The 57671-nt window shown below is 44.4% G+C and carries 55 protein-coding genes (1 of these 55 only partly in view); 47 read left to right on the forward strand and 8 right to left on the reverse strand.

Annotation, left to right across the window (positions count from 1 at the left end):
* Window positions 1-71 precede the first annotated feature (71 nt).
* From tagD to tagH, 5 genes are all read left to right on the forward strand, one after another.
* The gene (tagD, locus tag NQS30_RS01205; protein ID WP_003151361.1) at window positions 72-461 is read left to right on the forward strand and encodes a glycerol-3-phosphate cytidylyltransferase; all 390 of its coding nucleotides are present in this window, start codon (window positions 72-74) and stop codon (window positions 459-461) included.
* 162 nt (window positions 462-623) lie between these two features.
* The gene (locus NQS30_RS01210) at window positions 624-2642 is read left to right on the forward strand and encodes an alpha-glucosyltransferase N-terminal domain-containing protein (protein WP_069006928.1); all 2019 of its coding nucleotides are present in this window, start codon (window positions 624-626) and stop codon (window positions 2640-2642) included.
* Between the two features lie 48 nt (window positions 2643-2690).
* A complete protein-coding gene (gene tagF / locus NQS30_RS01215; protein ID WP_015240702.1) occupies window positions 2691-4859 on the forward strand; it encodes a teichoic acid poly(glycerol phosphate) polymerase in 2169 nt (722 codons plus the stop codon).
* 154 nt (window positions 4860-5013) lie between these two features.
* On the forward strand, window positions 5014-5841 hold the full coding sequence (tagG, locus tag NQS30_RS01220) for a teichoic acids export ABC transporter permease subunit TagG (protein ID WP_015240701.1): 828 nt from the start codon (window positions 5014-5016) through the stop codon (window positions 5839-5841).
* Between the two features lie 19 nt (window positions 5842-5860).
* Window positions 5861-7414 carry a teichoic acids export ABC transporter ATP-binding subunit TagH gene (gene tagH, locus NQS30_RS01225; RefSeq protein WP_025285364.1) on the forward strand — a complete coding sequence of 518 codons (1554 nt, stop codon included), beginning with the start codon at window positions 5861-5863 and terminating at the stop codon, window positions 7412-7414.
* Window positions 7415-7448: 34 nt separating this feature from the next.
* Here tagH and galU read toward each other — a convergent pair whose 3' ends face one another.
* A complete protein-coding gene (gene galU / locus NQS30_RS01230) occupies window positions 7449-8327 on the reverse strand; it encodes a UTP--glucose-1-phosphate uridylyltransferase GalU (protein WP_015240700.1) in 879 nt (292 codons plus the stop codon).
* Between the two features lie 277 nt (window positions 8328-8604).
* Between galU and wecB the strand changes: the two genes are divergently transcribed.
* Complete coding sequence (wecB, locus tag NQS30_RS01235; protein ID WP_015240699.1) at window positions 8605-9744, forward strand: non-hydrolyzing UDP-N-acetylglucosamine 2-epimerase; 1140 nt, start codon at window positions 8605-8607, stop codon at window positions 9742-9744.
* Between the two features lie 51 nt (window positions 9745-9795).
* On the opposite strand, the gene tagU is transcribed toward wecB, so the two are convergent.
* Window positions 9796-10716, reverse strand: coding sequence for a polyisoprenyl-teichoic acid--peptidoglycan teichoic acid transferase TagU (gene tagU / locus NQS30_RS01240; RefSeq protein ID WP_015240698.1), 921 nt, complete (start codon window positions 10714-10716; stop codon window positions 9796-9798).
* Window positions 10717-10892: 176 nt separating this feature from the next.
* On the opposite strand from tagU, the gene NQS30_RS01245 reads away from it, so the two are divergent.
* From NQS30_RS01245 to NQS30_RS01300, 12 genes are all read left to right on the forward strand, one after another.
* Window positions 10893-11195, forward strand: coding sequence for a membrane protein (locus tag NQS30_RS01245; RefSeq protein ID WP_017418804.1), 303 nt, complete (start codon window positions 10893-10895; stop codon window positions 11193-11195).
* A 22-nt stretch (window positions 11196-11217) separates the two neighbouring features.
* Complete coding sequence (locus NQS30_RS01250; RefSeq protein WP_015240696.1) at window positions 11218-13335, forward strand: SpoIID/LytB domain-containing protein; 2118 nt, start codon at window positions 11218-11220, stop codon at window positions 13333-13335.
* 25 nt (window positions 13336-13360) lie between these two features.
* Window positions 13361-14851, forward strand: a complete 1491-nt coding sequence (locus tag NQS30_RS01255; protein ID WP_015240695.1) for an N-acetylmuramoyl-L-alanine amidase — start codon at window positions 13361-13363, stop codon at window positions 14849-14851.
* A 239-nt stretch (window positions 14852-15090) separates the two neighbouring features.
* The gene (locus NQS30_RS01260) at window positions 15091-15750 is read left to right on the forward strand and encodes an exopolysaccharide biosynthesis polyprenyl glycosylphosphotransferase (protein WP_003151373.1); all 660 of its coding nucleotides are present in this window, start codon (window positions 15091-15093) and stop codon (window positions 15748-15750) included.
* A gap of 36 nt (window positions 15751-15786) precedes the next feature.
* Window positions 15787-17235, forward strand: a complete 1449-nt coding sequence (gene tuaB, locus NQS30_RS01265; protein WP_015240694.1) for a teichuronic acid biosynthesis protein TuaB — start codon at window positions 15787-15789, stop codon at window positions 17233-17235.
* Window positions 17232-18428, forward strand: a complete 1197-nt coding sequence (gene tuaC / locus NQS30_RS01270; protein WP_015240693.1) for a teichuronic acid biosynthesis protein TuaC — start codon at window positions 17232-17234, stop codon at window positions 18426-18428. The genes tuaB and tuaC overlap by 4 nt, the downstream gene beginning before the upstream one ends.
* Before the next feature lie 4 nt (window positions 18429-18432).
* Window positions 18433-19773 (forward strand): UDP-glucose 6-dehydrogenase TuaD, encoded by a 1341-nt coding sequence (gene tuaD, locus NQS30_RS01275; protein WP_015240692.1) that lies wholly within the window; start codon window positions 18433-18435, stop codon window positions 19771-19773.
* 67 nt (window positions 19774-19840) lie between these two features.
* Window positions 19841-21328 (forward strand): teichuronic acid biosynthesis protein TuaE, encoded by a 1488-nt coding sequence (gene tuaE / locus NQS30_RS01280; RefSeq protein WP_069006926.1) that lies wholly within the window; start codon window positions 19841-19843, stop codon window positions 21326-21328.
* The gene (gene tuaF / locus NQS30_RS01285; protein ID WP_025285357.1) at window positions 21325-22005 is read left to right on the forward strand and encodes a teichuronic acid biosynthesis protein TuaF; all 681 of its coding nucleotides are present in this window, start codon (window positions 21325-21327) and stop codon (window positions 22003-22005) included. Before tuaE ends, tuaF begins: the two co-directional genes overlap by 4 nt.
* Window positions 22006-22028: 23 nt before the next feature.
* The gene (tuaG, locus tag NQS30_RS01290; RefSeq protein ID WP_003151380.1) at window positions 22029-22787 is read left to right on the forward strand and encodes a teichuronic acid biosynthesis protein TuaG; all 759 of its coding nucleotides are present in this window, start codon (window positions 22029-22031) and stop codon (window positions 22785-22787) included.
* Between the two features lie 19 nt (window positions 22788-22806).
* Window positions 22807-24003: a teichuronic acid biosynthesis protein TuaH gene (tuaH, locus tag NQS30_RS01295; protein ID WP_218791395.1), complete on the forward strand. Its 1197-nt coding sequence runs from the start codon at window positions 22807-22809 to the stop codon at window positions 24001-24003.
* A gap of 132 nt (window positions 24004-24135) precedes the next feature.
* The gene (locus NQS30_RS01300) at window positions 24136-25212 is read left to right on the forward strand and encodes a glycosyltransferase family 4 protein (RefSeq protein WP_003151382.1); all 1077 of its coding nucleotides are present in this window, start codon (window positions 24136-24138) and stop codon (window positions 25210-25212) included.
* A gap of 98 nt (window positions 25213-25310) precedes the next feature.
* Here NQS30_RS01300 and NQS30_RS01305 read toward each other — a convergent pair whose 3' ends face one another.
* Both NQS30_RS01305 and NQS30_RS01310 read right to left on the reverse strand, forming a co-directional pair.
* Window positions 25311-26531: an LCP family protein gene (locus tag NQS30_RS01305; protein WP_007407486.1), complete on the reverse strand. Its 1221-nt coding sequence runs from the start codon at window positions 26529-26531 to the stop codon at window positions 25311-25313.
* Between the two features lie 4 nt (window positions 26532-26535).
* Window positions 26536-27183: a YigZ family protein gene (locus tag NQS30_RS01310; protein WP_007614107.1), complete on the reverse strand. Its 648-nt coding sequence runs from the start codon at window positions 27181-27183 to the stop codon at window positions 26536-26538.
* A 222-nt stretch (window positions 27184-27405) separates the two neighbouring features.
* On the opposite strand from NQS30_RS01310, the gene degS reads away from it, so the two are divergent.
* From degS to ftsX, 26 genes are all read left to right on the forward strand, one after another.
* Complete coding sequence (degS, locus tag NQS30_RS01315) at window positions 27406-28569, forward strand: two-component sensor histidine kinase DegS (RefSeq protein WP_007407484.1); 1164 nt, start codon at window positions 27406-27408, stop codon at window positions 28567-28569.
* Window positions 28570-28645: 76 nt separating this feature from the next.
* Entirely contained in the window at window positions 28646-29335 is a 690-nt protein-coding gene (gene degU, locus NQS30_RS01320) for a two-component system response regulator DegU (RefSeq protein ID WP_003219701.1), read from the forward strand.
* A gap of 97 nt (window positions 29336-29432) precedes the next feature.
* Entirely contained in the window at window positions 29433-30281 is an 849-nt protein-coding gene (locus tag NQS30_RS01325; protein ID WP_003151387.1) for a DegV family protein, read from the forward strand.
* A gap of 108 nt (window positions 30282-30389) precedes the next feature.
* Window positions 30390-31775, forward strand: coding sequence for an ATP-dependent helicase ComFA (locus NQS30_RS01330; protein WP_124692700.1), 1386 nt, complete (start codon window positions 30390-30392; stop codon window positions 31773-31775).
* 57 nt (window positions 31776-31832) lie between these two features.
* On the forward strand, window positions 31833-32117 hold the full coding sequence (comFB, locus tag NQS30_RS01335; protein ID WP_007407481.1) for a late competence protein ComFB: 285 nt from the start codon (window positions 31833-31835) through the stop codon (window positions 32115-32117).
* 5 nt (window positions 32118-32122) lie between these two features.
* Window positions 32123-32812, forward strand: coding sequence for a phosphoribosyltransferase family protein (locus tag NQS30_RS01340; protein WP_199022660.1), 690 nt, complete (start codon window positions 32123-32125; stop codon window positions 32810-32812).
* Window positions 32813-32885: 73 nt separating this feature from the next.
* Window positions 32886-33305 (forward strand): TIGR03826 family flagellar region protein, encoded by a 420-nt coding sequence (locus NQS30_RS01345; protein WP_012118571.1) that lies wholly within the window; start codon window positions 32886-32888, stop codon window positions 33303-33305.
* Window positions 33306-33374: 69 nt separating this feature from the next.
* A complete protein-coding gene (gene flgM / locus NQS30_RS01350) occupies window positions 33375-33641 on the forward strand; it encodes a flagellar biosynthesis anti-sigma factor FlgM (RefSeq protein ID WP_003151393.1) in 267 nt (88 codons plus the stop codon).
* A gap of 14 nt (window positions 33642-33655) precedes the next feature.
* Entirely contained in the window at window positions 33656-34138 is a 483-nt protein-coding gene (locus NQS30_RS01355) for a flagellar protein FlgN (RefSeq protein ID WP_003151394.1), read from the forward strand.
* 15 nt (window positions 34139-34153) lie between these two features.
* Window positions 34154-35671: a flagellar hook-associated protein FlgK gene (flgK, locus tag NQS30_RS01360; protein WP_025285351.1), complete on the forward strand. Its 1518-nt coding sequence runs from the start codon at window positions 34154-34156 to the stop codon at window positions 35669-35671.
* Window positions 35672-35682: 11 nt separating this feature from the next.
* Window positions 35683-36600 (forward strand): flagellar hook-associated protein FlgL, encoded by a 918-nt coding sequence (gene flgL, locus NQS30_RS01365; protein ID WP_007407477.1) that lies wholly within the window; start codon window positions 35683-35685, stop codon window positions 36598-36600.
* A gap of 90 nt (window positions 36601-36690) precedes the next feature.
* Window positions 36691-37260 carry a DUF6470 family protein gene (locus NQS30_RS01370; protein ID WP_007407476.1) on the forward strand — a complete coding sequence of 190 codons (570 nt, stop codon included), beginning with the start codon at window positions 36691-36693 and terminating at the stop codon, window positions 37258-37260.
* 29 nt (window positions 37261-37289) lie between these two features.
* On the forward strand, window positions 37290-37721 hold the full coding sequence (gene fliW / locus NQS30_RS01375) for a flagellar assembly protein FliW (RefSeq protein WP_007407475.1): 432 nt from the start codon (window positions 37290-37292) through the stop codon (window positions 37719-37721).
* Window positions 37715-37939, forward strand: a complete 225-nt coding sequence (gene csrA, locus NQS30_RS01380; protein WP_003151402.1) for a carbon storage regulator CsrA — start codon at window positions 37715-37717, stop codon at window positions 37937-37939. Before fliW ends, csrA begins: the two co-directional genes overlap by 7 nt.
* 143 nt (window positions 37940-38082) lie before the next feature.
* Window positions 38083-38913 (forward strand): flagellin Hag, encoded by an 831-nt coding sequence (hag, locus tag NQS30_RS01385; protein ID WP_007614094.1) that lies wholly within the window; start codon window positions 38083-38085, stop codon window positions 38911-38913.
* A 251-nt stretch (window positions 38914-39164) separates the two neighbouring features.
* Entirely contained in the window at window positions 39165-40712 is a 1548-nt protein-coding gene (locus NQS30_RS01390) for a flagellar hook-associated protein 2 (RefSeq protein ID WP_015240683.1), read from the forward strand.
* A gap of 19 nt (window positions 40713-40731) precedes the next feature.
* Window positions 40732-41133, forward strand: a complete 402-nt coding sequence (gene fliS / locus NQS30_RS01395) for a flagellar export chaperone FliS (protein WP_003151407.1) — start codon at window positions 40732-40734, stop codon at window positions 41131-41133.
* Window positions 41133-41477, forward strand: a complete 345-nt coding sequence (fliT, locus tag NQS30_RS01400; RefSeq protein WP_007407472.1) for a flagella biosynthesis regulatory protein FliT — start codon at window positions 41133-41135, stop codon at window positions 41475-41477. The genes fliS and fliT overlap by 1 nt, the downstream gene beginning before the upstream one ends.
* Window positions 41478-41486: 9 nt before the next feature.
* The gene (locus NQS30_RS01405; protein ID WP_003151412.1) at window positions 41487-41864 is read left to right on the forward strand and encodes a DUF8042 domain-containing protein; all 378 of its coding nucleotides are present in this window, start codon (window positions 41487-41489) and stop codon (window positions 41862-41864) included.
* A gap of 194 nt (window positions 41865-42058) precedes the next feature.
* Window positions 42059-42625 carry a ribosome hibernation-promoting factor, HPF/YfiA family gene (hpf, locus tag NQS30_RS01410; protein WP_003151413.1) on the forward strand — a complete coding sequence of 189 codons (567 nt, stop codon included), beginning with the start codon at window positions 42059-42061 and terminating at the stop codon, window positions 42623-42625.
* Window positions 42626-42791: 166 nt separating this feature from the next.
* Window positions 42792-45317, forward strand: coding sequence for a preprotein translocase subunit SecA (secA, locus tag NQS30_RS01415; protein ID WP_218791394.1), 2526 nt, complete (start codon window positions 42792-42794; stop codon window positions 45315-45317).
* A gap of 74 nt (window positions 45318-45391) precedes the next feature.
* Window positions 45392-46493, forward strand: a protein-coding gene (prfB, locus tag NQS30_RS01420) for a peptide chain release factor 2 (protein WP_098081803.1) whose coding sequence is annotated in 2 segments (ribosomal slippage) — window positions 45392-45463 and window positions 45465-46493 — 1101 coding nt in all. Because the reading frame shifts where the segments join, the coding sequence is not laid out codon by codon here.
* Window positions 46494-46662: 169 nt separating this feature from the next.
* A complete protein-coding gene (locus tag NQS30_RS01425; RefSeq protein WP_012118565.1) occupies window positions 46663-47511 on the forward strand; it encodes a YitT family protein in 849 nt (282 codons plus the stop codon).
* Window positions 47512-47546: 35 nt separating this feature from the next.
* Complete coding sequence (cccB, locus tag NQS30_RS01430; RefSeq protein ID WP_003151417.1) at window positions 47547-47888, forward strand: cytochrome c551; 342 nt, start codon at window positions 47547-47549, stop codon at window positions 47886-47888.
* 218 nt (window positions 47889-48106) lie between these two features.
* Window positions 48107-48793, forward strand: a complete 687-nt coding sequence (ftsE, locus tag NQS30_RS01435; RefSeq protein WP_007407465.1) for a cell division ATP-binding protein FtsE — start codon at window positions 48107-48109, stop codon at window positions 48791-48793.
* Complete coding sequence (gene ftsX, locus NQS30_RS01440; protein ID WP_007407464.1) at window positions 48786-49676, forward strand: permease-like cell division protein FtsX; 891 nt, start codon at window positions 48786-48788, stop codon at window positions 49674-49676. The genes ftsE and ftsX overlap by 8 nt, the downstream gene beginning before the upstream one ends.
* Before the next feature lie 46 nt (window positions 49677-49722).
* Here ftsX and NQS30_RS01445 read toward each other — a convergent pair whose 3' ends face one another.
* Window positions 49723-51129, reverse strand: coding sequence for a right-handed parallel beta-helix repeat-containing protein (locus tag NQS30_RS01445; protein WP_043020600.1), 1407 nt, complete (start codon window positions 51127-51129; stop codon window positions 49723-49725).
* A 209-nt stretch (window positions 51130-51338) separates the two neighbouring features.
* Here NQS30_RS01445 and ctpB point away from each other — a divergent pair, with 209 nt between their 5' ends.
* The 3 genes from ctpB (at window position 51339) to minJ (ending at window position 54688) form a co-directional block, all read left to right on the forward strand.
* Window positions 51339-52697: a carboxy-terminal processing protease CtpB gene (gene ctpB, locus NQS30_RS01450; protein ID WP_371136944.1), complete on the forward strand. Its 1359-nt coding sequence runs from the start codon at window positions 51339-51341 to the stop codon at window positions 52695-52697.
* 372 nt (window positions 52698-53069) lie between these two features.
* Complete coding sequence (gene swrA, locus NQS30_RS01455; protein WP_012118562.1) at window positions 53070-53423, forward strand: swarming motility protein SwrAA; 354 nt, start codon at window positions 53070-53072, stop codon at window positions 53421-53423.
* A gap of 74 nt (window positions 53424-53497) precedes the next feature.
* A complete protein-coding gene (gene minJ, locus NQS30_RS01460) occupies window positions 53498-54688 on the forward strand; it encodes a cell division topological determinant MinJ (protein ID WP_007407459.1) in 1191 nt (396 codons plus the stop codon).
* Window positions 54689-54918: 230 nt separating this feature from the next.
* Here the strand turns inward: minJ and NQS30_RS01465 are convergent, their stop codons facing one another.
* The 3 genes from NQS30_RS01465 to NQS30_RS01475 all read right to left on the reverse strand — a co-directional run.
* The gene (locus tag NQS30_RS01465) at window positions 54919-56256 is read right to left on the reverse strand and encodes an MFS transporter (protein WP_007407455.1); all 1338 of its coding nucleotides are present in this window, start codon (window positions 56254-56256) and stop codon (window positions 54919-54921) included.
* Window positions 56229-56852: a TetR/AcrR family transcriptional regulator gene (locus tag NQS30_RS01470; RefSeq protein WP_015240677.1), complete on the reverse strand. Its 624-nt coding sequence runs from the start codon at window positions 56850-56852 to the stop codon at window positions 56229-56231. The genes NQS30_RS01465 and NQS30_RS01470 overlap by 28 nt, the downstream gene beginning before the upstream one ends.
* Before the next feature lie 71 nt (window positions 56853-56923).
* A protein-coding gene (locus tag NQS30_RS01475; protein ID WP_218791393.1) for a PEP/pyruvate-binding domain-containing protein crosses the window boundary here: on the reverse strand, window positions 56924-57671 show its 3' portion. 1757 nt of this gene lie beyond the right edge of the window; the window shows 748 of its 2505 coding nt (coding positions 1758-2505); the start codon falls outside the window, past its right edge — the gene reads right to left on this strand; its stop codon occupies window positions 56924-56926.

The following is a 57671-nucleotide window of genomic DNA, read 5'->3' on the forward strand; positions in this document are numbered from 1 at the left end:
GGATACAGCTGCGCAGCATTTCAGAGCAGTTGCTTGTTATACGTATGATGATAGAAAGGAGCTTTTGTTTCATGAAGAAGGTCATTACTTACGGTACGTTTGATTTACTGCATTGGGGTCATATTAAACTGCTTGAGCGCGCAAAGCAGCTTGGAGATTACCTTGTTGTTGCCATCTCAACAGACGAGTTCAACCTGCAAAAACAAAAAAAGGCCTACCACAGCTATGAACACAGAAAGCTGATTCTGGAAACGATCCGTTATGTCGACGAAGTCATTCCGGAAAACAGCTGGGATCAAAAAGTACGTGACGTAGCGGATCACAACATCGACGTGTTCGTAATGGGAGACGATTGGGAAGGCAAATTCGATTTCCTTAAAGATCAATGCGAAGTCATCTACCTCCCTAGAACCGAAGGCATTTCCACCACACAGATTAAAAAAGAAATTGCCGGGGTGTAATACGGAATTATAATAGATTGAGTGAAAAACCATCAAAGTACTTCTTATTTATTGATAAGAAGTACTTTTTGATGCTTAAATTGGTTTTGCTAATTTAATCTGCGGGAATAGTATTATTTTGCAGTGTTTTACTAAATTCATATGGTGAAAGGGAGAAAAAATTTGTCCAATCAGCCTATTAACTATAATAATGAGCTTCCCGATATGATGTATTATTTTATCTCAGGCGGACTGCCGGATAATTACGGCGGTCTGACCAAATCACTATTATTGCGTTCTAAACTATTCGGAGAAGAAAGCCAAAAGAAAACCGCCTTTCTTACTTTTAGATTTGATTTAGAGTTTGCTAGAAAAAAGAACGAGCTGTTTGAAAAGGGAAAAGCTGACTCTGAATACACTCAAGTTATAAACATGTATGATGACTTTTTAAGTAAAAAAACAAAAGGCAAGCGGATTTATTCGGAGAAAATTGAGCTGGATCAAATAAAAAGACATGTCAGCAAGGGGAAAGTAAGCAAGGCAATTTCAAAAATCTTCGGCAAATCATCAAATGATTATATTCTTTCCTATTATTCAGGCGGTGCGGCGGTGCGTTACGTAGACTATCTGAATGATGAGAAACAAGTAATCAAAAGAGAAGAATACAATAAAGAAGGAAAACCCGTCATTGTGTCTCATTTTGACACAAAGATTAATCAAATTTTCCTTCAGGAGTTTATCAACAGCGAAAGTGTCGTTTACCTGGAAAAACACTACATGTGGGACAGCCAAAGTGAAGAAGTGAAATTTACCCATTTTACGTGGTACACGGAGGAAGGTCCATTAACATTTAGAGATGAATCTGAGCTGCGCCGGTATTGGATAGACGTTCTTCAAAATGAAAACGATCAGCCTAAACTATTTCTGGTAGACAGCAGACCTCAGGACAAACATGTCTTCAGAGTGAAAAAAGCGCCGTCATCATATTATGCCGCGATTATTCACAATAAACATTATGGTGATAATAAATTCCAGATCAAAGGGCGTTATAAAGAAGTTTTTGGCCAGATGAATAATCTGGATGCTGTATTTTTTATTACTGAGGAGCAGATTGCAGATTTCACCTTGATTACAGGGGAAAAAGAGACTTTCTTTTTTACGCCGCATACCATTAATAAACCGCTTGATGAAGAGGTACTGAACGTTCCGAGTGAACGAAATAAAGCGGTTATTATCTCAAGGCTTGCCGCAATGAAAAACCTGACGCATGCCGTTAAAGCGTTCAAACTTGTCGTAAATGAAATCCCGGATGCAAAACTGGAAATATTCGGGTCCGGAGAAGATACAGAAAAAATCAAAAAGGAAATTGAAGCTCAAAACCTCCAGAAAAATGTATTGCTGAAAGGCTACACGAATAACCCTGATTACGAGTTTCAAAAAGCGTGGCTGACAATTTCAACTTCTCACTTTGAAGGCTTCGGTCTGTCCAACATGGAAGCATTGAGCAACGGATGCCCTGTGGTAACTTACGATTATGATTACGGTGCCAGAAGCTTGGTAGAAGACGGAGTAAACGGCTATGTAATCGAGCAATATAATATAGAAAAATTAGCCGAGGCCATTGTCTCTTTAATGAGAGATGACAGCACTCATCAACAATTTTCACGTCAGGCCTTTAAAATGGCTGAGAAATACTCAAAACCAAATTATATTAAAAATTGGTCATATGCTCTTTCCAAAATGATTGAAGTGAGAAAAGAAAAGGAACGGCTCGCTGAAAAAGCGGGTTCTAAAGAACAGCCGATTACATCCTTTGAAAATAACGGCACCGGATTGACGATCAGCGTTTCAGTGTGCGATCAGAATGATGGCTTTGAAAAAGTCAGACTGGTCGGGATTGATCGGAAAAACAAAGCTGAAATCATCTCCGTATCCGCTGATCAACCGGCTCAGCCGTTTACTATTGATTTTGAAAAGGATATCAAAAAAGAAAAAATCGATGCTAATCATACTTCGGTTCTTGACTTTTACATTCAGTTTGTAACAGCTGACCATATCAGTATTCTTAGAAGGGTATCCAGCCGTGAAGTTATTTTCGGCGAAAAGGAACGGTTTATGAATAACGGATATACTTTCGAACCTTATACGACTGTGAAAGGGAATTTCTCTATTAAGTTAAACAAAAAGGATCACATCGATTAAGTAAATCGGCAAAGTGAAGAGCTTTAATACAAGGAGCAGAAAATAAGTATGGATGAAAATACTGTGAGTAAATGTATTTTGAAAAGCTTAAAAAATAATGTGGGCGATCTGGCGCTCTCTATTTCACTTGAAAGCGAAGAACCGTTAGCTGAGGAAGTGAAATGTTATTTAAAATTAAAAGAACGGCGTTCCGGAGCCGAGGACTTTATTATTTTAGAGAAAGAGAGCCCGGCTCAATACAGCGCATCAATTAATATTCACTCGTTTCCTGAACCTTTAGAAATGGGACAGACTTATGATTTTTATGTGGTACTTGGTGAACCGGAAGCGGAAGAAGAAGAAGCACAGCCTCAGCAGGTGCGTTTATCTGTGGAAGCTGAAGCGATTGAGCGTGCCTACCACCTTGATCATACGACTGAGCTGTTAATTTTGCCTTATACAACCGATAAGGGGAATTTTTCCTTAAAGGTAAAAAGAGAAGCGAAGATTGTGAAGTTTGATGAGATTCAGCTGAAGGCAGAAGAGATTATGATTTCAGGGTATGCAGGATATCTAAGTTCGGAGAATCAGCTTTCAGTTAAAAACCTGCAATTTGTCATTAAAAAAGGGGGAGAAGACCCTGTAGAAAAACATTTCCCTATTGAAATGACGAAAAAAACGGAGAATATTGAACAGCTTCGGGAAGATGCATTCACCCCTGAAATTTTTGATTTCCAAATAAAAATTCCATTAAAAGATATTCCTTATTCTCTGGAAAAACGGTTTGTCTACCGTATGTTTATGGAGTTTCATTGTGAAAACGACGAAGCTGAACCTATTGTTCTCAGCAGCACTCCGCTTGTGCTCGGAGACAGAAAAAATAAACTGAAAGGCCTAATAAGCGTTGTGAATAAAGACAGCGGGCCGGTCAGATATGAAGTATATAAAAAGAAGAAAAAGCAGACTGTCTGTATCCGTGTGAACGACTACAGCCTGAAAACAAGGATGAGATACTTCATAAAAGGGAAGAAAAAACGTTTCATTTCCAAAATGAAAAAACTGAAAAAACGCAGAAATTCCCTTATTACGAAAGGTTATAAAGTTGTTTTCAGAATGGCGAGCAAAATGCCAGTTAAAAGCAAGACCATTATTTTTGAAAGCTTTAACGGCAAACAATACAGCTGTAATCCGAGAGCAATTTATGAATACATGCAAATCAATCACCCGGAATATAAAATGTATTGGAGCGTAAATAAACAGTATGCAGCGCCTTTTAAAGAGAAGGGCATTCAATACATTAACAGGCTTTCTATCAAGTGGCTGTTTGCTATGGCGCGGGCAGAATATTGGGTCGTCAACAGCCGTCTGCCTTTATGGATTCCAAAGCCGGAACATACAACCTATCTTCAAACATGGCACGGGACGCCTTTAAAAAGACTTGCAATGGATATGGAAGAAGTTCATATGCCGGGTACTAATACGAAAAAATATAAAAAGAATTTTATTAAAGAGGCATCCAATTGGGATTATTTAATTTCCCCTAATGCCTACTCGTCTGAGATATTTGCGCGCGCCTTCCAATTCGATAAAACTATGATCGAATCAGGTTATCCGAGAAATGATTTTCTTCATAATGACAATAATAATGAGACAATCACAGCGATAAAAAGAAGGTTAAACCTGCCTGAGGATAAGAAAATTATTCTTTATGCGCCGACATGGAGAGATGACCAGTTTTATGCTAAAGGGCGTTATAAATTTGACCTTGATTTAGACCTGCATAAATTAAGGGAAGAGCTCGGGGATGAATATCTCGTTATTCTGAGAATGCATTATCTTGTGGCCGAAAATTTTGACCTCGGTCCGTTTGAAGGGTTTGCTTACGACTTTTCTGCACACGAAGATATTAGGGAATTGTATATGATTTCAGATCTGTTAATCACCGATTACTCTTCTGTATTTTTCGATTTTGCAAATCTGAAACGCCCGATGCTGTTTTTTGTTCCCGATATTGAAACATACCGGGATAAACTCAGAGGGTTTTACTTCGATTTTGAGAAAGATGCCCCTGGTCCGTTAGTGAAAACGACAGAGGAAACGATCGAGGCAATTAAACATATTTCATCACCGGATTATCAGCACCCGGTTTCATTCAAACCTTTTTATGACAAATTCTGTTACCTTGAGTCAGGACATTCTTCTGAGAAAGTCGTAAAGATTGTGTTTGAATCTGAATAATAGAAAAACCCCTTTGTATCAAGGGGTTTTTCTATTATGCTTTACAAACCTTTTAGCAGCATTTGCATGCGGCTTGAAAGTGAAAAAAAATTTGATTTCTGGTACAATTATCAGCGATGCTTTATAAAATCAAATCAACCTAAGGAAGATTAAAATGAATGCTGTAGTGAAAATACTAAAAGAGCAAGTAACATCATTTCCTTTAATCATGCGATTAGCGGCCTACGAAACAAAGTCTAAATATCAAATGAATTATTTAGGCGTTTTATGGCAGTTTTTAAATCCTCTTATTCAAATGCTCGCCTATTGGTTTGTTTTTGGATTGGGGATCAGAAAAGGGGGGCCGATGGCTACAGGTGCCGGAGAAGTGCCTTTTATTCTGTGGATGCTTGCAGGTCTGATACCGTGGTTTTTTATAAGCCCGACAATACTGGACGGATCAAATAGTGTATTTAAAAGAATTAAAATGGTTGCTAAAATGAATTTCCCAATCAGTTCTTTGCCGTCTGTCGCCATCGCTTCTAATTTGTTCAGTTATGCAATTATGATGGTGATCTATATCATTGCATTGCTCGCCAGCGGAATCTATCCGAGCCTTCATTGGCTTCAATATATTTATTATTTTGTTTGTCTGATGGCTTTCTTATTTTCGTTCAGCTTGTTTAATTCGACAATCAGCGTGCTGATCCGAGACTATCAGTTTCTTCTGCAGGCAGTGACAAGACTTTTATTTTTCCTGCTGCCGATTTTTTGGGACATTCACTCGAAACTGGGGGCAGATCACCCGGAATTGGTGCCGGTCCTGAAGCTGAATCCGCTGTTCTATATTATTGACGGATTCAGGAACAGTTTCTTAGATGGCCAGTGGTTCTTTCAAGATGTGAAGTATACACTGTATTTCTGGCTGTTTACCTTATTTTTATTAACAGTCGGTTCTGTTTTACACATGAAATTCAGAGATAAGTTTATTGACTTTCTTTAATACGTAAGGAGATTGTACAATGAAACTAAAGGTTTCGTTTCGAAATGTTTCAAAGCAGTATCATCTTTATGAAAAACAGTCGGACAAAATAAAAGGTTTGTTTTTCCCTGCTAAAGATAACGGTTTTTTCGCTGTGCGAAATGTCTCCTTTGATGTATATGAAGGGGAGACAATCGGCTTTGTAGGAATTAACGGATCGGGTAAATCGACGATGTCCAATCTGCTTGCAAAAGTAATACCGCCGACAAGCGGTGAAATTGAAATGAACGGCCAGCCGTCGCTGATCGCGATTGCAGCCGGTTTAAATAATGCTTTGACGGGCCGGGATAACATTAGACTCAAATGTTTAATGATGGGGCTGACCAATAAAGAAATCGATGAGATGTATGAAAGCATAGTTGAGTTTGCTGAGATTGGTGATTTTATTAATCAGCCGGTGAAAAACTATTCTAGCGGTATGAAGTCCCGCCTCGGCTTTGCGATATCCGTGCATATAGATCCGGATATTTTAATCATTGATGAAGCCCTCTCTGTCGGGGATCAGACATTTTATCAGAAATGTGTCGACCGAATCCAGGAATTTAAAGAACGAGGAAAAACCATTTTCTTTGTGAGTCATTCCATCGGTCAGATTGAAAAAATGTGTGACCGTGTGGCTTGGATGCACTATGGTGAATTAAGAATGTTCGACGATACTAAAACCGTAGTCAAAGAGTACAAAGCATTTATCGATTGGTTTAATAAGCTCTCCAAAAAAGACAAAGAGAAATATAAGAAAGATCAGGTTGCTGAACGTAAAAAAGAATCGCCTGAGCAGCAGGCAATTGTGAAGGAACAAAAGAAAAAAAATAAATCCGGATCAGCAGTCAATGCTGTTCAAATTGCTATTTTATCAATACTGCTTGTGTTTATGGCCGGAACCATGTTTTTCAGCGCCCCGCTTCGTACGATCGCTTCGTTCGGTAAGATCGGATATCAAGATGATGTTAACAAGGGGAAAGACCAGATATTGGTGAACAAAAAAGGTTTCGTATTAAAAGACCAGACGCAGGCCTATAAAGATACAGAGCTGAAAAAAAAGGCGGACTTCCTTATTCCGTTCGGTGCTCAGGTAAAAGTGGTATCTGAAGACAGGCAATCAGCAAAGATCGAGGTCAACAATAAAACGTACTATATCCCGGAAAACGCAGCGGTCTATAACGAAAAAATTTCAAATGTGAAAGCATCCGCTTTTTCTCCGTATGTAAAGCAGGGTGATGCTGATCAACTTGTGTCGCATCTTGGTGAGCGCGTTAATGATATCCAGCAAGAAATGAAAGAGCTGCAGAAAGAAGTGGTGAACGGCCGGGAGACGCTATATCTTAAAAATGGCGAGGTCAGTTATGCAGTGAATAATGGCAAGGCCGAGCAGCTTGTTTTCAGAGGAATATCAGCTATTACTCCGGCAGATCTATCCCTGAATAATAAAGGTGTTATAAAGGGCAGCAGTGATCGGCAATTTATTGCGGCAAATGATAAATACGCTTTTATTATCAATAACGATAATCAAACTTTAACCTGCATTTTAAAATAAAAAGCTGTTGGAATAAATCCAACAGCTTTTTTTCTTATAATTCATCTTTTCTTAACAGGTCTTCCATGAAAGGGATAAGGTGATCACGCAGTTCACGATCCTGCATCGCAAATTCTAATGTAGTGGTAATAAAACCTAGTTTTTCACCAACATCATATCTTTTGCCCTCAAAATCGTAAGCAAAAACCCGCTGGATTTCATTCAGCTTTTGAATAGCGTCTGTAAGCTGAATTTCTCCTCCGGCACCAATTTGCTGTTCTTCAAGATACATGAAGATTTCAGGAGTGAAGACATAACGTCCCAGTATTGCCAGATTGGACGGAGCAGTCCCTTGAGCCGGCTTCTCAACAAAGTTCTTCACCTGATATCTGCGGCCTTCACTTGTCAGCGGATCAATAATTCCGTAACGATGGGTTTCTTCTTCAGGCACTTGCTGAACCCCTATAATGGAAGAAAGTGTTTTTTCATATTCATCCATCAGCTGGCGAAGCCCTGGTTTTTCAGCTTGAACGATATCATCTCCGAGAAGGACGGCAAATGGCTCGTCACCGATAAAATTACGTGCGCACCAAACGGCATGTCCAAGACCTTTTGGCTCCTTTTGCCGGATATAATGAATGTCAGCAAGATTAGAGGCTTTTCGGACTTTTTCTAAGAGTTCGACCTTCCCTTTTTCTTCTAGGTTTCTTTCCAGCTCTGGTGAGTAATCAAAATGGTCTTCAATGGCTCTCTTGCTTTTTCCCGTAACAATAATAATGTCTTCAATACCCGCTTCAACCGCTTCTTCAATTATGTATTGAATCGTTGGTTTGTCTACAATCGGAAGCATCTCTTTCGGCATGGCTTTTGTTGCCGGCAGAAAGCGTGTCCCTAAACCTGCAGCGGGAATTATGGCTTTGCGTACTTTTTTCACTTTAAAGCACCTTCCTTAGCATCACTTAAATATAAGTTATGATATCTATACAGACTCAGGCTTGCTGATATTTTCTGTATACCCGATATTTCATTTTTAACACTTTTAATGATATAAGATAAACCATTATTAAACAAGTTTTATCCGTAAAGCCTTAATGATATATCCTTTTTCATTTAGGGGAAAAATAATACAAGATATTTAACCGGCGGATCATATCGTGTAAAATGGGTTGATAATGAAAAATGATCACAAACTTGATACAGGAGAAAGAGATATGAAAAAACTTAAAGTCATGACGGTATTCGGTACAAGGCCTGAAGCGATAAAAATGGCGCCCCTTGTGCTCGAATTAAAAAAACGCCCTGAAATAGAATCATATGTCACTGTGACTGCACAGCATAGACAAATGCTGGATCAAGTTCTTCACGCATTTCAAATTAAGCCTGACTTTGATTTGAATATTATGAAAGAACGGCAGACGCTGGCTGAAATTACTTCAAACGCCCTGGTAAAACTGGACGGCCTGTTTAAGGAAATCAAACCTGATATTGTTCTTGTTCATGGTGACACGACAACAACCTTTGCCGGAAGCCTTGCAGCTTTCTATCACCAGATTGCAGTCGGACACGTGGAGGCCGGATTGCGGACGGGCAACAAATACTCACCTTTTCCGGAAGAATTGAACCGCCAAATGACCGGAGCGCTTGCTGATATCCACTTTGCTCCGACTCAGCAAGCGAAGCAAAATTTATTGAATGAGAATAAAAAAGAAAGCTCCATTTTTGTTACTGGAAATACAGCGATTGATGCTTTGCATACAACGGTTCACTCTGAATATTCCCATAACATTATTGAGAAAATCGGCAATGACAGAATGATTTTACTGACGGCGCATCGCCGGGAAAATTTAGGTCAGCCGATGGAACATATGTTTAAAGCCATCCGCCGGATCGCAGATGAATTCAGCGATGTGCAAGTCGTTTATCCGGTACACCTGAATCCTGCTGTACGTGAAGCTGCTGATAAGCACTTTGGTGATTCGGAGCGCGTCCATTTAATTGAACCTCTTGAAGTGATTGATTTCCACAATTTTGCGTCAAGGTCGTATTTTATTTTAACTGATTCAGGAGGCGTTCAGGAGGAAGCTCCTTCCTTAGGAAAGCCGGTTCTCGTATTGCGCGATACTACTGAACGGCCCGAAGGAGTGGAGGCGGGCACTCTGAAATTAGCCGGTACTGATGAAGAAACGATTTATCAGATGGCAAAACAGCTGCTGACAGACAAGCAGGAATATGAAAAAATGTCGCGGGCATCTAATCCCTATGGAGATGGCATGGCGTCAAGAAGGATTGCTGAGGGACTGCTCTATCAATTCGGACTGCGTTCAGAGCATCCTGATTCTTTTGAAGTGTAACAAAAAAGCAGCTCCGCATAAAGTATGCGAAGCTGCTTTTTCTGCATTAGTTTAAAGGTTGAGGTTGCTTCTCAATTCTTTAGTAATGGAGGCAAGTCCATTTTCATCTGCTTTATAATAGTAAATTCCGTCAATTTTGGTGCCGTCACCCTTCAGCTCATGCTGAATCACTTTCTTGCGGGCATCTTTATAACCGGATTGAATATCCCACATATCATCAAAGGTTAAATTCGTTTTTACATTGTTCTCTACTACTTTAAACATATCTCCGAATTTCGTGACAGAAGAGATACTTGCCCCTTTATTGATAATACCCTCTATAATCTGCCGCTGTCTGTCTTGGCGGCCGAAATCCCCTTTAGGATCTTCTTTTCTCATTCGTGAGTAAGCGAGGGCTTCATCACCGTTTAATGAAATATTGCCTTTGCTGAAGGAATAACCGTCATAGTTGAAAGCGAATGTACTGTTGACAGTGATGCCTCCTAAAGTGTCAACGACATCTTTAAAGCTTTCCATGTTTACTTTAATGAAATAATCTACAGGCAGGTTCAAGAAATTCTCCACAGTATCTACTGCCATTTGCGTACCGCCAAATGCATATGAATGATTGATTTTATCCATCGTGCCCTTGCCGATAATTTTTGTATAAGTGTCACGCGGAATACTGACCATTTCCGTTGTTTTTGTCTTTGGATTGACTGTAAGGTAAATGAGCGAGTCTGCCCTTCCTTTATCATTTTTACGTTCGTCTACTCCCATGATCAAGACAGAGAACGGTTCGTGTTTATTTATTTTCACCTCAGTCCTGCGTTTATTCGATTTGTTAATGTCTTCGTGAATGCTTGCGACGGTTGATGCCGCTTTATGCCATAGGTAGTATGTAAAGCCGCCGGAAACTAAAATAAAAATACCGATGATTGTCAGAAAGACCAGTAACAAAGTCTTTTTCTTTTTTCTTCGTTTACTTCTCATCTCAATACACCTCATCTGTTTTAATTGGAAATCGGACTCCCAGCAAATGCATTTTTTTATAATAGAATACAATAAATCCTAATATAGTCGAATGTTATCGAAAAAAGTTTCAATGTTTCTTAATTTTTCTTTAAAATAATAATATAATGTCGATAATCCATATTGAGGTGAAAAAAATGAAAAAAATTTTCGGATGTTTGTTCTTTATACTGCTTCTCGCCGGGTGCGGAGTTAACAATGAAAAATCTCAGGGCGAGGATGCGGGTGAAAAGCTGGTCACGAAAGAGGGCACTTATGTAGGACTGGCGGATACTCATACAATAGAAGTCACTGTGGATCATGAACCAGTAAGTTTTGATATCACTGAAGAATCAGCCGACGATGTTAAGAATTTGGATAATGGCGACAAAGTGACAGTAAAATATCAAAAAAATAGCAAGGGACAGCTTATGCTGAAGGATATCGAACCGGCAAATTAATGAACAGGGGGACGCTGTAATCTTGAAAACTTGCAAACATTTAATAGGACTGACTCTAGCTGCTGTTATATTGCTTATACCGGCGGTTTCCTTTGCGGCAGATTCAAATATATCTGTTAAGCTGACAAATTACATAGGAAATCAATCAAGCATTTCTTTATCTCCAACCGGTTTTTATCAGGTTACCGGTGATCATGTGTCTGTAACCAACCGCTTTTCGGGGGCATCCCGATATGAGACGGCGGCTCTTGCATCTGACTCCCAATGGACGAATCCTAAAACCGTTATTCTCGTCAATCGTGATGTTTTTATCGACGCATTACCAGTAATTCCTCTGGCGAAAAAATTGGATGCGCCGGTGTTATTTACACAGCCGGACACTTTGACAAAAACAACAGAAAAACAGATTGCCAAGTTCAATCCCGATAATATTCTGGTCATCGGCGGGGCTAAAAGCATTTCAAAGGACGTTGAAAATAAGCTTAAGTCTTATGGAGCTGTGAAAAGAATCAGCGGGAAAAACCGTTATGTTCTGTCTGAAAACATTGCAAAACAAATGGGGAATTACGATAAAGCAATTGTTGTAACAGGGAATGTTTTTCAAGACGCTTTAGCCATTGCTCCGTATGCTGCTGCAAACGGCTATCCCATTTTACTGACTGAAAAGGATAAATTGCCGGATTATGATCTTCCGAAGCAAGTCATAATTATCGGGAGTTCGTTCAGCGTGAGTGATGCTGTAGAAAATCAAATTAAAAAAACTTCAACTGTGCAGCGAATACCCGGATCAACACGGTATGAATTGACTGCTAATATTATTAATCAGCTAAAGTTGAAGGCTGATAAAGTCGTCATGACTAATGGAACGAAATATGCTGATGTCCTGGTTGGCGCTTCTTTAGCCGCCAAAAAAAACAGCCAAATATTATATATCAAACAAGATGATGTTCCTTCAGCAGCTAAATCAGTGACAAAAGAGAAGGCGTCGTATGCATACGACTTTATCGGAAGTACAAGCTCCATTTCCGCCGCGGTTGAAAATGAGCTTTCAAACCATTTTTACTTAGCCGGCGGAAGCACATACAACTTACAAATCAATAATGGAAAGTTAAATCTTAATCATATTAAAACATATGGGAATTCATTGAGAATAAAACCGGAAACGTACAATGAATCCAACCGGATCAGTTTGAATGGAAAAGAATACTTGGGGACGGTTAATTTTTCAATAGAGTCAGGCAAATATATCAGACCTGTAAATGAAAACATTCCTTTTGAAGATTATTTAAAAGGTGTCGTACCGAATGAAATGCCTGCAAGCTGGTCTCTTGAAGCGCTGAAGGCGCAAACGGTTGCGGCAAGAACATACTCAATTACGAAGACCGGGAGCACTGTTGCTGATACTACTGCTTTTCAAGTATATGGCGGGTACAGCTGGAATGCCAATACAACGAAAGCGGTGCAGCAGACAAAAAATAAGGTGCTGACTTACAAAGGGAATTTAATTACGGCGGCTTATTCATCAAGTAATGGCGGTTATACAGAATCAAGCGGCGAAGTATGGGGTTCAAGCGTTCCTTATTTAACTGCGAAAAAAGACACAAAAGATCCTCAAACTGCCTGGAGTCTGACGCTTTCTAAGCAGCAAATCAATCCGGATTCAATTGATGTAAATAAGCCGGCCTCTTGGTTTGCTTCAAAGAATGAGACAAATGCATCTCAACTGAGCGGTATTAAAAATTGGATTTTGAAAAATAAGGAAACAGGCGCTTCCGCCATTAAAATTTTAAAAATAGAAGATTTTACATTCAGCGGAACAACTAAAGGACAGCGGGCTAAAACAGCAACTTTGAAAGTGAATTACGCTGTCAAACAAAACAACGGAAATTACGAGGCAAATAAAACATCTGCAATGACTGTGCCGGTGACTGAACTGAGAACGATGATCGGAGCCTCCGTGTTTAAAAGCACTTATGTGACCGTCAGTCAAAACAGTTCTGCTTTTACAATCAGCGGAAAGGGATATGGACACGGCATCGGTATGAGCCAATACGGCGCTAAGGCAAGAGCGGATTCAGGAGATTCATATAGTTCAATTTTAAAATTTTATTATCCGGGCACCACATTGACTGACTATTAAATAAACGAGAGCAGGAGGAAGGCAATTGCGTTCTTATCTTAAAGTCCTGATCATTTCTATGCTTGGACTCATCTTATTTATCCCGTCAGCCTTAGCTGACAACGCGGTTAAAAGAGTAGGGGGAAGCAACAGGTACGGTACGGCTGCTGCGCTTTCCAAGCAGGTGTATTCAACAGCGAGTACAGCTGTTGTCGTCGGCGGAGGTTCGTATGCAGATGCTATATCTGCTGCCCCGATGGCATATCAGAAAAATGCGCCGCTGCTTTACACAAACAAAGATAATTTGTCATCAGAGACGAAAACCCGTCTGAAAGAATTAAAAACAAAAACGGTCATTATTGTCGGCGGAACGCCTGCTGTGTCAGCAAATACAGCAAATCAAATCAAAGCGCTCGGCATCAGTGTTAAGAGAATTTCAGGAAGCAACCGATATGATACGGCAGCTAAAGTAGCAAAGGAAATGCCTGCCGCTTCAAAAGCCGTTATTGCAAACGGATTTTTATATGCTGACGCAATAGCTGCAATTCCATATGCCGCAATGAACGGATATCCAATTTTGTTTACGAATCAAACAGATATCAACAGTGCGACAGCAGGAGCTATAAAAAGCAAGGGGATCAAAAGCTCTATTGTAGCAGGGGGAACCGGGAGCATAAATGCCTCTGTCTTTAATAAACTTCCTTCTCCAAAAAGAATCAGCGGAAGCAATCGATACGAACTTGCGGCCAATCTAGTTCAGCAATTAAATCTTCCGACAGGCAATGTATTCGTCAGCAATGGTTTCGGGTATGCAGACTCCATAGCGGGTGCTGCTCTTGCTGCAAAGAAAAAACAATCTATCATTCTGACAAACGGCAGCAATCTTTCAAAAGAAACAAGAGTCATCATCGGGAGAAAAAAATTAAGCAGCTTTACCATTATCGGGAATACCCCGGCTGTCAGCTCAAATGTTGCAAACCAGCTGAAAAATCCGGCAGCAGGAAAAACAATTTTAATTGATCCGGGTCATGGAGGAAAAGATTCCGGTTCTATAGGTAACGGCATTTTAGAAAAAGACGTCAATCTTGATATCGCTAAAAGGCTGAATACAAAATTAAATGCTTCAGGTGCTCTGCCGGTCATGACGAGGTCTAATGATACATTTTATTCCTTGCAGGAAAGGGTAAATAAAGGTGCAACCGCAGGAGCGGATTTATTCATCAGCGTTCACGGCAATGCAAATGATGCAACTTCTGCAAACGGAACTGAGACCTACTATGATGAGACATATCAAGCCGCTGCAAGCAAACGCCTGGCAGGACAAATTCAGCCTAGGGTTGTTAATGCATTAAAAACAAGAGACAGAGAGGTTAAAACAGCTCCGTTCTATGTCATTAAGTATTCCAAAATGCCTAGTGTATTAGTAGAGACGGCTTTTATTACGAATCCGTCTGATGCAAGTAAATTAAAGCAAGCATCCTATAAGGAAAAGGCAGCTGCAGCCATCAATGATGGAATCGTGTCTTATTATAAGTAAAACTTTTATATATTTGTGTACGAGCCTGCTGGTCAAAATTGACCGGCAGGCTTTTTCATTGTGATCCTTTTCAATTATAGTAACCGCCGTTTATGGATATGAATAGATTTACAATAAAAAAACAATAATCGAAACATTCTAATAAACATTAACGCTTCCTTTACTTCCAATTAACATCCATCTGCTAAACTCACGGCATAGGTCATCAAACATCCCAACAAATCGTGAGGTGTGTGTCAGTGGGAGCAGAGAAAAGCATGAATGTAAATAATAACTATGCAGTGCGGCAGGGGACTTCCGCTGCCGTTACGGAAAGAACGGCCCGTTATTTGGCTTTTAAGCGATTCATGGACATTGTGTTTGCGCTTGCGGGGCTTTTGGCGGCGCTCCCGGTGATGGGCCTGTTCTCCATACTGATTCGTTTGGAGTCGCCCGGCCCGGCTTTTTATAAGCAGGAGCGGGTAGGCAAAGACGGGAAGCCGTTTTATTTGTATAAGCTCCGCTCTATGAAAATAGATGCTGAAAAATCGGGGGCGGTCTGGGCGCTGAAAAAGGATCCCCGCGTGACAAAGGTCGGCGCTTTTATCAGAAGGACCCGTATTGATGAGCTGCCGCAACTGGTAAATGTGCTTCGGGGAGAAATGAGCCTGATCGGCCCGCGTCCCGAGCGTCCCGTGTTTACGGAACAGTTTCAGGCTGAGATTCCGGGGTTTACGGAGCGGCTGGCCGTTAAGCCGGGATTAAGCGGCTGGGCGCAGGTCAACGGGGGATATGACATGACACCGAGGGAAAAACTGATGTTTGACTTATATTATATCCGCAACCTGACCTTTTCATTGGAACTGAAGATTATGCTCAAAACGTGCAAAGTGATCTGGACCGGTGACGGGGCGCGATAAAAATTCTGGTCAGCAGACAAAAAAGTAGGGAAAACGATGCCTAGTATTACAAATCAAATCTTGAGCGGCGCCAAATGGACAAGTATTTCGACAGCGTGTATTACGGTCATTCAAATCGTCCAATTCGCCCTGCTCGGGCGGGTCATGTCACTGGCTGAATTCGGCCTTGTCGGCATGATCACAACGGTAGTGGTGTTTGCCCAAATTGCGCTGGATATGGGTTTTGGCGCCGCGCTCATTCAAAAAGATCATGTGACTGATAAACAGATGTCTTCCTTGTACTGGCTGAATATCATAACGGGGCTTGCGCTGTTTGCGCTGCTGTTTTTCAGCAGTCCGCTCATCGCCGATTTTTATCGGCGGGAGGAGCTTGTCTATTTAATCCGCGTGCTGGCCGTCATGTTTTTAATCGCGCCGATCGGTCAGCAATACCAGTATATGCTGCAAAAAGCGCTGGCATTTAACACGTTAAGCAAGATTGAAATCTTTTCAAATGTGCTGTCCTTCGTGTATTTGGCGGCCGCGGTTTTTTATACGGACCCGATTCTCGCCTATGTGATTTCCCAGGTGCTCCTGCAATCGTCAAAAGGTATTCTGTACTGGATGGCCTGCAGAAAAACATGGAGACCGGCGTTGGTTTTTGATCTGAAAGGAATGAAAGGCTTCTTTTCTTTCGGGGCCTTTCAGCTGTCTTCCCGGCTTGTGAACCGGCTCGGAGCGAATATTGATATGATTCTGATCGGCAGTTTTATCGGCGCTGAGGCGCTCGGCATTTACAATCTGGCCTACCAGATTGTCACGCTTCCGGTATTAAAAATTAATCCGATCATTACGAGAGTCGCGTTTCCCGTCTTTGCGAAAAACAAGCATGAAAACAGCGTTATCAGAGAAGGATTTCTCAATATGACCAAAATACTCGCGCTGATATCCTTTCCGCTTTTGCTCGGTTTGGTTTCAGTGTCGGATGCATTCGTGGCTTCGGTATTCGGAGAAAAATGGCTGTCGGCTGTCCCGGTTTTAAATGTTCTCGCCATCGTCGGGATATTAAGGGTTCTGATGAATCCGAACGGATCTGTGCTGCTCGCAAAAGGGCGGGCCGATCTGGCGTTTTATTGGGACGCCGGGGTGATGCTGCTGTATGGTGCATCTTTGTACGCCGCCGTGCTGTCCGGAAATCTCTTGACGGTAGCCTGGACGTACGCTTTCATCAGCATCCTGAATTTCCTGATCGGGCGCTGGCTGTTGGCATATGTCATTAAGCTGCGGCTGTCGGCTTACTTCAAAGCCGTGGCCAAACCGTTTCTGCTTACGGCGGCAATGGGTGTCATCGCTTTTACAGCCAGCTTCGGCACGGAGCGGATCAGCCTTGATGTCAAGCTGCGGCTGGCGATCTCCGTAGCCTGCGGCGCGTTGTGTTATTTATTCCTGTTAGGAAAAGCTTATCCGCATATGAAAAGTAAATTAAGAAAAGGACGTTTGCTATGAAGGTATTGTGGATGACAAGTGTCTATCCGAGCAGTGAGAAGCCGGGAGAAGGCGTTTTTCATGAGACGCAGGCCCAAGAACTGAGAAAGCTTGGCGCGGAGATGACCGTCATTTGTCCGCGGCCGAAACTCCCCGCGCCATTCCGGGTGCTGAAAAAGACGTATCGGCAAAAGGATATCAGGCCGGCGCATGAATGGCGGAAAGGCGTGTCCGTCCACCGGCCGTTTTATCAGGCGGTTCCCGGGCAGCTGAAATGGGCGCAGCCGCATAAAAGAATGGCGTCATCGGTTCTTTCCGCGATTAAAAATCATGGCCTGAAGCCCGATCTGATTCACGCGCATTTCGCCATGCCGTCAGGCGGAGCGGCCGCCATTGTGTCAAAGGCTTTAGGCATTCCGTATGTGCTGACCTTGCATGGCAGTGATGTCAATGTCTATCCGCATTACAGCAAAAGCGCTCATCGCGCATTTACATTTGCGGTGCGGGAAGCAGCCGATATTTACGCTGTGAGCGGCAGTCTGCGGGAACAAATGAAAAAGCTTATCGAAGCGGAGTGCACCGTGCTTCCGATCGGCATCACGCTTGACGCCTTCCGAAAAAGGAACGAGACGAAAGAAGCCGTCAGAAAACGGCTCGGCCTTCCTCCGGATAAAAAACTGATCGTGTTCATCGGCAGGCTTGTCAAAGAGAAAGGCGTTTTCGACTTATCAAAAGCCGTTCAATCATTGGATGAAAGTTATGAAGCCGTCTTTGTCGGTGACGGTCCCGCCGCATCTTCATTGCGTGAAGCCGCTCATATCGTCACGGGGCAATTGCCGAACGACAAGGTACAGGACTATCTGCTGGCTTCGGATGTAATGGCGCTGCCGTCCTACAGCGAAGGCATGCCGACTGTGGTCATTGAGGCGCTCGCTCTGAAGGTGCCGGTGATCTGCACCGATGTCGGAGGATTGGCTTCTTTATTCGGGAAACACCGGGGGTTGCTGATCAAGCCGGGTTCACCTGAGACGCTGGCAGAATCGATTCTGCAATATGACGAAGGAGAGGCTTGGACGCCGCAAACAGCCGAGGAACTTTATCAAACCGTCCGCATGTATTTTGACGCAAGCCAAAACGCGAAAACGCTGAAAGAGAAATACCGATCCGTAATGAACCGGGCCGGGCAAGAGGAGAACCTTTCGAAAGAGGGATGAAGCTGTGAAAAAAATCGCTGTATTAGGAACAGGGTATGTAGGTCTTGTATCTGGAACTTGTTTTGCGGAAATCGGCCATCATGTGACTTGCTGTGACATCAATGAAGCGAAAATCAGAAGCTTGCAAAACGGAGTCATCCCGATATATGAACCGGGGCTTGAGGAATTAGCCGAAAAAAATGTCAGTGCCGGGCGCTTATCCTTTACGGCCGGCATTGAGCCGGCTGTGAAAGCCGCTGATATCATCTATATCGCCGTCGGTACGCCGATGTCAAAGACGGGTGAAGCCGATCTGACCTACATTAAGGCAGCGGCGCAAACAATCGGAGAACAGCTGAACGGATACAAAATCATTGTCACCAAAAGCACTGTTCCGGTCGGGACAGGAAAGCTCGTTTACCAAATCGTCAGCGAAGCGTCAAAGGGAAAATATCCGTTTGATGTCGCGTCAAATCCTGAATTCCTCCGCGAAGGTTCGGCGGTGCGGGATACGATGCAGATGGAGCGGGCGGTCATCGGCGCCACAAGCGAACATGCCGCTTCGGTCATTGAAGAGCTTCATAAGCCGTTCCGTACGAAGATCGTAAAGACCAATCTTGAAAGCGCGGAAATGATTAAGTATGCCGCAAATGCTTTTTTAGCCGCCAAAATATCTTTTATTAACGATATCGCCAATATTTGCGAACGTGTCGGGGCGGACATTTCCCACGTGTCAGAAGGCGTCGGTCTTGACAGCCGGATCGGGAATAAATTTCTCCAGGCGGGCATCGGATTCGGCGGATCCTGCTTTCCGAAGGATACAACGGCTTTATTGCATATCGCAAACGCCGCCGGCTATCCGTTTCAAATGATGGAAGCCGTCATTGAAACCAATCAGAAGCAGCGGGTCCGTATTACGGAAAAATTGAACCGCACAATCGGTCCCTTAAAAGGGAAAACCGTGGCCGTACTGGGGCTGGCCTTTAAACCGCACACAAATGACGTCCGCTCCGCCCCGGCTCTTGATATCATCACAAGTCTTAAAGAGCAGGGCGCTCACGTGAAAGCGTATGATCCGATCGCGATTCCCGAAGCGTCAGCGATATTAGGAGACGGCGGCATTGAATATCACACAGAGCTGTACAGTGCCATCAAAAACGCGGACGCATGCCTGATTACAACAGATTGGCCGGAAGTCAAGGAGATGGATCTTCAGAGAGTGAAGCAGCTGCTCAAACAGCCGGTCATCATTGACGGCAGAAATATGTTTCCGCTGGAATATATGAGGGTTTCAGGATTCACTTATCATTCCGTCGGACGTCCGGCGGTTCATGCCGATCGGCAAATAAAAGAACTGGCAAGATAGAAAAAGATTTGTCTTCAGGCTCTCGGCAGCCCGGCTCGGCTGCCGGTTTTGGAAAGGGGTTTGCCATGTGAGTATCAAACGTTCAGCGGCACATGTTCTTGTGCTGCTTGCCGCTCTCATTACAGGAGGATTCATCATGCTGGAGGCGGTCAGGGCGGATGCCGGCTTCGGAAAAATCACCGTGCTGCTGCTTACCGCCACGATCGGTATTGCCGGACTTGCTTTGCTATCCGCCTTTACAACAAACGGTCAGATGTTTATGGGGCTCATTTATATACTGATCGCGTGTACATTTTTAAACCAGGCCTTCTTTGCGGTCCATCTCGGATTTTTCAGCTTATTTATATACCGGCTGTTATTAATCGGAGCGGGCGCCCTTCACGTCGCCGGCATCCTGACAAACCGCCATCATATTGACAGATGGAATCGGGTGAATGTAAAAGGGGTTCTGATGTTTTTCGCCTTATGGTTTACATACGGCCTCCTATCGTTATTGTGGGCAAAATCCGTGACGTACGGGATTAAATATTTAGCTTTAATGGGAATGGGCATGTTTTTGATTTATCTTATTGTCATGTTCATTCAGCGCTTTGATCAGCTGATGGTTTTTTACGGCATATGGCTTGTGATGACCATTTTTGTGATGGCGATCGGCTTTTACAATCATTTTACACACCACCATCTGCCGAGCTCCACGCTTTATAACGGCCCGCAGTACAAACAGCATTATCCGACGTCCGTTTTCTTTAATCAAAATGATTTCGCAACGTTTTTGTGCATCAGTTTCTTTCTGTATGCGGCGGCGGTGAAAAATATGAAAAACGGCTATGTGAAGGCCGTCAGCCTGCTCTTTGCGATCTGCGCTTTGTATTTAATCATTTTGACCGGTTCGCGCGCGAGTCTGCTGGGCATATGCGCGGGGGCGGCTGTATACGTCTTCATTCTGCTGCCTTCCCTGTTGAAAAAACTCGCGCTGTACGCAGCGGGAGCGGGTGCGGCGCTGTTTGCGGTTTTATTTGCGGGCCGTATCACCAATGCCGTCTTGAATCTGTTTTCAGCTCCGCAGGCGGTGCCGGGACAGCATCCGCTTCCTTCCAACCTCGCGAGGGCGAATCTTTTAAAAAACGCCTTTCACTATGTGATTGATTCCTGGGGGTTCGGAGTGGGTGCCGGAAACGTCTCTTACTATTTAAAAGCAGAGCCCGTTTATGATACGGGCGGCGTAGTTGAGGTGCACAACTGGCTCGTCGAGATTATGGCGAACTTCGGCGTTCTTACGATGCTCGGTTACCTGACAGTCTATTTGTTCCTTTTTTGGACACTTTATAAATGTCATGAAAGAAAATCGGAAAATCAGTCAAGACTGATCACAGAAGGACTTATCACGGCGATGGCCGGTTTTTTGGTAAGCAGCATCAGCCCAAGCTCCGTATCAAATTTATTTTTCCATTGGGTATTTCTCTCGCTCGTGATCGCGGCGGTCAATATATTGAGGCGTTTACAAAAGGAGCCTGCCGTCACGGCGTACTATGAAAAACAGGGAGATGCGAGATGAAGGATATGTTGACAAGAATAACCCGGCGTATCAAAAAGAATATCATTTGGATCATTGCGCTGCCCGTTGTGTTAGGGGCAGCGGGATATGTATTGCCGTCAAAAATCAGCGGGGGCAGCAGTTTTACATCAGAAGCCGCGATCGCCGCGGGAAATTATGATCATCCGCTTTATAACAATACAAAAGAAATCCCGCTCCTTTTGACGAGCGATGCCTTTTTAAAGCAGGCTTTACCTGATAAAACAGACGAAGAAAGAGCGGCCGTGAAAAGTAAACTGACTGTCGAAACACAATCAGATTCATTGATCACGGTCAGCTACAGCGGCCAAAACAAACAGGAGACCGAATCGGTGTTTCAAGCCGTCATAAAAACTTTTCTGAGGAATGATCAGGACCTGTTTGAAAAACGGGCAAAAGTAGTGCGGCAGAGTATTGCTGCGCTTGAAGGAGAAACCGTCAGCGCGGACGCCAAAGTGGATAAGGAACGATTTTTATACGAATTGAAAAATACGCAGCTGAACCTGAAAGCGGCCGGCATCATCAATTCAGAGCCGATGAATGAAACGGCGGGACAAGGCATGCCGCCGAAAAAGAAAGCGGTTCTGGGCGTTTTAATCGGCATTGCAGTTGCATTTATGTTCATTGTCATTCCTGAGTTTTTTAGAGAGTCCTTGTAAAAATCTGCGATGGAGATGTGACCATGACAAACTGGAAACCTTTCGTATCTGTCATTACACCGTCTTATAATGCAAGTGAATATATCGAAGACACGATTCAGTCTGTTTTACATCAAAGCCACCCGCATTGGGAAATGATTATCGCGGATGATTGTTCAACGGACGGAACGAGAGATATTTTACGGCAATATGAACAAAAGGATGAGCGGATCCGCGTCGTTTATTTAGATAAAAACGGGGGAGCCGCGGCTGCCAGAAATACAGCCCTTAAACATGCCAAGGGCCGTTATGTCGCATTTCTGGACAGCGATGACAGATGGAAAAAGGAAAAGCTTCAAAAACAGCTTGCGTTTATGGCAGAGCGGTCCTGCGCTTTTTCATTTACGGGCTACAGCGTCATGGAGCAGGACGGAACGCCGACGGACAAAACGATTCAAGCCCCTGAAAGCCTGTCATATGATGAAGCTTTAAAAAACACGATTATCGGATGTTTAACGGTCATGATTGACAGAGAGCAGACGGGGCAGATTCAAATGCCTGATATCAGAACGCGGCAGGATTTAGCGACATGGCTTTCCCTGCTGAAAAGGGGATTTACGGCTTACGGCCTGAATGAGTGCCTTTCAGAATACAGGCTTGTGCAGAATTCGATTTCAAGCAACAAGTGGAAAGCCGCAAAAAAAACGTGGTTTGTTTATAGAGAAATTGAGCGCCTGCATTTTATCAAGGCTTCGTGGTGTTTTATGCAATATGCAAAAAACGCGGTCTTGAAAAGACTGTAGGCGTCAGAGGAGCTGGGTGATGAAGGTGGAACCGATTATTCACGTAATCGTCGGAGCGGCGGAATGGGGGCATGACCGGCTGAGATACAGACGGCACCGGCTGGCTGAATTTCTCGCCCGGCAAAAAGAAACGAAAAGCGTCATTTGGGTATGCCCGTCTCCGCGAGCCAATGATGGTCAGATGGCCGGGATCGCCGAGGGAATCCGGCAGTTCACTGTAAAGGATCTCATGCGGCAAAAAGCTTTCCGCTTCGGCAGGTATACAGACATGTGCTACAGGCATAAGCTTTCACCATTGTTGAACATGCTGAAGGAAGAAGGAGAAGGGGCCCGCTGCTGCTTATGGTACACCTTCCCCGGTTTTCCGCTTCTGGCAGATATGTTTCCTTGGGATGAAGTGATTTACGATTGCAGTGATCTGTGGGCCGCTCCGATCAGCGGCCGGTCCGGGGTGCTGTCAAATGTTAGAAGAAACATCATTAAACAGGCGGAAATGAGAATCATTCAGCGTGCCGATTCCATTACGTGTACATCTGACTGTCTGCACCAGGAGGTCGGAAAAAAGCTGGAGAACCCGCACCAGAAAGTGTTCACCATTGAAAACGGAGTGGAATATGACCTGTTTTCACGGGAAAATAAACAGCCGGATGAAGACATTTTACGGGGACGGAACGGAACGGTTCTCGGTTTTATCGGCGGAATCAAACCGAAGCTCGATTTTGCGCTTATGGCGGAAACGGCAGATGTGAGGCCTGACTGGACGATTTTATTGGTAGGCCCGAACACGGCTCAGGACGATCCGGATTTCAAGTCGCTTCTAGAGCGTCCGAATGTCATCTGGACGGGACCTGCCGCGCCGAATGAAGTGCCGTCCTATATGCAGCTTGTCGACATCGGCATCATGCCTTATAAAAATTCACCTTATAATGACGCGGTATTTCCGCTTAAGCTTTTTGAATTTTTAGCCGCCGGGAAACCGGTTGTCGGCTGCAACCTTTCTTCTACGTCAAAAATCAAAAGGCCTTTCGTCTATGAATACGTTGAAGGCAGTGACCCCGCAGATTTCATCGCGGCCTGCGACGCGCTTCTGGCAGCGGACCGCAGCGGATCATATGAGGCTTTGCGCCGTGAATTGGCCCGGAGACGGGATTGGAATGTTTTATTCGGCCGAATGCTCGAATGCACGGGTATATTGAAAAATGCGCAATCCCATTAAAAGGGAAAGCGCATTTTTTGATTTGCGTGTTTCTTTTTGATGATGCTTGTTATAATAACTAGTAAGAATTATAATGGAAGGAACGGTTCAATATCAGAAAAGACTTCATATAATTCCAAAGGAGACTTCTTTATGCTTGACGAACGCATGTTTCGCATAGTTGTTGCGTTTTTTGTCTCTCTGCTAACGGTTTTAATCCTAACTCCTATCGTAAAAAAAATTGCGATCAAAATAGGTGCAGTTGACCAGCCCAGCAACCGAAAAGTACATGATAAAATAATGCCCCGTATGGGCGGCCTGGCCATCTTTATCGGCGTAGCGGCGGGTGTGCTCGCGGCCGGCATATATAATGAAACAAAAATGACCGCCATTACAGTGGGTGCGTTTATTATTGTTATTTTAGGAATCCTCGATGATAAATACCAATTAAGCGCAAAGGTAAAGTTTTTCGTCCAGCTGGCCGTGGCCATTATGATTGTGAGCACGGGACTGAAAATGGACTTTTTCTCCGTACCGTTTTTAACGGAACGTTTAGAATTGGGATGGGTCGCTTACCCGCTGACTGTGTTATGGATCGTCGGTATTACGAACGCGATGAACCTGATTGACGGTTTGGACGGACTCGCTGCCGGCCTGTCGGTCATCGGACTCTCCACTATCGCCGTTATGGCGTTGTCCGGAGGGAAAATCCTTATTCTGTCACTTTCACTTGTCGTGATAGGAAGCACACTCGGATTTTTATTTTATAATTTTCACCCGGCAAAGATATTTATGGGAGATACCGGATCGCTATTTCTCGGATACGTCATCTCAGTACTCTCATTATTAGGTCTTTATAAAAGTGTTACTTTATTCAGTATCATCATTCCGATCATCATTTTGGGCGTGCCGATTTTTGATACGACATTCGCCGTCATCAGGCGGATTTTAAACAAACAGCCGATTTCGGCGCCTGATAAGTCACATATACACCACCGGCTGATGGCCTTCGGGCTGTCACACCGCACGGCTGTCATTATCATTTATTTAATCGGCTTTATTTTCAGCGTCAGTGCCATCCTGCTGAAAAGCGCGACCATATGGCTTTCGCTGTTTATTATTTTTGTATTGATTGTATTTATGCAAATCATAGCAGAGGTCACAGGGTTAGTAAATGAACAATTTAAACCATTTACCAAGTTTTACAAGAGATTGGTGAAGAAAAATTAAAAAGAGCAGATCATGCGAATGGTCTGCTTTTTTGTGGATTCTGCTATTCTCTTATTATATAAAAAAACCCGATCCTTCTCAAAGGATCGGGTTTACTCTTAATAGCCTGTTGTGCCGCCGGACTGTGTGCTGTCCGTACCGTTTGCACCAGCAGTACCGTTGGTTGAATCGGTTGTGCCGCTTGTTCCTGTGCTGCCGGAAGTTGAATCAGCCGTACCGCCTGTTCCTGTGCTGTCGGAAGTCGAATCAGTCGTACTGTCCGTTCCGGTGCTGTCAGAAGCAGGATCGGACGCCGTGCTGCTTCCGGACGGGTAATCCAGGTGTTTCTGCAATTCCTGCCGTACTTTTTCGAGATTGGTCGGATCGGGCTGGAAATAATACGTTCCGCCCGTAGACGCAGTTCCGCCGCCGCCTAAATATAAATCTGATCCTGTTATGGTCAGTGTATCAATCTTTTTGCTGGTAAAGCCGTTGTAAATCTGCTGAAGGGCGAGTCCTTCAGTGATTCGAATATTCGTTTGGACATTATTGCTTGCTGTTTCAGCGATTTTATCGATTTTAGCAATATTTCCAGCCTTAGACATTTGATCGATCAGTGCATTTAGGATTTGCTTTTGGCGGTCATTACGGCCGAAGTCTCCGCGTTTATCCTGCTTTCTCATGCGTGCGTAAGCCAGAGCCTGCTCACCGTTCAAATGCATGTTTCCTTTCTTGAAGTAGATCCGTTTCTTTTTACTGACGTCACTCATCTCGTCGAAGTCAAAAGGCACTTTTACATTGACTCCGCCGACTTCATCAATAACATCCTTAAAGCCGTTAAAATCGACAGTGACATACTTATCAATCGGTATGCCTAATAAGTCTTCGACGGTTGAGACGGTTTCATCCGCCCCGCCTTTAGCAAAAGCCGCATTGATTTTTGATTTTTTACCGGTTGTATCGCCGGCAAGCGTCACCCGCGTATCACGCGGAATACTCAGCATTTTCATTGTTTTATTTCTCGGATCAAGGGTAACGACAATAAGAGAGTCTGATCGTCCGCCTTTTCCGCTTGTGGCATAATTTTCGATCCCCATAAACAAAATGGAGAACGGTTTTTTCTTCATATCGATGACTTTATCCCGAAGTTTTGATTTGTCTCCGCGGGAAAGGGCATCATATGCATTATCTGCCGCATTGATCGTTTTGTATACTTTGTATCCGCCAAACCCGGCAGCGACTAACAAAACGAGGGTAAGCAGCAGCAAAATCCGTTTGAATATGATCTTTCGTTTGCTTTTCTTTTTCTTTCGAACACGCACTCTTACACGTTCAGCCATTACATTAGTCTCCTTTAGGGCTGACGTCTGTTTCTAAATACGTCAGTTCTCCCTCTGTATTCTTACTCTTGCCGTTCGTCAGTTCTGTCATCCATTTTATAAACTCGTCTTTGTCTTTTTCTTCAACGTACGTTTCAAATTCGACATGATCCGCATAATGGATATCTTTCAGTAAAAAAACTGATTCTCTCAGTTCGTTCTCTATCTTGCCGAGCCACGTATAATCCGCTGATGTATGCATAATCCGCATCAGCTTCCGCTCCGTAACTCCTATATGATTTAAGCCTTCAGACACTGACTTCCCATATGCACGAATCAATCCGCCTGCACCGAGCTTTATTCCGCCGAAATACCGGGTAACCACCGCGCAGGTATCTTTCAGACCGCGTTTTTTCAGCACTTCCAGCATGGGGACGCCGGCTGTGCCGCTTGGTTCTCCGTCATCATTCGCCTTTTGTATATGGTCGGTTTCGCCGATCAGATAAGCTGAGCAGTTATGAGTCGCATTCCAGTGCTGTTTTTTTATCTTTTGTATAAATTCCTGCGCTTCCTCTTCAGAAGCAGCACGGCTCAGGTGACAGATAAAACGCGATTTTTCAATCACAATCTCATGTTCACCCGTTTCTTTAACTGTTAAATAGCTGTGCAGCATGATTGCTGGACCCTCCTGACAAGCATTAAAAGACTTGTTTCTACAAATTCGAACAGACTTTAGAATTTTTGCGCATATTTTGGTATCATGAAAGAGTAAGATACTATATAAAAATGTTTTTTTCTAGAATATACGCATTCTTTCATTATAATTCGACATAAATTGCAGTTCAATTACATTTATAATAAAAATACATAACAACACCGTTACGGAGGGAGACAGATGAATAAATCGAAGATGGACTCCAAAGTTTTGGATTCTATACTTATGAAAATGCTGAAAACCGTGGACGGGAGCAAGGACGAGGTTTTTCAAATCGGAGAGCAGTCGCGCCAGCAATATGAGCAGCTGGTTGAAGAACTCAAACAGATCAAACAGCAGGTCTACGAAGTCATTGAGCTGGGCGACAAACTTGAAGTTCATACGCGGCACGCACGAAACCGCTTGTCTGAAGTAAGCAGAAATTTCCATAAGTTCAGCGAAGAAGAAATTCGCAACGCCTATGAAAAGGCGCACAAACTTCAAGTGGAACTGACGATGATCCAACAGCGTGAAAAGCAGCTGCGGGAGCGCAGAGATGATTTAGAACGCCGGCTTTTGGGGCTTCAGGAAATCATTGAACGGTCAGAATCATTGGTCAGCCAAATAACCGTCGTTCTGAATTACCTGAATCAAGACCTTCGCCAAGTAGGGCTTCTTCTTGCCGATGCGCAGGCTAAACAAGATTTCGGTTTAAGAATCATTGAAGCCCAAGAGGAAGAAAGAAAAAGAGTTTCCAGAGAAATTCATGACGGTCCCGCGCAAATGCTGGCAAATGTCATGATGAGATCGGAATTAATTGAACGGATCTTCCGCGACCGCGGCACGGAGGACGGATTTCAGGAAATCAGAAATCTGCGGCAGAATGTGCGGAATGCCCTTTACGAAGTCAGAAGGATTATATATGATTTAAGACCGATGGCATTGGACGATCTCGGGCTGATTCCGACACTGAGAAAATATCTTTATACAACTGAAGAATACAACGGAAAGGTGAAAATACATTTTCAGTGTATCGGAGACACGGAGAACCAAAGGCTTGCCCCGCAATTTGAAGTGGCGCTTTTCCGTCTCGCTCAGGAAGCCGTCACAAATGCACTCAAGCATTCAGAATCAGAGGAAATTACAGTAAAAGTGGAAGTAACCGCTGATTTTGTCGTTCTCATCATTAAGGACAACGGAAAAGGCTTTGATATTAAGGATGCTAAACAAAAGAAAAACAAGTCATTCGGCTTGCTGGGAATGAAAGAAAGAGTAGATCTGCTTGAAGGAACGATAACGATAGACTCTAAAATAGGTCTTGGGACATTTATCATGATTAAGGTTCCGTTATCTCTCGGCCTATAATTTGTTAAATAGAGCCAAAAGACATATTGACCGAACAGCGGCGTATATAGAACAATAGGATAAGGAGGCGTAGCGTGTGACTAAAGTAAATATTGTTATTATCGACGACCATCAACTATTCCGTGAGGGTGTAAAAAGAATATTGGATTTTGAACCTACCTTTGAAGTGGTAGCAGAAGGTGACGATGGAGATGAGGCGGCTCGAATCGTCGAGCATTATCATCCCGATGTTGTCATAATGGACATCAATATGCCGAATGTAAATGGAGTAGAGGCTACTAAACAGCTTGTTGAGCTGTACCCTGAATCTAAGGTGATTATCCTCTCCATCCATGATGATGAAAACTATGTGACTCATGCTTTAAAAACAGGTGCAAGAGGCTATCTCCTGAAAGAGATGGACGCAGATACTTTAATCGAAGCAGTGAAAGTGGTAGCCGAGGGCGGTTCTTACCTTCACCCGAAAGTAACCCACAATCTTGTCAACGAATTCCGCCGTCTTGCGACAAGCGGAGTTTCTGCTCATCCTCAGCATGAGGTTTACCCGGAAATCCGGAGACCATTACATATATTAACGAGACGGGAATGTGAAGTGCTGCAAATGCTTGCAGACGGAAAAAGCAACCGCGGAATCGGTGAATCATTGTTTATCAGTGAGAAAACAGTGAAAAACCACGTGAGTAATATTTTGCAGAAAATGAACGTTAATGACCGGACACAAGCCGTTGTCGTGGCCATTAAAAACGGCTGGGTAGAGATGCGTTAGTCATGTGTGAGAAGACTTGCCTGTTATGGCAAGTCTTTTTTTACAGCTGCATATCTATTAAAATACTTATTAAGTACTTAATAAGGCAGGTAAAGTGATGAAGATTGCAGTTGTAACAGACAGTACAGCATATATTCCGAAAGAGATGAGAGAAGAACATCATATTCATATGATCCCTCTCCAAGTGGTTTTCGGTGAAAAAACATTCCGCGAAGAAACAGAACTCGACTGGAGAAGTTTTTATAAAGAAGTAAAAAATCATGATGAGCTGCCGACTACGTCTCAGCCTTCTTTCGGTGAATTAATCGCATTGTACGAAGAACTGGGCAAAACATATGATGCAGTCATAAGCATACATTTGTCCAGCGGAATCAGCGGAACATACAACAGCGCCGCCTCGGCAAACACTATGGTTGATCATATTAAAGTTTATCCCTTTGATTCAGAGATCAGCTGTTTAGCACAAGGGTTTTATGCGTTAAAGGCAGCACAGCTCATTAAAGACGGTGTTGACTCACCGGAAGAGATTATAAAAGAGCTGGAAGAAATGAAAAAAACAGTCCGTGCGTATTTTATGGTGGACGATTTATCACACCTCCAGCGGGGCGGGCGTCTAAGCAGTGCTCAGGCTTTTATCGGCGGTCTGTTAAAGGTAAAGCCTATTCTTCATTTTGACAATAAGGTAATTGTTCCTTTTGAGAAGATTCGGACACGCAAAAAAGCGATTTCGAGAATTTTTGAGCTGTTTGGGGAGGATGCAAGTAAAGGAATCCCGATGCGGGCAGCTGTCATCCATGCAAACAGGGAAGAAGAAGCGGCGGATATTATACAGGAGTTAAGCGGTAAATATCCTCATGTCGAATTCTATAACAGCTATTTCGGTGCCGTGATCGGAACCCATTTGGGCGAAGGCGCCATCGGAATCGGCTGGTGCTTTAAAAACTAAGTGAAAATCTCCGTTTTCAAGGGCGGAGATTTTTTTATTTTTTAATTTTCGCAATTCGACAAGTGGGTTCCCGACAAGGCATACTTTGAGCAGAAAGGAGGCAGGGAGATGTCCGAAGGTGCTTCAGAATTTTCAGAGGTGCGGGATTTCTTTTACGGCCGGCATTTATTGAGATCTGAGATACCGTTTTCAGACCAGCGCATCAAGCGTTTTATAGAAAAAGAATATATAACGGCCGAGCCGTCAATCATCCGCCGGAAAAACCGTTACGTCTGCCAACGATGCGGTCAGTCTGATCAAGCCTGCTTTGCGGCATTTTGGGCGCCCTCTGCCAAAAGGCAGATTACCTATTGCCGTGCCTGTGTCATGATGGGAAGGGCTGATGAACTGACATCATTATATTATTGGAATCAGGCCTATGAAAACAGCTGGGAACCTGTAAAGCTTTCTTGGGAAGGAACACTGACAGACGGACAGAAGCGGGCGGCCGCCGCGCTTACAGATGCGATAAAAGAGAGACAAGAGCTGTTAGTATGGGCGGTTTGCGGATCGGGGAAAACAGAGATGCTGTTTCCGGGTATCGAGTTTGCGCTGAATCACGGTTTGCGCGTCTGTGTCGCGACTCCGCGTACAGATGTCGTACTTGAACTGCTGCCGAGACTGAAAAAAGCATTTGAGAAAGTCGAAGTTTCTGCTTTGTACGGCGGCAGCGAGGACAAAGGCCGTCTGACTCCGTTAATGATTTCAACCGCTCACCAGCTGATGCGCTACCGAGACATTTTTGATGTCATGATAATAGATGAAGTAGATGCGTTTCCTTTTTCAGCCGATGAGACATTAAGATTCGCTGTTGATAAAGCGAGGAAGAAAAACAGCGCCCTTGTTTATGTAACGGCAACTCCTTCAGACACATTAAAAAAGAAGGCTGAAGCCGGTTTGCTGAAAAGCGTCCGCATACCGGCCAGATATCATCGGAAACCCCTCCCGGAGCCGCGTTTTTTGTGGTGCGGCAATTGGAAGAAGAAGCTTCAGAAAGGAAAACTGCCGCGCTCTGTAACCGATTGGGTCCGCCAAAAACTTCAATCACAGCTGCCGGTTTTCTTATTCGTTCCGTCTGTACATGTATTGAAAAAGACAACGGATTATTTTCAGAAATTAAATGTAAGGGCAGAAGGCGTTCATGCGGAAGACACATTCAGAAAGGATAAAGTGAAACGGTTCAGAGACGGCCGGCTTGACCTGCTGGTAACGACTACGATTTTAGAAAGAGGGGTTACCGTGCCCAAAGTTCAGACATGTGTCCTCGGCGCAGAAGCACCTATCTTTACTGAGAGCGCGCTCGTACAGATCGCGGGCAGAACAGGAAGGCATTATAAACATTTCAGCGGTGATGTCGTCATGTTTCATTTCGGAATCACAAGCGGAATGAAAAAAGCAAAAAAACATATAGAACATATGAACAAATTGGCACAAAAAAGTAAATTGTTGGACTAGTTAATTTCAGAAAACGTGATACAGTATACTCATACTTTCCTATGAGGAGCTGTCAGCATGCTTGTCAATTCAAAAGAAATCGTATTAAAGGAACTTCTCGACCGCCATATGTCTCAGCTTCATATGAAATGCACATGCCGGGTATGCAAAAATGATGTACTGGCACTTTCATTAAACCGGGCTGAGCCGGCATATGTTACAGATAAAAAGAAAGTTGCTTATGCAAAAGCAGAGATAGTTGATAAACAGAAAAATACGGCGCTGCTTGTCATTCTGGCTGAATCAGCGGCGATTGTTTCGGTTAATCCAAGCGAGTTCTGTGAAACTCGGGAAGGAGCGTAATATCTCTGAATTGTTTATTGTGTGACTCACCAATTTCAAGTTCATTGACTTGGAGATCTCTGTTTTCTCTGGCGCCCGAGCAAGAGGTATGCAGCATATGCAGCAGCCAATTCGAAAAAATTGAAGGCCCCGTATGCAGTATATGCGGGAGGCCTCAGGAGTCAAATGAAAAATGCGCTGATTGTGCGGCCCGGGAATCAAAAACGGAAAAGCGCTTTTTGCTGCGGCGAAACCGTTCGGTATATTTGTATAATGATGCGATGAAGGACTCATTGGCCCGTTTTAAATTCAGGGGTGATGCGAAAATCATTCAAGCATTTGAACGTGACTTTGCTGCCGGCTTTAAAGCGGCATATCCATCAAATACACATACTCTCATCCCTATTCCGCTGAGCGGCGAACGGCTGGCGGAACGCGGATTCAATCAATCCGAGCTGCTGGCCTCTCTGCTCGGAATGCCCGTCATTTCCCCCCTCATCCGACTGAACAACGAAAAACAATCCAAAAAGAGCAAAACAGACAGGCTGTCTGCAGAAAAAAAGTTTTCAGCAGCCGAAAACTCCGCCGAAGGTATGAACGTCATTTTAATAGATGATATTTATACGACGGGCGCCACACTTCACCAAGCCGCCGAAGTCCTGCTGACAGCGGGCAAAGCGTCATCGGTCTCCTCTTTTACTTTAATCAGGAGCTAAATCATTCTTTTTTTCTGCCGATATAATTGATAGAAATATAAGGCAGATTAAAGAAGGAATAGGAGTTAATACGATGGGTGAATTGGCGAATTGTCCAAAATGCAATGCTTTATTTTTTAAAACGAACCTGCAGACCGTGTGCCAGGCATGTATTAAAGAAGAAGAAAAAGCATTTGAAACCGTCTATAAATTTTTGAGAAAGCAGATCAACAGACAGTCGACGATGCAGCAGATCACTGAGGAAACAGGTGTGGATGAAGAGCTGATCCTCAAGTTTATCAAACAAAAAAGGATTCAGATCAGCCAGCTTCCGAATTTGGCATATCCTTGCGAAAGGTGCGGAAATCCAATCAGGACGGGGAAATTTTGCAAGTCCTGTCAGACAGATATTGAGTCGCAATTAGACCATATGAACCAAAAAACAGCCGCTGAATTCGAAGAGAAAAACAGTACAAAAGACACATACTATGCCTATAATACCAAAAACACCTGATTCCCTAAACTAACTGATAACGCAGTCGATAAAAGAATTAGACTGCGAACAGAAAGCGAGAGGAATCCTATGAAAATCAATCAGTACGGAACACAATCCGTTAATCCATACCAAAAAAATTACGAAAAGCAAGCCGTACAAAAAGAGGCTGCAAAGCCGAAGGACAAAGTGGAAATTTCTTCTCATGCAAAAGAGCTTCAAAATGCGTCAGATGCGGTCACTAAAACACGTCAGGAAAAAATCGCTCAGCTTAAAGCGGATATAGAGAGCGGAACATATAAAATAGATTCAAACAGCATCGCTGAAAACATAGTAAATTTCTATAAAAAGCAATAAAAAGGAGAAAGCCAATGTCAGCAAAGCCAATTATTGATCAACTGAAGCGACTTTGCGCACTGCATGAACATCTGCTCACGCTGTCTGAGGAGAAAACGGAAGCGCTGAAAGCAGGTAAAACAAAAGAGCTCTCCAACATATTGACCAAAGAGCAAAAGTATATTCAGGCAATCGGGCAGACTGAGGAAGAACGAATCAGGTTAACTTCTCAGTTTCTCAGCCGCGGTGAGGACAATACAATTGCTGCATGCATCTCCAGAACTTCGGGCAGTGAAAAACAGGAGCTTGAAGGGTTATTTCACTCTTTGTCTGCGCTTCTTGACCGTCTGAAAGAAGTGAATGAGATGAACAAACAGCTCACGATTCAGGCTTTACAATTCATCTCCGGGGCATTCGATATGATCATGCCGGGTGAAAAAGAGAATATGAATTATAAAGAGCCGCAAGCGGCGCGCAAGCCTGTCAGCCGTTTGACACTATTCGATTCAAAAGCTTAGAACGGAGGATTTTCAATGCCATCGACTTTTATGGGGCTGGAAACAGCAAGGCGTGCATTGAGTGCGCAGCAGACTGCATTGAGCACAGTTTCAAATAACGTTGCAAATGCAAATACAGAAGGATATACGAGGCAGCGCGTCACATTACAATCGACAAGCCCTTATCCCGCAGTATCAAAAAACAGTGATCTGACGGCCGGCCAAATCGGAACAGGAGTAAAAGCCGGTTCAGTTGAGCGCGTCAGAGACAGTTTTTTAGACTATCAGTACAGAACTGAAAATACAAAATTAGGGTACTATACAGCCCGTTCCAATTCCTTGTCGCAAATGGAAGGCGTCATGAAAGAGCTTGACGATAACGGATTAAACGGATCGCTCAGTTCGTTTTGGAATGCCCTTCAGGATCTGGCGACGAATCCGGAAAATACGGGAGCGCGCTCAGTTTTGCAGGAGCAGGGGAAATCTCTTGCCGAAAGTTTTAACTATATATCTACCTCTTTGACTAACATTCAGGGTGATATTAAAAAGAATCTGGATAACACAGCGGATCAGGTCAATTCCATTCTCAATCAGCTGAATGACCTTAACAATCAAATAGCGGCAGTTGAGCCGAGCGGTATGCTCCCTAATGATTTGTATGACCAAAGAGACAGATTGATTGATCAATTATCTTCTATGGCAAATATAAAAGTTTCATATAATAAGTCGGGCGGACATGCCTTGGCGACTGCTGAGGGCACGGTTAACGTCGAATTGCTGAACGGGAACAACAATTCTCTCGGTACGCTGCTCGACGGTAAAACAAAAACAGTTTCAGAAATGAAAATCAACTACGACAAGGACAGCGGCCTCGTGTCGAGTGTGTCAGTCGGCAGCAGTACGGTGAATGCGGATGCATTTACCGGAAAAGGCTCACTTTTAGGTCTTATTGAATCATACGGCTATATGTCAAACGGAGAAGAAAAAGGTCTTTATCCTGAAATGCTGACGGCTCTTGACAATATGGCGCTGTCCTTTGCTGACGCGTTTAATGCAGTTCATGAAAAAGGGAAGACCTATACAGGCGAACAGGGTGCAGCATTTTTTGATTTCAGCGGTGGTGAAGCGGTGCCGGCAAAAGGTGCGGCAGCGAAAATAAAAGTCAGTGACAAAATCCTTGCGTCTACTGATAATATCGCAGCGTCGTTAAACGGAGAAAAAAGTGACGGCACAAACGCGACAAATCTTGCAGCCGTACAGAACAGCAAGCTGACTATTAACGGTGAAACCACTACAATTAATGACTTTTATGAATCCCTTATCGGAAAGCTGGGCGTTAATTCACAAAAAGCGGCCAATCTTATGAACAACTCTGAAAGCAACACTCTTTCAGCCGATGAACGGAGACAATCAGTCAGTGCAGTGTCTTTAGATGAAGAAATGACAAATATGATTCAGTTTCAGCACGCTTATAATGCGGCTGCGCGGATTATAACGATGCAGGATGAAATATTCGATAAAATTATTAACGGTATGGGCACCGGAGGAAGATAGGAGATAAGTAAATGAGAGTAACTCAAGGGATGATCGCAAAAAATTCTCTTCGATTTATCGGCTCAAGTTATGACAAGCTCGATCGGCTTCAGCAGCAAGTGTCTACGGGGAAAAAAATCACGAAAGCTTCTGATGATCCGGTCGTTGCAATGAAGGGAATGCAGTACCGTACTCAGCTTGCGCAGGTAAACCAGTATCAGCGGAATGTTTCGCAAGGCTTTACATGGCTGGAAAACTCGGAATCAAGCGTAAACTCGGAAACGGATATTATGGGGAAAATCCGGGACTTGATGGTTCAGGCGAAAAGTGATTCGAACGGTGAAACAGAATTGAAAGCAATCGGTACAGAAATCGGCCAGCTGAAAAAGCAGCTCGTTTCTGTCGCGAATACTCAGGTAAACGGACGTTATCTGTTTAACGGAACAAATTCAGACGTCCCGCCGATCACTGAAAATGCCGACGGCACATATACGTACAACTATGAGAATTATACAGGTGCTTCGGATGTTAACATCAACATCTCGAACGGAGCAGTGCTGAAAGTGAATTCTGATCCAAACTCAGCTTTCGGAGGCGTCGCACAAAATGGAGATAATGTTTTTGAATTTCTTAACTCCTTAGAAGCTTCTTTAAGCAAAGGCACGCTGTCCGAAGCAGATTCAGATCAAATTCTGTCAGATATTGACGGTTTTACTGATAAAATGAATGCTGAAAAATCCAATATCGGCGCACGCACAAACCGGTTGGAACTCATTCAGACAAGATTGGAATCACAAGCGGCAACCGCTGAAAAAGTATTGTCCGATAATGAAGATGTAGAAATGGAAGATGTAATTGTTGATTATTTATCTCAACAGACGGTTCATAGAGCAGCGCTGTCAGTGAATGCGAATATCATTCAGCCGTCACTGATTGACTTTCTGAAATAATATAACTGATCGTCTTCAATATATAAAAAAGCGACTCACACCAGGGAGATCGCTTTTTTTACTAAAATACTATAAACAGGAGGGGTCTCTGTGCAGATGCCGAGATTGATTATTGACAGTGTGCCTGCTAAAATCGGTATAACCTTTCAAAAGGAAGAAATCGAGATGGAACAGCCGCCCGCTGACCTGGAAATCGAGCAGCCGCCGGCAGAGCTGAACATTGAAAGCACGCCGGCCAAACTGACGATTGACCAGACGAGGGCGTGGGAGAACTTGAATCTCAAATCATTTGAAAAGCTGAACGCTGAAGCCGCCCAGAAAGGTGCGGAAGCCTGCAGCGAGTTTATTGCAAAAACAGTCAGGGAAGGGAAGGAAATGGCGGCTATCGAAAAGAAAACGGGCAATGTGATGGCCCGGCAGGCAGCAGATGTCAGACCGCCCGATCCATTCGGCGAATTCAGCGACTTTCTGCCTGCGCAGTTTCTCGTCGACATTGACTGCATTCCTTCAAAGCTTACGATTGATATTGAAGCCCGCAAACCTTCAATTGAAGCAGCCGTCAATAAACCTGTATGGAATTATACGCCGGGGAAAGTTCAGATTGATATGATGCAAGACCCTAAGGTGACGATTTCGGTAGACGATGGCAACGCAGAATAAAAGATGAAAGTGGTAAAGGATTGTGAAGCATGATAATTAAAACAAAATATCACGGAGAAATCAGAATAGACGAAGGGCAGATTATCTCATTTGAAAACGGCCTGCCGGGATTTAATGACGAGACTCAATTTGTTGTTCTTCCTTTGTCGGAAGATTCACCGTTTTTGGCGCTGCAGTCTGTCAAACAGGAGCACATCGCCTTTATTGTCGCCAGTCCGTTTATTTTCTTTAAAGGGTACGAATTTGACATTGACCATGCGACGCTTGAACTTTTGCATATTGAAGATATAGAGGACGTCGAAGTGATGGCGATTTTAACGCTGGAAGAGCCTTTTGAAAACACGACCGCCAATTTAAAAGCGCCGATTATCGTCAATAAAAAGGAAATGAAGGCTAAACAAATCATTTTACATGATGCTTCCTATGAAACAAAACATCTGATAGGAGGAGGATCATGCTAGTTCTCTCAAGAAAAGTGAATGAGTCCATTCAGATCGGGCCGGATATTGAAATAAAGGTGATCGCCATCGAAGGAGAACAAGTGAAGCTGGGAATTGAAGCGCCTCAGCACGTAGATATTCACAGGAAAGAAATCTACTTGTCGATCCTGGAAGAGAACAACAGAGCTGTATCTTTTAATACTGATTTATTACTTAACTTATCCTCACAAAAAAAGTGAGGATTTTTTTATTTTCAATATAAACAATAGAAACGGCCATCCGATATATATAGTGTAGCCAATGAGAGGAAAAATTTTCTTCAGAATGACGCTGCGCAAATGCACAAGGACGTGCGAAAAACAATTCAGGGAGGAAATACAAAATGAGAATCAACCACAATATCGCGGCTCTTAACACTAGCCGTCAGCTGAATGCAGGTTCAAACTCTGCTGCAAAAAACATGGAAAAATTATCTTCAGGTCTTCGCATCAACCGCGCTGGTGATGACGCTGCGGGTCTTGCGATCTCTGAAAAAATGCGTTCCCAAATCCGCGGTTTAGACATGGCTTCTAAAAACGCTCAAGACGGAATCTCTCTTATCCAAACGGCTGAGGGTGCATTAAACGAAACTCACAGCATTCTTCAGCGTATGAGCGAGCTTGCTACACAAGCGGCTAACGACACGAACACTACTTCTGACCGTGCTGAGTTACAAAAAGAAATGGATCAGCTTTCTTCTGAAGTAACTAGAATTTCTACAGACACAGAATTCAACACAAAGAAATTACTTGATGGTACAGCAACTGACCTGACTTTCCAAATCGGTGCCAATGAAGGTCAAACTATGAAACTTTCAATTAATAAAATGGATTCTGAAAGTCTTGCTGTTGGGACTGCTACTGCAGGAATTGATATCTCTACTTCCGCAGATGCAGCATCTACTGCTCTTACAACAATCAAAACAGCTATCGACACAGTTTCAAGCGAGCGCGCTAAACTTGGTGCGGTTCAAAACCGTTTAGAGCACACAATCAACAACCTTGGTACTTCTTCTGAGAACCTGACTTCTGCTGAATCACGTATCCGTGACGTAGACATGGCTTCTGAGATGATGGAGTACACGAAAAACAACATCCTTACTCAGGCTTCTCAAGCTATGCTTGCGCAAGCTAACCAACAGCCTCAGCAAGTTCTTCAATTGCTGAAAGGTTAATGACGGAAAGATCCTGGTTCTCCAGGGTCTTTTTTTTTATTTCTTCAGCTATCTCCCCCTTCAGCAAGCCAAAGAACCCTATTGACAAAATGAAACATTATATTTTGCAGTTAAATTATTGAAAACCTTTTAATATGACCGATATAAGAATAAGATCATACATTTATGGAGCTGTGATATGATAAACAGTCGGAAACTCACTGTTGTCATAGAGCCGTATACGACTAAACGCCGAAAAGGAGAGGGTACATATGGTCACAAGAATCACAGGCCTTAATTCCGGTCTTGATGTAGATTCTCTGGTGAAAAAAATGATGGATGCCGAAAAGCAGCCGCTTAATAAATTAAACCAGCAAAAGCAGACGCTTGAATGGAAGCGCGATGCTTATCGGGAAGTGAATACCCAGATTGCCGACATGTATTCTACGACATTTAATAATATGCTGATGTCCACAAACTGGAATAAAAAAACAGTAACAAGTTCGGATTCCAGTGTCAGCGCGGTGGCCGTCAGTGCTGAGCAGAATATTTCAACGAGTATGTCTGTACAGCAGCTGGCCACTTCGACGACATATAAATCATCAGGGGCCATCAATTTCACTTCAGGTCAGAGCCAAACATTGAAATTCAATGTCACAAATCCGGGTGAAACGAAGCCGACTGAGGTAAACTTCACGATCGCCGCAACCGATACGATTGACGACGTCATTTCCAAACTGAACAGCTCGGGTCTCGGAGTGACGGCTTTAAAAGAGAAAATTTCCAACGGCACGGATTATGTGGACACGATTGCGTTCACTTCCAATAAAACGGGGGAAGGATTTACCCTTGCCGCAGGTGATGACGCAACCAAAAGCTTTCTGAAAGATCAGCTCGGTTTTGCCGTTGATGATGCAACAAATGAACTGACGGCCAATGCCGAAGGGAAAAACGCGAAGTTTACGTTCAACGGGCTTGAAATGACAAAAACGTCAAATAACTTTACGATCAACGGCATCAAATACACGCTGAACAGCGTGACGGACAGCAATAAAACGGTTACGATTAACAGCACGACTGATACGGACGGCATTTTTGACAACATTAAAGATTTCGTTGATAAATACAATACGTTAATTAAAAGTGCAAACGAGAAGGTAACAGAATCAAAATACCGCGATTATAAGCCGCTAACCGATGAACAAAGAGAAGCGATGACCGATAAGCAGATTGAGCAGTGGGAGGCAAAGGCCAAAAGCGGGTTATTACGGAGCGACAGCACGCTGCAGAACGGTTTGGCTGAAATGCGGCTTGATCTGTACTCAACGGTTACGATTGACGGAAAAAAATATCAGCTTGCCGATTTCGGTATAGAGACGTCTAGTTATGAGGATCAAGGAAAGTTTGGAAAGCTTGTCATTAAAGACGAAGCGAAACTGAAACAGAAAATTACCGAGAACCCCTCTCTCGTGGCTAAGCTGTTTAATGCAGACAGTACAAGTACGATTACAGACAGCTCAACCGGTAAGACTATCAAAAACCCGGAGGAGCAGGGGATTGCCCGGAGATTAAAAGACACATTAAACAAAATGCAGACTCAAATTTCAAAACAGGCGGGTACAGAAAGCTCGGTATCATCCAGCTTTGCCATCGGAAAAAGTTTGAATGAAATAGAAACAAATATTTCCAATATGAAAACGAAGCTGGATGACATCGAATCGAGATATTATAAAAAGTTCAGCGCACTGGATACGGCATTGGAGAAATTGAACAGCCAATCTTCATATCTCACGTCAATGTTAGGATCTTCAACATCATAACCTTGGAGGTTTTATAAAAATGGCAATAAATAATCCTTTTGCTGCTTATCAGCAGACATCCGTCTTTACAGCCGCTCCGGAAGAGCTGACTCTTATGCTTTATAACGGCTGCCTGCGATTCATTAAGCTGGCCAGGCAGGCGATGAAGCAAAACAACCTTGAAGCCAAAAATGAAAATATCGTAAAGGCGCAAAACATCATTCAAGAGCTCAGCATCACGTTAAACCGGGAGATTGAGATTTCTGAACAGATGTCATCCATTTATGATTACATCCGCCGCCGGCTGATCGACGCGAACGTGCAGAATAACGGAGAATTTTTAGATGAAGCGGAAAAACTCGTTACTGAATTTCGCGACACGTGGAAGCAGGCCATGCAGAGTGAACGGAAAAACAGCCATGGCGCGGGCGGCCTTGCCTGATGAACAGCAATGTCTTTTCTTTGTATAACGAAACGAAGAACATGTACGCCGCACTGAAGGACGCCCCGGAAAGCGACGGTCTTATCAGCAGCGTTACGGCATTTACGGAGAAAAGGGAGGAGATGCTTGCGGGCATAAAGCCGCCTTTTTCCGAAGAAGAAAAAACGCTGCTTCAGCAGGTGGCCGCGATGGACCGTCTGATTACCGGCGAAGTGAAACGGATTCAGGATGGTATCCGAAATGAAATAAAAACGCTTAAGAAAAAACGAATCTACCATAATACGTATTTCAATCCGTATCATCAAACGACAAGTGACGGCCGTTATTACGACAAACGCAAATAGGTGAGTGTTTTGAGAAGTTTGAACGATTACCATTTGGTGTCAGCCTATTACCAGCTTCTTTTTACGATTGATGAGGGGCTTTGCTACCTGTTGGACACGCAGGATGATTTTTTTAAGACGGAGGGCGAGCGGATTTACAATGATTTGATTCAGGCTTTTTTTCATCTCGATTCCTCTCATGCGCTTCTGCTGTCTATCATTGAGTGCCGATGCGTGGAGACGGCGATCCGCTCATTTGACGAGATCTTTCAGGATTTCAGCATGTTAAATGATTATGATTTCCCGTCCGCCCCTTTTCAGGAGTTTTTAAAAACCATCTTTCTGCCGCATTATAAGCTATGGATGGAGCAGACGCACGACTGCATCAAACCGTATGTTCTTCACTAGACCTGCTGCAAGCGGCAGGTCTTTTGCCTGCGTCCTCTGCATATACTTATAATCCTGCCGGAAGCTGCCGGATAAAGCCGACACCATTCGCCATCGTTCACCGAATTTACACATTATTTTAACGTTTCAGCAGGGATCAGAAGGGGTAAAAGAGAAATAGTTACATATCCTTAGATAAAGGGAGGCGTTCTTTGATGAACTACAATATCAGAGGAGAAAACATTGAGGTTACACCTGCGTTAAAGGATCATGTGGAGAGAAAAATCGGCAAGCTGGAGCGATATTTCGAGCAGAGCGTCAATGCCGATGTGAACGTCAACTTAAAATTCTATAATGATAAGGAATCCAAAGTTGAAGTCACCATTCCGATGACTGATCTGGCGCTTCGTTCTGAAGTGCATAACGAGGATATGTACAATGCAATTGATCTCGCAACAAACAAGCTGGAACGTCAAATCCGAAAGCACAAAACAAAAGTCAACCGAAAATTCCGCGAGCAGGGTCTTCCGAAACATTATTTCGAGAACGGCAGCGCTGCTGATACGGGCGTAGCGGTTCAGGACGAAATTGAAGATGACAGCCCGGAAATTGTCCGTCAAAAGCGTTTTAATTTAAAACCGATGGATAATGAAGAAGCGATTCTCCAAATGAATATGCTCGGACATAATTTCTTCGTATTCACCAACGCGGAGACGAATCTCACAAACGTCGTTTACCGCAGAAATGACGGCAAATACGGATTAATTGAACCGACTGAATAAACCCATCCAGCCTTCCGTGAACGCGCGGAAGGTTTTTCTCTATCTTTACCTGCAAATTCTTTGGAAATAGCAAAAGGTATGTTATGATAATGAGAGGTATACATGGACAGAAAATTATCATTTATTCCATGCAAAATCTGCATGTGAACATAGAGGAGCGTTATAGATGCTTGGGATTTTAAATAAAATGTTTGATCCGACCAAACGTGCGCTGAACAAATACGAAAAAATAGCAAATGACATTGATGCCGTAAGAGGAGATTATGAAAATCTCTCTGACGAGGCGCTTAAACATAAAACGGCAGAATTTAAAGAGCGGCTTGAAAAAGGAGAAACGACGGATGACCTTCTTGTCGAAGCGTTTGCCGTCGTTCGTGAAGCTTCCCGCCGCGTAACCGGCATGTTCCCGTTTAAAGTACAGCTGATGGGGGGCATCGCCCTTCATGAAGGGAACATCTCCGAAATGAAAACAGGGGAAGGGAAAACGCTGACGTCCACGCTTCCCGTGTATTTAAATGCGTTGACGGGAAAAGGCGTTCACGTCGTAACGGTCAACGAATATCTGGCGAGCCGTGATGCCCAGCAAATGGGAGAGATTTTTGCGTTTCTCGGGCTTACAGTCGGCCTGAACCTGAATTCGATGTCAAAAGACGAAAAGCGCGAAGCTTACGCAGCCGATATCACGTATTCAACGAACAATGAACTCGGCTTTGATTATTTGCGTGACAACATGGTGCTCTATAAAGAACAGATGGTGCAGCGCCCGCTTCATTTTGCCGTTATTGATGAAGTCGATTCAATTTTAGTCGATGAAGCGAGAACGCCATTGATTATTTCCGGACAAGCTCAGAAGTCCACAAAACTGTACGTGCAGGCAAATGCGTTTGTCCGCACACTCAAGAAAGATCAGGATTATACGTATGACGTCAAAACGAAGGGCGTTCAGCTGACGGAAGAAGGAATGACGAAGGCTGAAAAAACGTTCGGCATCGACAACCTGTTTGATGTCAAAAACGTGGCCTTGAACCACCATATCAACCAGGCTTTAAAAGCCCATGCGGCGATGCAGAAAGACGTGGATTATGTTGTTGAGGACGGCCAGGTCGTCATCGTTGATTCCTTCACCGGCCGTCTGATGAAAGGACGCCGCTACAGCGAAGGTCTTCACCAGGCGATTGAGGCGAAAGAAGGCCTGGAGATTCAAAATGAAAGCATGACATTGGCGACGATTACGTTCCAAAACTATTTCCGTATGTACGAAAAGCTGGCCGGTATGACCGGTACCGCAAAAACGGAAGAGGAAGAATTCCGCAATATTTATAACATGCAGGTTGTATCCATCCCGACCAACCAGCCGGTCATCCGTGACGACCGTCCGGACTTGATCTACCGCTCAATGGAAGGGAAATTCAAGGCGGTGGCGGAGGATGTCGCCCAGCGCTACATGACCGGACAGCCGGTTCTTGTCGGTACGGTTGCCGTTGAAACGTCTGAATTGATTTCTAAACTTCTGAAAAACAAAGGGATTCCGCATCAGGTGCTGAATGCCAAAAACCATGAGCGTGAAGCTCAGATTATTGAAGAAGCGGGACAAAAAGGCGCTGTCACGATTGCGACCAACATGGCGGGACGCGGAACCGACATTAAACTCGGCGAAGGCGTAAAAGAGCTTGGCGGCCTTGCAGTCGTCGGTACGGAACGCCACGAATCCCGCCGGATTGACAATCAGCTCCGCGGACGTTCAGGACGTCAGGGAGACCCGGGCATCACACAATTTTATCTTTCAATGGAAGATGAATTGATGCGCCGTTTCGGAGCTGAACGGACGATGGCGATGCTTGACCGGTTCGGTATGGATGACTCCACGCCGATTCAGAGCAAAATGGTGTCACGCGCCGTGGAATCATCTCAAAAACGTGTCGAAGGAAACAACTTTGATTCACGTAAACAGCTTCTTCAATATGACGACGTGCTCCGTCAGCAGCGCGAAGTCATATACAAGCAGCGTTTTGAAGTCATTGACTCTGACAACCTGCGTGACATTGTGGAAGGCATGATCAAGTCTTCTCTGGAGCGTGCGATTGCCGCTTATACGCCGAAAGAGGAGCTTCCGGAAGAATGGAATCTTGACGGCCTCGTGGAGCTGGTGAATTCAACGTATCTTGATGAAGGCGCACTTGAAAAGAGCGATATCTTCGGAAAAGAACCGGATGAAATGCATGAGATGATCATGGACCGCATCATGACAAAATATAATGAAAAAGAAGAGAATTTCGGCGAAGAGCAGATGCGTGAATTTGAAAAAGTCATCGTATTGCGTGCCGTTGATTCAAAATGGATGGATCATATTGATGCGATGGATCAGCTGCGTCAAGGGATTCACCTCCGCGCTTATGCGCAGACAAATCCGCTGCGTGAATATCAAATGGAAGGCTTCGCAATGTTTGAGCACATGATTGAGTCCATTGAGGACGAAGTTGCGAAATTCGTCATGAAGGCCGAGATTGAAAGCAATCTGGAACGCGAAGAAGTTGTTCAGGGCCAAACGACGGCTCATCAGCCGCAGGACGGCGATGAGGCCAAACAAGCGAAAAAAGCGCCGGTGCGAAAAGTCGTGGATATCGGACGCAACGCGCCTTGCCATTGCGGCAGCGGAAAAAAATATAAAAATTGCTGCGGCCGGACAGAATAGTCTCGACTGTATGAAGCGAACATGACCGGGTCTGCGTCTTATGGCGCCCCGGATCTTTTAATGAGGTGAATGGAATGGAATTATCAGAAATCAGGGCAGAGCTCGAAAATATGGCTTCTCGTTTAGCGGACTTCAGGGGGTCTCTTTGACCTCGAATCAAAGGAAGCCCGCATTGCAGAATTAGATGAAAAGATGGCGGAACCGGAATTCTGGAATGACCAGCAGAAGGCCCAAACCGTCATCAATGAAGCGAACGGTCTGAAAGAATACGTGAACTCCTATCATCAGCTGAGCGAGTCTCACGAAGAGCTGCAAATGACACATGATCTTTTAAAAGAAGAACCTGACCAGGACCTTCAGCAAGAGCTTGAGAAAGAGCTGAAGTCATTAACGAAGGAATTGAATGAATTTGAGCTTCAGCTGCTGCTCAGTGAACCATACGACAAAAATAACGCGATTTTAGAACTTCATCCGGGGGCCGGCGGTACGGAATCCCAGGACTGGGGTTCCATGCTGCTCAGAATGTATACCCGCTGGGCGGAAAGACGCGGTTTCAAAGTTGAAACGCTTGATTATCTCCCAGGAGATGAAGCAGGAATTAAGTCAGTCACACTGCTTATTAAAGGCCACAATGCATACGGCTACTTAAAAGCGGAAAAAGGCGTACACCGTCTCGTGCGGATTTCTCCATTTGATTCATCAGGACGCCGCCACACGTCATTCGTGTCTTGTGAAGTCATGCCTGAATTCAATGAAGAAATCGACATTGAAATTCGTACCGAAGATATTAAAGTTGATACGTACCGGGCGAGCGGTGCCGGCGGACAGCACGTCAATACGACTGATTCAGCCGTTCGGATCACCCACCTCCCGACAAATGTAGTCGTCACGTGCCAGACGGAACGTTCACAAATCAAAAACCGCGACCGGGCGATGAAAATGCTCAAAGCGAAGCTGTATCAGCGCAGAATTGAAGAACAGCAGGCGGAGCTTGACGAAATCCGCGGCGAACAGAAAGAAATCGGCTGGGGCAGCCAAATCCGCTCGTACGTCTTCCATCCGTACTCCATGGTGAAAGATCACCGCACCAATACGGAAATGGGGAACGTGCAGGCGGTTATGGACGGAGATATCGATATCTTCATTGACGCCTATTTACGTTCTAAACTGTCGTAATCCGGGAACACACCTGCCTTTGGCAAGGTGTGTTTTTTTATCCGTTCTCTTTTTCCATTTTTCACAACAGCGCTTTAGCAAATTAATACGGTATTTGGCTGTTATTTACTTCTAAGCCGGGAAGACTTAAAATGCTATCGAGAGAAAATCGGAGAACGGAGGATTTTGCATGGATGTGAATCACAATAAGCCGCTCCGTCTGATCAAAGATTATATATACATCATGATCGGCGCGGCGATTACGGGGATCGTGTTTAACGTATTTTTGCTGCCGAACCGTATAGCAGCGGGGGGAGTAAGCGGGATCAGCACCATTTTAGAAACGTTTGGTTTTGAACCGGCTTACGTGCAGTGGATTATTAACATCCCTTTGTTTATCGCCGGAGTGATCATTCTCGGCGGGAAGTTCGGAATGAAGACACTGGTCGGTTCCATCGTTCTGCCGCTCGCCGTCTATTTAACAAGAGATCTGCCTGCCGCGACGACCCATGAACTGCTGGCGGCGATTTTCGGAGGCGTCGGGATCGGAACGGGAATCGGCATCGTGTATCTCGGCAAAGGCTCCACGGGGGGAACGGCTCTGGCGGGGCAGATCATTCACAAATACACGGGGCTGTCGCTGGGAACGTGCCTTGCCATCATGGACGGATTAATTGTGCTGAGCGCGATGCTCGTTTTCGGAGTGGAGCAGGGACTGTATGCGATGCTCGGGGTATTTATTTCAAGCAAAACGATTGATGTCGTGCAGGTCGGGTTCAACCGCTCCAAAATGGCTTTAATCATTACGCAGCATGAAGAAGCCGTCAGATCGGCTGTGTTTAAAGAAATCGACAGGGGCGTGACGAAGATTTCCGCAGTCGGCGGGTATACGGAACATGACCGGCCGATCTTAATGTGTGTCGTCGGCCAGACCGAATTCACAAAACTGAAACAAATCGTCAAACAAATTGATGAGTCAGCCTTTGTCATTGTCGCAGACGCAAGCGAGGTGCTCGGCGAGGGTTTCAAACGCGCGTAAACGGGGTTATAATAGCGAAGGGGTGCATCTTACATATGAAATCAAAATGGGCGCTGCTGGCGCTGGTTCTGACCATGTCCGTCCTGCTGGCGGCATGCGGCGGATCCAATGAATCGAAAAAAGAAAGCTCTGACAGCTCAGGCGGATCAAAAGCATCTGCGTCAGCAGGAGAAGAGCTTTATCAGCAAAGCTGTATCGGCTGTCACGGAAAAGACTTAGAAGGCGGCGGAGGCCCGAATTTACAGGAAGTCGGCGGGAAGTATGATGAAGCTAAAATTGAAAGCATCATTAAAAACGGACGCGGCAATATGCCGAGCCATCTTGTAAATGATGAGGAAGCCGCGAAGATCGCAAAATGGCTGTCACAGAAAAAATAACAGAAAAACCTTGCCTGTTATAGGGGCAAGGTTTTTTCACGGTCTGGGAATGAAAAGAAACTGTAATAGTAATATGTCTAAATTTGACGTATAATGAAGTGTACTGAGGAAAAGGAACTTTCAGATTTTTTATCTGTTTCCTGACGAATCGGCCATAAACCGCTGTACGTTTGCGAACTCTATGGCTGCAAGACATAATTAAAAGATTAGGTGATTTCATGATAGAGATGAAAGAAGTATATAAATCCTATCCGAACGGTGTAAAAGCGATTAACGGGCTGTCAGTCATGATTCATCCCGGAGAATTTGTATATGTCGTAGGACCGAGCGGAGCCGGTAAATCTACTTTTATTAAAATGATTTACAGAGAAGAAAAACCGACAAAAGGGCAAATATTGATTAATCATAAAGATCTCGCGTCTGTAAAAGAAAAAGAGATTCCTTTCGTGCGGCGTAAAATAGGTGTTGTTTTCCAAGACTTCAAACTTCTTCCGAAACTGACGGTATTTGAAAACGTCGCGTTCGCGCTTGAGGTGATCGGAGAGCAGCAGTCAGTCATTAAAAAACGCGTGCTCGAAGTGCTCGATCTTGTGCAGCTGAAGCATAAAGCGCGGCAGTTTCCCGACCAGCTTTCCGGAGGAGAACAGCAGCGTGTTTCCATCGCAAGATCTATCGTCAACAATCCTGACGTCGTGATAGCTGACGAACCGACGGGCAACCTTGATCCGGTAACATCATGGGAAGTCATGAAGACGCTGGAAGAGATTAACAACCGCGGAACGACCGTCGTGATGGCGACACACAATAAAGAAATAGTAAACACCATGAAGAAACGGGTCATCGCGATCGAAGACGGAATTATTGTGCGTGATGAGTCAAGAGGGGAGTATGGTTCTTATGATTAAAATTCTCGGGCGCCATTTGCGTGAGAGTTTTAAATCTCTCGGAAGAAACACATGGATGACATTTGCATCCATCAGCGCCGTTACCGTTACATTGATTTTGGTCGGCGTGTTTTTAGTCATTATGCTGAATTTAAACAACATGGCTAAAAATGCTGAAAAAGAAGTGGAAATTAAAGTATTAATCGATCTGACGTCTAATAAGAAAACGCAGGATACGCTGCAGAATGAGATTAAAGACATCTCGGGAATCCAAAGCGTAGAGTTTTCATCTAAAGATAAAGAGCTTGATCAATTGGTCAAAAGCTTCGGCGACAGCGGAAAGGCCATGAAAATGCAAGATCAGGAAAACCCGCTGAACAACGCGTTTATCGTCAAAACGACAGATCCGCATGATACGCCGAAAGTCGCGAAAAAAATTGAGAAGCTGGATCATGTGTATAAAGTGACATACGGGAAAGAAGAAGTCAGCCGTCTGTTTAAGATCGTCGGGGTGTCACGCAACATCGGGATTGCGTTAATCATCGGCCTTCTGTTCACGGCGATGTTCTTAATTTCAAATACGATTAAAATCACGATTTTCGCCAGAAGAAAAGAGATTGAAATCATGAAGCTTGTCGGCGCGACAAACTGGTTTATCCGCTGGCCGTTCTTCCTGGAAGGGCTGCTGCTGGGGGTATTCGGTTCTATCATACCGATCGCTCTCGTGCTGAGTACGTACCAGTCGATGGTCGCTTGGGTGGCCCCGAAAGTTCAGGGATCATTTGTTTCACTTCTGCCGTACAGTCCGTTTGTGTTCCAAGTATCACTTGTGCTCATTCTGATCGGCGCAGTTATCGGAGTATGGGGAAGTCTGACTTCCATCCGGAAATTCCTTCGTGTATAAATACGAAAGCCAGTCTGATATAGACTGGCTTTTTTTAATGGTTTCGTTACTGAATGACGGGCACGGCCGGTGATCCGGGCTTTAATGTAAAGTCATAAGACGATTCGTCACGGTACATCGGGTCCGCATAAATAGAATCCGAATCGTTTGCCGTTCCTTTTTGGTACGCTGTGAATGAATCATATTCTCTGTTCTTCCAATTCCAAATGCCGTCTTTTCCGGCTTCTTTGTGATAGACGTTATGATTAACGGTATTGCCTTCGTTTTTCGTATAATCATTTGCGATAAAAATCCTTGAACCGCTTGCCGTCATGATGTTTTTTTCGATCGTGTTCCCTTTTGTGCCGTACTGCAGCAGCAGCTGGCCGCCGTCAAGGTCCTTCGTGTCATTTCGATACATAATGTTATGAGCGATCACCGAATTGATGGTGCCGCCGCGTTTCGTGTCATAGCCTCCGATTGAAATACCGGTGTAAGCATTGCCGTACACCTTGTTATCTGTAATCCGGATATCTTGTGCGTATTTCCCTTTATGTTCGGAAGTGGCTTCAATGCCGAGGTCATTGTTGTAAACGGTGTTCTTCTTAATGTCCACATGTTCTGCGCCGTCAACGTAAATACCGCCCGCTGAGTATTCATCTCCGTAAGCGGGGTTTCCGTAAGAAGAGTTATGGCTCACCGTATTGTTTTCAATGACGCCGTTTCGCGCATAGTCGTTTTGCTTGGACGTTCCTTCGTATCCGATCACGTCAATCCCGATATTGTTATTGTCCCGGATGGTATTGCCGGCAATCTTAAATCCGTCAACATTCCCGTTCAGCACGACCGCTTCGCTTGCGCCGAGCGTCAGTTTTTCAACCGTATTATTTGTGATGCTGACATCCTTCATGGCGCCTGTGCCGTAAAACGCGATGCCGTGTGCATTTCCCTCATCAGCCGTGGTTTTAATGTTTCGGATATGGTTGCCGTCAATGTTGATATGACTGCTTGATCCGGTGACGCAGATCCCCATGGCCGTCGCATCTTCTGATGATACGGAGAGATTCTCAAGCGTAACGCCGTGAATGGTAATGTACTGTTTATTGCGGATTTGAATTAACGGAGTTTCAGAATCGCTTTTTGGCGCAGATTTGCCGCTGATTGAGACATGCTCATTCTGATAGTTCCGAAATGTAATCGGCTTTTCGGCCGTGCCGCTATGCTTTACTTCAAACGTTTCATCGTACGTCCCTTCCCGAATCAATACGGTTGTTCCGGCCTCTGCCTTTTCAGCCGCATGTTTTAATGTGCGGAACGGCTTTTCTTTCGTTCCTTCATTTTGGTCGCTGCCTGCGGGAGAAACATACAAGGCGTCCGTCTGCATTTTTTCATTGGCCTCTGTTTTTGGCCAGACAAAGGCGGTAATGCCTGCGGCCAGAACCGCCGCGGATAAAATCGATAATTTTATTTTCATATCGCATTCTCCTGTATATTTAATGAATTGCATACAAAATATTATACGTTACCCATATATATGTAACAATCTCGCGTTTTCATTTTTTTGTTGCCGTTACATGAATTCTTTGCAATTTACACATACTATCTCCAGATTTTCGTAAAAGGACTAAGAGGAGGTAAACGATGAAGCAGAAAATGATCGCAGTGATAGCGGCCGTCAGCATCATGTGCGGCGGAGCTCATATTGCCGGGGCAGTACAGCCGAATTCATCAGACGCAGAAAGAAGCCGGGCAATGGAAAAAATCGAAAAAGCATATGAGCTGATCTCGAACGAATACGTGGAAAATGTAGATAAAGAAAAGCTTCTTGAAGGAGCGATTCAGGGGATGCTGTCTACATTAAACGACCCTTATTCCGTTTATATGGACAAGCAGACCGCTAAGCAGTTTTCCGATTCTCTTGATTCTTCTTTCGAAGGGATCGGCGCTGAAGTCGGTATGGAGGACAATAAAATCATTATCGTATCACCGTTTAAGCAATCTCCGGCGGAAAAAGCGGGACTCAAGCCGAATGATGAAATCATCAGCATAAACGGCGAGTCAATGAACGGGAAAGGTTTAAACGAAGCCGTGCTGAAAATCAGAGGAAAAAAAGGATCGAAGGTTTCTATTAAAATACAGCGTCCGGGTACTGATAAACAGCTGTCATTCCGGATTAAAAGAGCGGAAATCCCGCTTGAAACCGTATTTGCTTCCCGCAAAGAATCAGGCGGTCATCATGTCGGCTACATCGGCATATCGACATTTTCCGAGCATACCGCCCAGGACTTCGCCGCGGCGCTGAAAAAGCTTGAAAAACAAGGGATTGACGGTCTCGTCCTTGATGTAAGAGGGAATCCCGGCGGCTACCTTCAAAGCGTCGAACAAATTTTAAAGCATTTCATCACACAAGACATGCCGTATATCCAAATTGCGGAGCGTAACGGCGATAAAAAACAATATTTCTCAACCTTAAAACATAAGAAGCCGTATCCCGTCAATGTCATCACGGATAAAGGAAGCGCCTCCGCTTCAGAAATTCTTGCGGGTGCGTTAAAAGAAGCGGGACATTATGACGTTGTCGGTGACACTTCTTTCGGTAAAGGAACGGTTCAGCAGGCCGTGCCTATGGGAGACGGGAGCAATATTAAATTGACGCTTTACAAATGGCTGACACCGAAAGGCAATTGGATCCACAAAAAAGGCATTGCTCCGACAATCGCTGTGAGCCAGCCGGATTATTTTGCGGCGGGACCGCTTCAGCTGAAACAGCCGCTTCAGCCTGATATGAACAGCGCGGATGTCAAGCACGCCCAAATCCTGCTGAAAGGCCTAGGCTTCGACCCGGGCAGAGCAGACGGCTATTTCAGCAAAACAATGAAAAAAGCCGTTCTGGCGTTTCAAGACCGGTACAAACTTGATAAAACAGCGGTCATTGATAAAAAGACAGCGGAAAAAATGAATCAGCTGATGAATGAACAGAAATCTGACGAAAAAAATGATTTACAGCTGCAAATGGCGTTAAAATCATTATTTGTAAAATAAATGAAAAGGAGGCGTTTTTTACGTCTCCTGTTTCTTTTGTCACACTCTAAAAATGAACTAAAAGACATATAATAATGTCGGTTTTGACAAGATATTAAAAAAATTTTCACATTTAAACATTTATAAAGGACAAACATTACCCGATATTTATAGAGAAGAGAGACTTTATGCCGAGTTAATATGTATTCAAAATGAAACTTTTGAAAGTTGCCTCAGTCAGTTTTAGTTCTTACAATAAAAGAAGGTTCTAATAGAGAACAGTTTTAGTTTGGCAGCTGCATTTCAGTATCGAAAGCAGAAGTGTTTGCGGCGCTTCAGCACGGCAGCTGTAATCACCCGTGCTTATCTGGATAAAAAAATGGGGGTTCACAATTGAAGAGGGCAAGTATTGTGCGTGAAAAAAAATATTATGAATTAGTGGAACAACTAAAAGACCGAACAAAAGACGTTACATTTTCATCAACAAAAGCACTAAGTCTTCTTATGCTGTTCAGCAGATACCTGGTCAATTACACAAATGTTGAATGTGTTCACGATATCAATGAGGAGTGTGCAAAGCATTATTTCACCTACTTAATGAAAAACCATAAACGTTTAGGAATCAATCTGACGGATATTAAACGGTCCATGCTTTTGATCAGCGGTGTAATCGAGGTGGAAGTCGACCACTATCTGAAAGATTTCTCTCTCTCAAATGTGACGTTGTGGATGACGGAAGAGAGATAGACGTTTGAGATATTCAAGCCAATGATTATTTGGTAGAATAGAATTAAAATGTTTGGCTTGAGGCGGTGAAAGCAATGTCTGTTCAATGGGGAATTGAACTTCTGAAAAGTATCGGTCTGTTTTTTTTGCACCCGATGTTTTGGTTTTTTATCATCATAAGTCTCGCCTGCGGATATTTGCGGATTAAACGTGAACGCCATACGTTTCATACAAAAATCGCAGATATGTATGACGAGCTTATCTTTACATACATAAAAGGACTTATACCGGGTATTCTTCTCTCCATATTATTTTTTGGACTGGGAATTTCGATTCCATTCGGTCTTCTCGGCATAATCGCGGCCGTGACGGCTTTAGCTTCGCTGACGTTCCGTATGAATTGGCTGTCCTCAGCTTATATTGTCAGCGCCGGCATGTTCATTGCGTTTCTCCTTCAGTATACCCACACAGTGCCGTTTGCGGATCGGTTTCCGCAGGCATTCGGCGTGAATTGGGCATCGGCGGCCGTGTTTATGGGCCTTTTGATTATCACGGAGGGAGCGGCTGCCTGCCGTTCAGCGCATCTGAAAACATCTCCGGCGCTTGTCGTCAGCAGCAGAGGCCTGCCCATCGGCCGTCAATTGGCGAATCGCGCATGGCTGCTTCCGCTTTTCTTATTGGTGCCGGGCAGCGGGCTTGAGTCACACCTTTCTTGGTGGCCTGTCTTTACCGTGCCGGGCGGCTCTTTCCATTTGATCTGGATTCCTTATATCGCCGGCTTCGGACAGCGTGTGCAGGGGTCACTTCCGGAAGTCAGCATAAGGATAACGGCGAAACGTGTCATGATTCTCGGGGTTATCGTGACCGCATTCGGGGCAGCGGCCCTTTGGTGGACTCCGCTTGCCGGAGCTGCCGCTTGTATTGCGGTGCTCGGACGCCTGTTTTTATCATTAAGACAGCGGCTGAACGATAACGCGGCTCCGTTTTATTTCTCTAAGCGGGATCAGGGCTTAATGGTGCTCGGCATCATTCCGAATACACCCGCGGACGATCTTGAGCTGAAGATCGGTGAGATTATTACGAAAGTAAACGGCATCCCCGTGAAGCATGTGTCGGATTTTTATGAAGCACTTCAAAAAAACCGCGCATTTGTAAAAATGGAGATCATCGGCCTGAACGGTGAGATCCGGTTTGATCAGCGCGCGTCCTATGAAGGCGAACATCATGAATTAGGTATTTTATTCGTGCAGGATGAACACGAGCACGAAGAAATGACAGCATTATAAAAGAGCCTGGTGCCGCTAACAACACGGCGGCCGGGCTTTTTTTACGGCCGGATTACGGCGCAAGCGGCCGAACTTGATCTGAGCTCTCAGCCATTTACATTCACCTTTTCTCTTGTAAATCAAAAGATTCTCATAGAGCAAACGGCATTGCGGTGACACTTTGAGAGAGAAAATGAAGAAGGAAAACTAGAAAAGGTTCCGGAAAGCAGATGCTTACGGAACCTTTTTCGTTATGCCGAATGGCTTTTTTTCGTCTGAACGGTTTCCCCGGACTTGATACCAAGCGATACGAACAAGCCGATCACAGAAACTCCGATCAATATGATAAACAGAATATGAAACCCGGAGATTAAACCGATCAGCGCTGAAGAAATAATGCTTCCGAAATAACGGAAGGTGGAGAAAATCCCGGATGCGATGCCGGACATGCCCGGTTCTACCGTCGCAAGGGAAGATACCTGCATGCTCGTCAGCCCCGCACCTGACGCGATGCCTCCGACTATAAGCGATGCCATAAGAAACGGAACGGAATGGGAATAAACCAAAAGCAAAAATAAGAGATTGGCTACGGCCATCAGCCCGAAGGACAGAAAAATCATTCTTCGCGCGCCCCATTTCTGATGCAGCTGAGCTCCGCCCCAGTTGCTGGCGGACATGAAAACAGAAAAGACTGACAGCGCCATGCCGCTGTGCGACGTGTTCATGCTGAAGTGGCCGGTCATAAAGAGCGGCATAATCAATAACACGGCGTACATCATTAAATTGCTTAACAGAACCGACAGATTGGCGCTCGTAAAGGTCGTGTTTTTAAACAGGTCAAAATCAATAATCGGATGTTTCGTGCGCAGCTCCCGCCTGAAAAATAGCGGAACAAATACGAGAATGAGCAGTGCGTACACCCAATAGCCCAAAGAGCTTTCATTTTTCGTCAGAAGAATAATAGATACAATGCTTCCGGCAAGCAAAACGGACCCGATGATATCAAGCGGAGCGTCAGACGTTTCTTCTTTATATTTAGGAAACATCACTAATGCCGTCACAAGTGCGATTGCAAGAAACGGAATGTTGACCCAAAAGATCGAATGCCAGCTGAAGCTCTCAATTAAAAGAGAGCCGATAAACGGACCGAGAGCCGCACCAAGCCCGGCACCGAGGCCGAAAAAGCCGAATACTTTCGGAAGCCGTTTTTCAGACACGACATGGCGGATGATGGCGATGCTGTTTGGCGTAAGCAAAGCGCCGCCGGCAGCCTGGAGCGCCCGGAAGAAAATCAATAAGAAAAGACTTGGCGAGAGGGCGCACCCCAATGATGCGATGAGAAAAAGGCCGACGCCCCATAAATACATTTTTTTGTTTCCGTACATATCACCGAGTTTGCCGGCAATGGGCTGTGTCACGGCCATCACGATTAAATACACGGTCACTACCCATGTGATGCTGGCAATTGATTCGCTGAATGAGCGGGAAATGGATGAAAGGGCGACTGCGATCATCGTAGAATTGATAGGAACGAGTATGGCTCCCAGCAAAAGCGAAACGATCAGCGCCCATTCTTTCTTTGAACCCATCCTTCATCCTCCTTGGAGCCGGAAAATGACCGGCCGGTAATGCCTTTCATGAAAATCTCAGTGCTGTGTTTCAGCATCGTTTCCTCAGAGAGAGTGATGACTCTTTTCCCCAGCTGCAGCCGGTGTATAAAATAACCGAAAATCATCGTCATAAAGACGTCTGCATTAGCTTCTTCACTGCCGGGGCTTATCATATTTTTCTTTGTCAGCTCCTTAAAGTAAACGATTAAATGCTTTTTCACGGATTGCGGATATACGACAATATCCTGCAGGACGTCTTCGAACAGTTCCGGTTCGCGCAGGCAGATGCGGAACACTTCTTTTTTTTGTTCCAATTGCTGAAGAAGGGTCGCCGCGAAATGAAGAAGATCCTCATACAGATCGCCTTCCGCCTTAGTGATCATGCTTTCCGGAACCGGCGTCTGCTGCTCAATCATGGCTTTCATTAATCCTTGTTTGTTTTTAAAATTACGGAAAATCGTTGCTTCGCTTACTTTTGCTTTTTCTGCGATTTCTTTTGTTGTCGCTGCGCGGTATCCTTTTTGGATGATCAGATTCATCGCGGCGTCAATAATTCTCTTGTTCGTCGTTCTCAACATGTTTCACCTCGCGTAAATACTGGCAGGACAAGTATACACCCGCCCTGCCCGTCAATAAAGAGGGAAACCTAGCATGAAGCGCGTTTGACAATCGTAATCTTGCCGTTTGTCCCGTCCACCGTGACGATATCTCCGTCGTTGAGCCTGTCAGTCGCGGCACGTGTGCCGAGAACGGCCGGGAGCCCGTATTCCCTCGCGATGATCGCCGCATGTGACAGGATGCCGCCCGTGTCCGTAATGACGGCCTTTGCATCCTGGAACAGACTGGTCCACAGCGGTGTCGTCATTTTGCAGACAAGCACGTCTCCTGTTGAAAAACGGGAAAATTCACTTGCGTCACGAATGACTTTCACCGGGCCGCTTGCGATTCCGCTTGACGCCGCAAGTCCGTAAATTTGATGTTCAGTGTTTTTTTCATCTTCTGTGATGGAGCCGGTAATCTGTTCAGCCGTTTTCAGCTGTTCCGAAGTCGGAGTTCCGAGATAAGCGGGGGCTTCAAGCAATTGATATTGCTGGAAGAGCTGTTTTCGTTCAGCGGCTTTTTCCTGCATCGGAACCGGCGACACGAGCGCTTTCTCGACTTCATCGCTGTATAAGTACCACATATCCTCCCGATCATCGATTACGCCTTGTTTTTGAAGCAGCTCGCCGATTTTCAGAAGGCAAAGGCGCGCTTTGGCGTCCAGCATCGCATCAATATAAAAATGGTGATCATCTTTGATGACGGATGAAGACAATGTCCACTGATAATAGCGGTCAAACGTCTCCCGGAAGTCGTCATCTTCAATTCTATCCATAAAGTCGGCGTAGAGCTGT

Source organism: Bacillus sp. B1(2022) (genome assembly GCF_040259625.1).
GTDB classification, from domain to species: Bacteria; Bacillota; Bacilli; order Bacillales; family Bacillaceae; genus Bacillus; species Bacillus velezensis.

Coding starts and splice junctions, on each gene's coding strand:
- tagD (WP_003151361.1), top strand. CDS start 72: ATGAAGAAGGTCATTACTTACGGTACGTTTGATTTACTGCATTGGGGT.
- tagF (WP_015240702.1), top strand. CDS start 2,691: ATGGATGAAAATACTGTGAGTAAATGTATTTTGAAAAGCTTAAAAAAT.
- tagG (WP_015240701.1), top strand. CDS start 5,014: ATGAATGCTGTAGTGAAAATACTAAAAGAGCAAGTAACATCATTTCCT.
- tagH (WP_025285364.1), top strand. CDS start 5,861: ATGAAACTAAAGGTTTCGTTTCGAAATGTTTCAAAGCAGTATCATCTT.
- wecB (WP_015240699.1), top strand. CDS start 8,605: ATGAAAAAACTTAAAGTCATGACGGTATTCGGTACAAGGCCTGAAGCG.
- tagU (WP_015240698.1), bottom strand. CDS start 10,716: ATGAGAAGTAAACGAAGAAAAAAGAAAAAGACTTTGTTACTGGTCTTT.
- NQS30_RS01245 (WP_017418804.1), top strand. CDS start 10,893: ATGAAAAAAATTTTCGGATGTTTGTTCTTTATACTGCTTCTCGCCGGG.
- tuaB (WP_015240694.1), top strand. CDS start 15,787: ATGCCTAGTATTACAAATCAAATCTTGAGCGGCGCCAAATGGACAAGT.
- tuaC (WP_015240693.1), top strand. CDS start 17,232: ATGAAGGTATTGTGGATGACAAGTGTCTATCCGAGCAGTGAGAAGCCG.
- tuaF (WP_025285357.1), top strand. CDS start 21,325: ATGAAGGATATGTTGACAAGAATAACCCGGCGTATCAAAAAGAATATC.
- tuaG (WP_003151380.1), top strand. CDS start 22,029: ATGACAAACTGGAAACCTTTCGTATCTGTCATTACACCGTCTTATAAT.
- tuaH (WP_218791395.1), top strand. CDS start 22,807: ATGAAGGTGGAACCGATTATTCACGTAATCGTCGGAGCGGCGGAATGG.
- NQS30_RS01300 (WP_003151382.1), top strand. CDS start 24,136: ATGCTTGACGAACGCATGTTTCGCATAGTTGTTGCGTTTTTTGTCTCT.
- NQS30_RS01305 (WP_007407486.1), bottom strand. CDS start 26,531: ATGGCTGAACGTGTAAGAGTGCGTGTTCGAAAGAAAAAGAAAAGCAAA.
- NQS30_RS01310 (WP_007614107.1), bottom strand. CDS start 27,183: ATGCTGCACAGCTATTTAACAGTTAAAGAAACGGGTGAACATGAGATT.
- degS (WP_007407484.1), top strand. CDS start 27,406: ATGAATAAATCGAAGATGGACTCCAAAGTTTTGGATTCTATACTTATG.
- NQS30_RS01325 (WP_003151387.1), top strand. CDS start 29,433: ATGAAGATTGCAGTTGTAACAGACAGTACAGCATATATTCCGAAAGAG.
- NQS30_RS01330 (WP_124692700.1), top strand. CDS start 30,390: ATGTCCGAAGGTGCTTCAGAATTTTCAGAGGTGCGGGATTTCTTTTAC.
- comFB (WP_007407481.1), top strand. CDS start 31,833: ATGCTTGTCAATTCAAAAGAAATCGTATTAAAGGAACTTCTCGACCGC.
- NQS30_RS01345 (WP_012118571.1), top strand. CDS start 32,886: ATGGGTGAATTGGCGAATTGTCCAAAATGCAATGCTTTATTTTTTAAA.
- flgM (WP_003151393.1), top strand. CDS start 33,375: ATGAAAATCAATCAGTACGGAACACAATCCGTTAATCCATACCAAAAA.
- NQS30_RS01355 (WP_003151394.1), top strand. CDS start 33,656: ATGTCAGCAAAGCCAATTATTGATCAACTGAAGCGACTTTGCGCACTG.
- flgK (WP_025285351.1), top strand. CDS start 34,154: ATGCCATCGACTTTTATGGGGCTGGAAACAGCAAGGCGTGCATTGAGT.
- flgL (WP_007407477.1), top strand. CDS start 35,683: ATGAGAGTAACTCAAGGGATGATCGCAAAAAATTCTCTTCGATTTATC.
- fliW (WP_007407475.1), top strand. CDS start 37,290: ATGATAATTAAAACAAAATATCACGGAGAAATCAGAATAGACGAAGGG.
- csrA (WP_003151402.1), top strand. CDS start 37,715: ATGCTAGTTCTCTCAAGAAAAGTGAATGAGTCCATTCAGATCGGGCCG.
- hag (WP_007614094.1), top strand. CDS start 38,083: ATGAGAATCAACCACAATATCGCGGCTCTTAACACTAGCCGTCAGCTG.
- NQS30_RS01390 (WP_015240683.1), top strand. CDS start 39,165: ATGGTCACAAGAATCACAGGCCTTAATTCCGGTCTTGATGTAGATTCT.
- fliS (WP_003151407.1), top strand. CDS start 40,732: ATGGCAATAAATAATCCTTTTGCTGCTTATCAGCAGACATCCGTCTTT.
- fliT (WP_007407472.1), top strand. CDS start 41,133: ATGAACAGCAATGTCTTTTCTTTGTATAACGAAACGAAGAACATGTAC.
- hpf (WP_003151413.1), top strand. CDS start 42,059: ATGAACTACAATATCAGAGGAGAAAACATTGAGGTTACACCTGCGTTA.
- secA (WP_218791394.1), top strand. CDS start 42,792: ATGCTTGGGATTTTAAATAAAATGTTTGATCCGACCAAACGTGCGCTG.
- NQS30_RS01425 (WP_012118565.1), top strand. CDS start 46,663: ATGGATGTGAATCACAATAAGCCGCTCCGTCTGATCAAAGATTATATA.
- cccB (WP_003151417.1), top strand. CDS start 47,547: ATGAAATCAAAATGGGCGCTGCTGGCGCTGGTTCTGACCATGTCCGTC.
- ftsE (WP_007407465.1), top strand. CDS start 48,107: ATGATAGAGATGAAAGAAGTATATAAATCCTATCCGAACGGTGTAAAA.
- ftsX (WP_007407464.1), top strand. CDS start 48,786: ATGATTAAAATTCTCGGGCGCCATTTGCGTGAGAGTTTTAAATCTCTC.
- NQS30_RS01445 (WP_043020600.1), bottom strand. CDS start 51,129: ATGAAAATAAAATTATCGATTTTATCCGCGGCGGTTCTGGCCGCAGGC.
- ctpB (WP_371136944.1), top strand. CDS start 51,339: ATGTGCGGCGGAGCTCATATTGCCGGGGCAGTACAGCCGAATTCATCA.
- minJ (WP_007407459.1), top strand. CDS start 53,498: ATGTCTGTTCAATGGGGAATTGAACTTCTGAAAAGTATCGGTCTGTTT.
- NQS30_RS01465 (WP_007407455.1), bottom strand. CDS start 56,256: ATGGGTTCAAAGAAAGAATGGGCGCTGATCGTTTCGCTTTTGCTGGGA.